The following is a 57516-nucleotide window of genomic DNA, read 5'->3' as shown; positions in this document are numbered from 1 at the left end:
GTGCGGTCGGCGCCAATCGGGTCGTGCTGGTGATCGCGCCGGCCGGCTACGGCAAGACGACCACCCTGAGCGCCTGGGCCGCTCGCTCCGCCCGTCCGCTCGCCTGGCTGTCGCTGACCGCGGCCGACAAGCATCCGCAGCGCTTGGAGAGAGGGCTGCTCACCGCCCTCGAACCGTTGTGGCGAACGGGAGCTGCTCGTCTGGAGGACCTGCTCCAGCACCCGCTGCCGCTGCACCCCGCCGGCGATCCGGTGCTGGTTCTCGATGACGTCCACCTCCTCGGCCCGGCGGCGAGCGGCGTGCTGGGAACGCTGGTCGAGCGGGCTCCGGCCGGGCTCCGGATCGTGCTGTCGTCGCGCAGCCGGCCGCTGCTGCGGCTGCAGCGGATCAACGTCGCCGGCGGACTGGGCGAGGTGTCGATCGACCGGCTTGCCTTCTCCGCCGAGGAGGTACGGCTGGCGGCGGCACGACTGGACCGGCCGCTGTCGGAGGATCAGGCGACCAGGTTGCTCGGGCTGACTGCCGGCTGGCCGGTGGCCGTCCGGCTCGCGCTGTTGTCCGGCCCGGAGCCGAGCGGCCGGCTGGCCACCGGGGGACAGCTCCGGCTGGCCACCCTGACCGACTACCTGATCGAGGAGATCCTCGGCGACCTGCCGCCGGTGCTCCGCGATCTGCTGCTCGAGCTCTCCGTGTCCGACTGGCTGACTGGACGGCTGGCGATCGAGCTCTCCGGCGACGAGCTCGCGCCGGCGATGCTCGACGACGCGATCAGTCGTGGCCTCCCGCTGGAGCGCCGAGGAGACTTCCGCGGCGAGCCGGTCTATCGCTGGCACCCGTTGGTCGCCGAGCAGTGCCGGGTGCTGTTGCAGCGTCGGGATCCGCGGCTGGCCGACCGGTTACACCTGCGCGCGGCGCGCTTTCTCGCGAGCACCGATCCCGCCCTTGCCGCGCGGCACGCCCTGTCCGGCCGGTCACCCGAGCTGGCCGCCGAGATCATCCTCGGGCACTGGCTCGGCTCCGTCCTGCACGGCGACTTCGCCGTCCTGGAAGACATCTGCCGGCAACTGCCGCACCCATGGTCGGAGAACCCGGACATCGTCTCCGTCCTCGCTGCCTGCCGCAGCGCCGACGACGACCCCGTCCGGGCGGCGGAGCTGCGCCGCCGGGCCGGGCTGCTCGCGCTGGCCGGCGGACCCGAGGCCCGGGAACGACATCGCGTCACCGAGCTGCTCTCCGACCTGCTCGTGGCCGACGACGCGGAAACGCTCGTGCGGACCTGCGAGCAGGTCCGCGAGGTGCTCACCGACACCACGCTGCTGCATGGTGCCGAGCGGGCCTGCGCCTGGTTCCTGGTGGCCTTCGCCGATGTCAGGCTGCGCCGAGGTACGGCCGTCGGCGCGCTTCGCGAGGCGGCCGCCTTGAGCCGGGCGGAGGGTCTGGATGATCTTGCCGAGCGTGCCGTCGCGAACCTGGTGTTCGCGCTGGCCTTCGCCGGTGACTTCGCCGCTTCCGAGGCGCTGCTGGCCGAGTCCGCCCGGGACGAGAATGCGCGCTGGCGCCGCACCGAAGGCAGCCCCGAGTCGTTCGCCGTCGGCTGGATCAGCCTGTGGCGTGACGATCCGGACCGGGCCGCGGAGTTCTTCCGGCGCTGCATCGCGGCCGGTGGCGCGATGACCTCGTTCGCCACGATGGCACGGATCTGGTCGGCGTCGGTTGCCGCCGACAGCGACGACCCGGTGATCGTCCGTCGGGCCGAGGCCGCGTTGGACGAGGTCCGGAACACGACCGTGCAGGGTGTGCCGCTCAACGTCTACCGGGGGATGGCTCGGGCGCAGCTCGCCCTCGCCGCGGGGCGTCCGGATGCCGCCGTCGCGATCTTGGACGAGGTCCTTCCCGGGGCCGACAACATGCCGGCGACGCTGGCGTTCGCCGCCGAGACGTATCTGTCCTGTCACCGGCCCGACGCCGCCCGATCCTGCCTGGATGCCTTGCACACGGTCGATTCCGTGCCGAGCTACGTCGCCGTGGCCGCGCTGGTGGTCGAGGCCCTACTGGTGGTCGATCGCGCCGGAGCGGAGGACGGCCAGACCGAGCAGGTGCACGCGCTGCTCGAGCGCGCCCTCGCGCTCGCCTCACCCGGGCGGGTCCTCCATCCCTTCGTCCGCGCCGATCCGCGGCTGCCCGTGATCATGGCGGCGCACGCCCAACGGGGCAGTGCGCACGAGGAGATGCTCGCGGCCGTGCTCGGCCGGATCGCCGAGCGCCGGGCGGATGCGCGCCCGGTCCCCGGCCTCACCCTCAGTTCGCGCGAGCGCGAGGTTCTGGGATATCTCCAGACCGGGCTCAGCACCGCCGAGATCGCGGATGCGCTGTTCATCTCGCTCAACACGCTGAAGACCCATCAGCGCTCGATCTATCGCAAGCTCGGCGTCGCCAGCCGCCGCGAGGCGATCAAGGCGTCCCGAGACCCACGGCTCAGAGCGTCTGGCTGAGCAGATGATCACGGCGGGCGAGCAGCACCTCCACCGAGGCGGATGCCGTCCGCGGGCCCGGAACCGCCTGTCGGAGCTCGACGTGCACCTCGGCGTGCTGGCGGCCGGTCCGGGCGGCGACCTGCGCGACCAGCCGGTTGATGTCCTTGCGTAGCGTTTCCACCTCCCGCCAGGACGACGGCGCGCCGGTCGATTCCTCCTCGCGCAGGCCGGACGTCCGCCGGCGGAGCTCGACGTCGCGCGACGCCAGCAGCGCCGCGGTCTGCTCGGGCGTCAGCAGGCCAGGCAGTCCGAGGAAGTCGTCGGCCTCGGAATCCAGCGGCTGGACCGGCGCCGTGATCGCACGTCCGGCGTGCAGCACGTGCGCGAAGGCGGCCTCCGCCTCCAGCGGCGTGAACTCGTGCCCGCCCGGCTCGTTCTCCCGCTCCTCGACCTCGACCAGTGCGTCCAGATCGTCCTCCGGTCCGGCGATCCGGACGACATGGTCGCGCTGCTCCTCCAGCGCGGCCGCCAGGGCCAGCAACGGGCGTACGGCCGGAAGGAACACCGTCGCCGTCTCCCGCGGGCTCCTAGCCCGGACCACCCGACCGACCGCCTGGGCGAAGAAGAGCGGGGTCCGGTAGGAGGTGAGGAAGCCGAGCACCGCCGCGCGCGGGATGTCAACGCCCTCCGACACCATCCGGACACACACCGCGAGCCGCTGCGAGCCGTGCTCGAACTGGTGGATCTTCTTGCTGGCCTTGGGATCGTCGCTGAGAATGACCACCGGCTTCTCCCGAGTGATCTTGGTGACGATGGCGGCGTACGCCCGCGCGGCGTCCTGGTCGGAGGCGAGGATGAGGCCGGCGGCATCGGGCATGCCGGTCTCCCGCAGATGGCTGACCCGGTCGTCGATCGCCGCGATCACGTGCGCCACCCAGGCGCCGGCAGGATCGAGCGCGGTCCGCCAGGCGGCGTCCTCGACCGCGCGGCTGGAGTCCTCCCCGAGGTCGGCGGCCAGCACCTCCCCGGCAGAGCTCATCCACCGGCTGGTGCCCGCGTAGGCCGCGAAGACCACCGGCCGGACCACGTCGTCGGCCAGCGCCTCGCGATAGCCGTAGGTGTAGTCGGCCTCGCTGATCACCTCACCGAGGCCGGCGTCGCGGTAGGTGACGAAAGGGATCCGCTCGTTCGGGTTGGTCCGGAACGGGGTCCCGGTGAGGCTCAGCCGCCGACGGGCCGGGTCGAACGCCTCGTAGACCGCGTCACCCCACGACAGCGAGTCGCCCGCGTGGTGGATCTCGTCGAGGATGACCAGCGTCTTCTTCGCCTCGGTCCGCCGGCGGTGCAGCAGCGGCTTCGCCGCGACCTGGGCGTACGTCGTCACGTAGCCATGCGCGTCCGGCCGCACCGGTCCGACCGCGTTGGACAGGTTGGGGTCGAGGACGAGGCCGAGCCGGACGGCGGCGTCGGCCCACTGGGTGCGCAGGTGGTCCGTCGGCGCGACCACGATGACCCGCTCGATCACCCGCGCCGCCCGCAGCCTGAGGGCGAGGGCGAGCCCGAAGGTGGTCTTTCCGGCGCCGGGGGTCGCGGTGACGAGGAAGTCGGTCGGGGCCGCGGCCTCGTACTTCTCGATGGCCTCGGCCTGCCAGGCACGGAGGGGCATCGCTGCGGTCATTCGGGGGCACCACATCTTCGGATCGGGTCGTCGACTGCTCGGCCCGCCAGTCTCTCAAGTCGCTCCGCCGTCGCAAACTCGACACGTCCGACACGCCGCACGTTCCGCGCGGGACTTGTGCACCGGGGAAGCGCTCGGTATAATCGAAGACATGTTCGATGACGATCTCGATTCGGCGCTCGGACATCGGCGCTCGGACATCGGCGCTCGGAGACATCAGCGCTCGGAGGCGGCGCGCGCCTGGCCGAGCTCGTCGCGGACACTCATGCGCTGGCCAAGCTGTACGAGTGCCGCCGGCTCGTCATTGCCGCAGCCTGGGCGGATGCGCACGCCGATCCCGACGATCGGCCGGAACGCGCGGAGGACTCCCAAACGTCGCGGCGGACTCGGGCGGAAAACGAGGGCTTCGTCCAGCCAGGCGGAGCCGGCACTCCGCGGATCGCCGAGACCTGTCCGGCCGAGCTCGGCGTGCTTCAGCAGCTGTCCGTCGGATCCGCGCGTTGTCTGATCGCGGACGCCTTGGACCTGCGACACCGCCTGCCCCGGCTGTGGTCCCGGGTCGCCGCCGGCGAGGTGCACGCCTGGAAGGCCCGGCAGGTGGCGACCCGCTCGCGACACCTGGGCTCGGTAGCAGCGGCCGAAGTGGATCGGCTTGTCTGCCACCAACTCGAGCTCGTCTCGTCGGCACGCTTCGATCGGATCCTCGATGCGGCGATGCTCCACGTGGACCCGGTCCTCTATGGCCGGCGCGCCGAGGAGTCGCGGACTCATCGTGACGTCTGGGTCGGTGAGGCGGAACGCGGCCTCCGAACGCTAATCATCCGACCGGGTGGCGGATCTGTTGGCCGACGAGGGCGACGAAGATCCGCTCGGGGGCCCCGGCGGCCGACGCCGGGTCTCACGGACAGGTCTCGTCCGGATCCGGCCCCGCGGCCCACCGGCCGATGATCCGAGCGCACGTGCCGGCACGAGCGAAGAACCGCCGGTGGATCCTTGGAGCGACGGACCCGCCGGCGATCGGCCCGCTCCGCTCGACCGGCCGGCCGGACCGGACGGTCCTGCAACCGACGACGACGCGCGACAGCCACTCCTTCGCGACGGCGGGATCGAGCTCCGGCCGGTCACGCCTGCCGAGCGGGACGCGTCCCGGCCGCGGGCGCTGATCGTCTTCCACCTCACCGAGGAGGCGCTCCGGGCTGGTCGCGGCGTCGCGCGGACCGCGGCCGGAGCGATCACCGTCGACGAGCTTCGGCAGTTCCTCACCAATACCGACGCCGAGATCACCGTCGCGCCCGTGCTCGATCCGGCGGCTGTCGCCCCGATCGATGCGTACGAGATCCCGCCGCAGCTGCGCCGCGCCGTGGACACCCGCAATCCGGCAAGCGTATTCCCGTTCGGCGGCAGCCGCCCGGGCCGAACCGACCTCGACCACACCCGGCCCTATCGACGCGGTGGGCCGCCGGGACAGACGAGCGCCGACAACCTCGGACCGCTGACCCGGAGCGAGCATCGAGCCAAGACCGTCCGGCGCTGGACCGTCCGCCAACCGGCGCCGGGAACCTACCGCTGGCGATCACCGACCGGTTGGATCGCTCTGAGCACGAATCAAGGCACCCTCATGCTCGGAGTCGGCGCGTACGCCCGCCGGCTCTGGCGCGACGCCGGCCAAGAGGTTCACCCGGTCTCGGCCATCGAGCTCACCCGCGAATTCGCCCGAACAACACCGGAAGGGCCGAGCCGCCACCGCGGCGACCGGCGCCGCGTCCCCGGCGCCACGCGCGTCAGGACCGGCGCCGCTCCCGCCACCCCTCGACCGCGGTCTCGACGTCCACCGTCTTGATGAACACCACCGGACCCTCGACCCGGCGCGCCACCGCGTCGCGGATCCGGGTGTTCAGGTCCGCCACCAGCTCCCTGACGTTCCGCTCGTCGCGCTCCTCGTCCAGCCGGTCCGGCAGCTCCTCGATCTCCTTGCGCAGCGACAGCGACGTCGGCAGTGCGCCGCGGATGTCCTCCTTCTCCAGCTTCTGCCGGATCCACCAGTTCTCGTCCTGGCGACCGTTCAGCCCCGTGATCGGCTTGCCGGCGCCGGGCAGGTTGTCGAACTCGCCGCGTTCGATCGCCTCGCGGACCTGCCGGTCCACCCACGACTCGTAACGCTCGGCCATGGCCCGAGCCTAATCACCCGCAACAGCAGCGATGAGGCACGCTGGTGGGGTGGATCCGTGGACCGTCGGCATCGTCGTCGTCATCGCCGTCGGTGTCGTCGTGATCGTGCTCGGCGCGCTGTCGGACCGGCGCAAGAACCGGCGCGCGGCCCGGGAGATGCTGTCGCCGCCCGATCGTCCGATCCCGCGGTTCGCGCCGGAGACGCCGGCGCCGCACTACCTGTCCGAGTTGCAGGCGCGCCGCCGGCCCGGCGGCGCGCGGACGACCGAGCTCTCCGCCGCCGACCGCGACGAGCTCGCCCGCCGGCTCCGCGACCCGGATACCGTCAGCCTCCCGGCCGGCATGGTCTCACCCGACTTCATCACCGACCGGACCGCCGGCTGGGCCGTGCTCGATCGGCCGTACGTCCTCGTCTGCGCCGAGCCGATCACCACCGTTCGGGAGCTCATCACGCCGCTGGAGAAGGTGCTTCCGACCGGCCGCCCGGTCGTGGTCGTCGCGCCGGGGCTCGCCGGCGACGTTCGGTCCACCCTGGAGGTGAACGCGATCCAGCAGACCATGTCCGTGCTCGCGGTCGAGGCCGCGGGCGACGTCCTCACCCGGATCGCCGGACTGGTCGACACGACGCCGATTCCCCGCGCCGATCTGCAGTCCAGCTGGGTCGGTCTGGACCGGCTCGGCGGCTGTGATCGCTGGGTGAGCACTGCGACGACGAGTTACCTCCTCGACCGCCCGGACGTCGCGTGACCGACGACCACAACGGCCGATGGGCGTACGTGTGCGTCCTCACCCCGATCATCTTCGGCACGACCTATCTGCTGACGACCCAGTTCCTGCCCCCGAACCGTCCGCTGCTGGCCGCCACCCTGCGCTCGCTGCCGACCGGCCTCGTCCTGATCATCGGCGCCAAGCGGCCGCCCCGCACTTGGTGGCCGCGGTTCGCGATCTTGTCCGTGCTGTATTGCTCCGCCTTCTTCCCGCTGTTGTTCGTCGCGGCCTATCGGCTGCCCGGCGGCGTCGCCTCGGTGATCAACTCGCTGACCCCGATCGTGGTGGTGATCTTGTCGGTTCCCCTGCTGGGCAGGCCGATCCGGCCGCTACAGATCGTCGCCGGTCTGCTCGGGGTCGCCGGTGTCGCGCTGCTGGTGCTGCGCTCCACCGCCCGGCTGGACGCGGTCGGCCTGCTGGCCATGACCATCGTCGTGATCATGTACGGGGTCGCTACCGTGCTGACCAAGCGCTGGGGCCATCCGCCGGGGATGGGGGCCGCCGGCTTCACCGGCTGGACGTTTCTGCTCGGTGGGCTGACGCTGCTGCCGTTCACGCTGGTGTTCGAGGGCCTGCCGACCAGCCTGACGACGGTGAACGTCGCCGGCATCGTCTACCTTGTCGTGATCAGCGGCATCGTCGCGTACGGCCTCTGGTTCTGGGGCCTGGAGCGGCTCCCGGCGTCCTCGGTCACCTTCCTCAGCTTGATCAATCCGGTGGTCGCCGCTGTGCTCGGCTGGATCGTGCTCGACCAGACACTGAACTCCTGGCAGCTGCTGGGCGCGATGATCGTGCTGGTGTCGGTGGTGCTGGGTCAGGACTTCGTCGCCCGCCGCCGCGTCCGTCAGTCGTAGCCCAGCTCGTGCAGCCGCGCGTCGTCGATCCCGAAGTGGTGCGCGATCTCGTGCACCACGGTGATGTGCACCTCCTCGCGGACGTCTTCCGCGGTCTCGCAGATCGCCAGCGTCGGCAACCGGTAGATGAAGATCCGGTCCGGCAGCACTCCTCCGTAGCCCGTGCCCCGCTCGGTCAGCGGGATCCCGTCGTACAGGCCGAGCAAGCCGGGCTCGTCCGGCGGCGGTGCGTCCTCCACCAGGATCACGCAGTTGTCGATGAGTGCCGCCAGGTCGGGCGGCAGCTCGTCCAGCGCGTCGGAGACCAGCAGCTCGAACTCCGCCTCGCTCATCATCATCTGGTCGATGATACGAACGCCCGCAACCCGGAGGCGTCCGCCGACGGCTACCCGTTTGAGCGCGCCCCACCCTCCGCCCTATAGTCGTCGGGTCTGACCGGTCCCCATCGTCTAGCGGCCTAGGACACCGCCCTTTCAAGGCGGCAGCGCGGGTTCGAATCCCGTTGGGGATACTTTCAAAAGTGGCCCTGACTAGGCGAGACGATTGGAGAGGCCACACGCGCGTCCATCGACGTGGTCCTCAGGGCCTCATCAGGGCCTCGTGTCTTCGCCGCCAAGTAGGGCGTCGAGACGACTGACGGCCGCGTCGGTGTCGTCCTCGAAGAGGCCGCCGTATCGGGTCAGGGTGAAGGCGACGCTGTGATGTCCGGCCCACTCCGAGACTTCCCGGACGTTGCAGCCGGCGGCGACCAGGATGGCGACGAAGCTGTGGCGCAGGGTGTGGAAGGTCACGTCGGGCAGGCCGGCGGCTTTCGCGGCGGGCCGCCAGACCTGCCTTGCGAAGGTGGCGCGGTAGAGGGGGCCGCCCCGTGATGCGGTGAAGACCACGGCGCCGGGCTCCGGACCGACGTACAGGCGCAGATGGTCTTCGAGTTGTCGCATGACCGCGCGGGCAACGGGCACACTGCGCTTCGATCGCCGGGTCTTGGGCTCGTTGCCGAGGGTGATCTTGCCGTGAACCTCCACGGCGGTGCTGGTCACGATGATGCGGGAGCGGCGGCCGTCGATGCTGGCCCGGGTGAGGCCGGCGGCCTCACCCCAGCGCAGGCCGCCGAAGGCACCGACGAGGACAAGGGCACGGTAGCGGGCGGGCATCGCTTCGACGAGGTCCTCCACCTCGGATTGGGAGAGGAATCGTGGAGCCTTGGCGCGTTCGGATGGCAGCGGAACCTTGGTCGCAGGGTTGTGCGTCAACCGGCCGTCGGAGACCGCGGCTTCGAGGCAGCTCCGCAGTGCGAACACCGCCTTGCGTGTTGTGGCGGGGGAAAGATCTGCGACCAGCATCTCGGTCACCCAGCCACGAACGGCAGCATTGCTGATCTTGATCAAAGGCAACTTGCCGAACTTGGGGAGGACCTGCGCGCGCATTGTGGTCTCGAGCCGCGCTCGAGTAGTGGCGCGCAGGTCGTGCCGAGTTTCGATCCAGTCGCTGGCCCAGTGATCGAGGCGGATCTCGCCACGTCGGGGGTCGCGCCACGTACCGCCAGCGAGCTCGGTCTCTACTTGCGCCTTGCGACGCTCCGCATCACCGGCACGTTTGAAGGTCTCACCATGCTCTACTCCCGCCCAGTCGCGGTAGCGCACACGATATCGGGTGACCGTTCGCACACGGCCGGAGGAGTCCTTCACCTGAATTGTTCTCCGCTGGATGTTGGCCACATCAGCGCCCGGCAGCGTGTTGTTGATCGGTTTGCGATTCGAGCCAGGCCTCGACGGCAGATCGGCGATACCGCACGTAGCGGCCGATGCGGTAGCCGGGCGGGCCTTCCCCGCGGCATCGCCAGCCGTAAAGCGTATTGACCGGGATCCCGAGCATCTCCGACAAGTCCGCCATGGTCATCAGACGGTCGGAGCTTTCGACGCTCACCGCCATCCTCCGGGAAGCTCGGCGGGTTCAGGCCGGACTGGAGCCACCCAAGTGTCGACGTTTGGTAGCGGAGTGACGCCGCGAACTGGACGCCAGATCCGGTGGACGGCTTGGTCGTTGGTGGGCTCACTCGGATGGCTGATGCCGTCCCTGTTGGTTGGATCTTGCTTCATGGGACCTCCTCGACCGAGCTGTGACTTGTCTGCCTGGCTCCTGTTCGGAGCGCTATTCCAGCGTCCATCAATAACTGTGGACAACTCCAGCCCACACCGAGGACACCTGCGGACATCTGTTACGCCTTCTTGTCCACAATCAATGGTAACCTCAGTTATGACCAACTATAGGTTGCGCGGCGCGATGCTGAACGCTGGTCTGACTGCGTCCGCCCTTGCTGCGGCCGTGCAGGTGGATCCCAAGAGTGTCACGCGCTGGATCTCGGAGGATCGGATGCCGTATCCGGTGACTCGCACGAAGGTGGCTCAGGTCCTGCAGCAGGAAGAGACGCTACTGTGGCCATCCTTGCTCGAGGACGCCGAAGCGTGTGCCGTCGCCGCATCCGAAATTGAACGGGTCTGGCCAATGCGGAGCTCAATCCGCAGCGAGACCTGGCACGCGTTGTTCTCTCGGGTAACTGAGGAACTCGACATATTGGTATATGCCGGGGCGTTCTTGATCGAGACTCTTGATCTTGCTGACGTCCTCGAATGGAAGGCGTCCAAGGGCACCCGGGTCCGCGTCATGGTAGGTGACCCGCGAAGCGCCGCCGTACGCGCCCGCGCTGAAGAGCTGTCTTTGGAGTGGCTGCCACAGCGGTGCCAGAGCACGCTTGATCACCTGCGTCGCGTGAACGGCATTTGCGTTCGCTCCCACGGTGCCACCCACTACGCAAGCCTCTTCCGCTTCGACGACATCCTGCTCGCCAACACGCACGCAAACGGGGTGTGGGCGTGCCATTCGCCGGTACTTCAGCTGCGTAAAGCCAACTCCAACAGACTATTCACCTTCTACGCGGATTCGTTCACTGCTGTCTGGCGGCGTTCAGGGCCGCCACGAGATTGATCTACCGGTCGCAGCGGTTAGTTCGGGGGCGCGGCGGCCGCCGGGCCACTCGCGGAGCAGGTGGGATCGCGGAGCAGCTCTGGCTCGACCTGGCCGACCCTTCTCGTTTTGAAGGTTGCGGCCTGGATGTCGACCGTGCGTGCCAGGCGTGAATGCGGTGCAAGTACAGGCATCGGATGACGCGATACGCACGCTGCGGGCACGCCACGGGCACACACTGAGCCCGATCAACGTCGGACTCAAACGCCCGGCCGGGTCGACCGGCGAAAGGCAGATCAACGGCGGCCGCCACCTTCGCCACCCTCGTCGGCACCAGTCCCAAGACCCCAATCTCTCGCCGCCGCCGGGCATCACGCGGATCCTGGTCGGCGACTCATACCTGAACATTCCGCGGCCCAGTTCACCAGCCGCCTACTCGGCCAATGGGCCGCTCACGCGCAGGTCCGGATGATCGTCGGTTCGACGTCCGCAGCGGCCTGGCCGTGCCGGCGGGTTTCATCGAGCTCGACGAAGCTTGGACGTTCCTCGACGGCGGCGCGGGCGAGATGGACCGGCTGGGGCGGGTGGCCGGCTCGCAGCAGGCGCTCGCCTGTCTGTTCACCGTCGCCCCCGATCGGAACTGCCGCGGCGGTCCCAGCACCCTGCTTGCGAAGGGGCCGGCAGTACAGCTCGCGGCCGGCCATTTTGACGGCCCCTACGACCACGGAGCGACGGCGCTACCTGACGACCACGGGCGGCGCCGCCGGGGTCTACTCGAAAATGGCTCAGCTAAGCGACGACCGAGTCAAGAATCGATGCGTCGGCCCTTGGCCGGCAGCCGGCCCGGGCGAATCAAGGAAGCGGCTGGCGGTGGCTCCGGGCGGTCTGCTGGCAGTCGGCCCACTGAGTGAGCTCGTCGGCCAGGTCGCGAGCGGTCTGCGGCGTCAGGCTCGGAGCGCCCTGTGTGGTCACGACTTGGAGACGCTGATTCTCGGTGACCAGCGTGAGTTCGTGACCGGCCTCGTCCTGCACGGTGATCGTGTGTGCCCCATTGCGATGTACATGTGTACTCACGACAACTCCCCAAGTCGTTCCTGACACAGTTGAACGCGCGCGCGTGTGCCGTGATGCACGTTCGGCGCAAATAGGCCCCAAATCGTGACCTGGCTTGCCAGTGAACGGTGGCAAGCCGTGGCGCTGTCAAGTTCTAGCCCGGCGCTGTGACTGTGGTGAGGGTGGCGGTCGACATGGCAGCACCGGGCTCCACCCCGATCGCCACCGGAGACCTGTCAGCGAACCACCTTCACCCTGAGCGGGGCCCCGCCCAGGCCCGGCCACCTATACTCCGGCCATGAGAGCGCTGGTGACCCTCCTGACAGTTACGCTCGCAGCGCTGTTCTTCGGGCCGACTACTGCCCAAGCCGCTTCGCCGACGCCCGGGACCGGGACCAATACCAAGGACGCGGTCCGGTCCCTCGAATCCGTTGGCTATGACATCTCCTGGCCGCAGTGCGGAAAGACATTGCCGACCGGTCAGGCTTTCGCCGTCGTGGGCGTGAACGGTGGCACGGCCGCCAATACGAATCCGTGTCTGTCCAGCCAGTTGAAGTGGGGATCCGCATCGGTCGGCGGCTCCTCCCAACCCAAGTTGCACCTCTACGTCAACACCGCCAACCCCGGTGAAGTCATTTCGCAGATCACCACCTGGCCGACGAACAACAACGACAGCACCGGATTCACGACCGCCAACCCGTACGGGTCGTGCGGGGGCGGCAACGACCTGCCCTGCTCCTGGCAGTATGGCTGGAACCGCGCCGTCCAAGATCACGTCGATCGGTTCGCGCCGGCGGCGCGGGCAGCAGCGGTCAGCGACCGAGCCTCGGATTACGTCTGGTGGCTCGACGTCGAGACCTCGAACACCTGGCAATCAGGTTCGGCCGCAGCGTTGCAGCGCAATGCCGCTGCACTCGAAGGCATGACCGCCTATTTCACATCCACCCATGGCGCGGTCGGCCTGTACTCCACGGCTGCCCAGTGGAGCAGCATCGTCGGCACCGTCGACCCGGCAAGCAACCTGAACGACCGGCCCAACTGGCGACCCAGTGGTTCCACCGTCGCCAACGCCAAAACCAACTGCTCGTTGGCACCACTGACAACCGGCGGCTTCATCTCCCTCACGCAGTACGTCCAGCACGGCTGGGACAAGAACTATTCCTGCATGTAATCCCGCGGGTCGGTCGAAACAGTCACCTGACGGCACGAGCCAACGCCTGGCAGATGCCGCACCAATCGGGCACCAGGCTGTCACCGAACGCACCGAGCCTGCTCTTGGACCTGGTGCTGGGCCGGTCCCGGGATGCCCGCGCCCTCCTGACTCGAGCGCAGCACGGCGACGCCTTCGGCCACCGGGGTGTGTCAGTGACATGGAAGCCCGGCGTGATGGTGCCGGGTGAGGGAGCGATGTCGGGAGTCGAGCCCAGCGCGAGAGGCCGTCTGCTTGGAGCGCTGCCCTGCTATGTGATGCGTAGCGAGCTCGGGCGTGCTACCTCATGTAGTCGAACGGGCTCGGTCCGTTCGGGCTGCTCTTGACAGGCCAAAGCCGCTCGGCAGCAAACCACTCCTGGACGAACCGGTCGGGACCGTCGTTGCTTTCCAGACGTATTGACGAGCGCTCCACTTGTAGCTGCGCCTTCGCCACTCCAGCACCAGGCCCTGCTTGGGTGCGTCGTGCGGATGTGCGCCCCGGATCCATACGTGCCGGGTCGAACGCGGACGCGGTCAGTCCCGATCCTTGCGCAGGTTCGACACGCAGGTTCGACACAGTACCCAGATTAGAACACGTGTACGGATGCGAGCCAGCCAATGTATGTCAGTTCGCAGCCGGCTCGCCGTCTTGATCAACGGTGTCCCGGGTGGGGCGGGCGAGCGGTGAGAAGGGGCGGGAAGTTCACGTTGAGGACGCAGAACTCGTTGCCCCATGGGTCCTGCAGCACCCAGAATGCGTAGCCCCGTTCTTGTTGGTGATCGTGGCGGCTGGCGCCTATCGCTTCCAGCCGACGGACCTCTGCTTCGACGTCGTCGCTCTCGAGGTCGAGATGCATGCGTTCCTTGTGGGTTTTTGGATCGTTGGTGCGCTGAAGCAGGATGCGTATCTCGGAGTCGGGGAGCCTAAGCCGGCGGTACACGGGTCGGCTGTTGGCCGACAGTTCTTCCTCGGTGGCGTCCAGGGCGGCGGCCCAGAACGCGACACCTTGGTCCAGGTCGTCGACGTCGATCACGAAGTGGCAGAGCCGGCTGCGGTGACTCACGCGGTCGCCGGTTCCCGGTCGATCAGGTTCTGGACGACCTGGTGGGCCTGCTCGCGGTTGCGGGCGAGGGATCCCCAGCCGGTGACGACCTGGCCGTCGTAGCTCATGCCGACCCAGCGTCCCCAGGCGCGGTCTCCGTGGGGGTGGAGGGCGAGGTAGAGCGTTCCTTTGGATCGCACAGCCTGGTCGGTGGAGCGGTACCAGCCGAGCAGGGCCTCGTTGTCCCAGAGTCTCAGCTCGCCTTGCCACCGATAGCTGCCTTCCGCAACCGGAACTGCGCGGTCGGCGACGAGCTGCAGAATCTCACCGCGTTGGTTGATCTGCAGAGCGTGGATATCGATCCTAGGCAGGCCCTCCTTCCAGGTCTGCCAGCCGGCCCACCACTCGCCGGAGAGGTCGAGGTCGTAGCTGACCTGACCCGCGAGCTGGGTGAGCGAGATCCCCAGCGCATCGGCCAGGGTCACGGCCGCGGCGAGCACCGGCTGCTGTTCACCGGCCTCGTAACGCGCCAGCTGGCGCAGGCTGACCCCCGCCCGCTCGGCCAGCTGGGCCTGCGAGAGTCCGAGCGCCGTCCGTCGCCCCCTGATGACATCGGAGAAGTCCACCTCGTCATCGTCCCTGCCTGAACCGGCACACGCAAATTTGACACATTCGTCCTACCGAGTGTCGTTTCAGTCTTGACTGCGCCTGTCTCGTCATCTAGTGTGCCTAAAAAGTCCAATCACGAGGGAGTGGCCAGTATGGGTGTCAGCGGTCCGTACCAGGTGCAGTGCGTCGAGTTGTTCCCGCAAGGCCTCGGGGCGATCGGCGACGTGGGCCGGTGCCATGAACTCGGCGGCTCGCCGGAGAATCGGGGGCAAGCACGGGACAAGACGACCGGTCTGCCGTTGTGGACCGTGGAGGTCGTGGATTTCGATCCGGCCACGCGATCGGAGTCGCGCACGTTTCGTGTGACCATCGCGGCCGCGGTGCGGCCGGTACTGCCCGATCCGCTCCCGGGCACGCCCGTCCGCCCGGTGATACTGGAGGGGCTGACCGTGGCCATGTACGTCACGAGATTCGCGAAGCTCGGGTACTCGCTGCGGGCGACTGGCTTGTCACCGGTGCTGGGTGACTCTAAGCGGGCGGCCTGATCAGAGCCGGATCGGCTGGCTGATCACGTCCGCAGGCTGGACCGCTCGTCATTTCAACTCGAGTTGGCGGCGTTGAGGCACAGCGCCGGCCGAGTTGTCACTCTCGTCCTCTCAAGCTGAGGAGGGGCGCGCCTCGTTCGCCGTAGTCGGCGGTCGCTCCAGACCCTGGTCGTCCGTGGGCTGTCTCACGGGTGGACGCCGTGGTCGGCCAGGATTCGGATGGGGTCGACGGGGGTGCCGTCGATGCGGATTTCGTAGTGGAGGTGGGCGCCGCGTGGTCCGGCGGGGATGACGTGGCCGGTGTAGCCGGACCGGCCGATTATCTGGCCGGCGCGGATGGTTTGGCCGACGCGGACGTCACGTTGGGAGAGATGGGCGTAGTACACCTTCATGGCCGGGTTGCGCGTGTCGCGGATGACGATGAGGTTGCCGTAACTGACATAGCGGCCGCCGCGTCGGAGGGCTTCGCTGCGGATCACGGTGCCGCTGTCTGTGCTGGCTACGGGGGTACCAGCGGGGACCGGAAAGTCCTGGCCCGTGTGGCCGGCATAGCAGCCGAAGCCGCAGCCGACCCGGTAGTTGCCCGGGGGGAGCGGCATCGACCACTCCCCGGCCGACAGCGGCGGCCGCTCGGTGGGCGGGAGGCCGGTGCCGCGGGTGCCGAACACGCTGACGTGGACGTGGTCGTAGTGCAGCGAGGTGTCGTCGTTGCGGCCGGTGATGCTCGCGTAGTTCCGCCAGCCTTCGCTGTCGCGGTCGATGTTCCAGATTCGCGCCGCCCAGATCACGTAGTGCACGCCGAGCTGGGCGTGGTGGTCCCGCATCCACCGGGCGATCTGCCAGCCCAGCGCAACACCTGCCGGGGTGCGGTGGTCGGGAATCATCAGGTCGACGGCCCGGCCGGTCTGGTGGTCGTCGTCGGTGTTGGCCGGCCGATCCCCCACCCCGTACACCGTCTCGATCGCGGGGAAGGCGGCCTTGGCGCAGCGCAGCACTCGCAGCGCGTCCGGGGTCAGACCGTGCTCGGCCGGCAGCCCGCTGGCCGGACAGGACCCCAGCTGGCCGTCGCCGGCACCGCTCGCGTCCGGGCAGGCCTGGGAGACGCTCAGATCCTCGCCGGCCGCGACAGTCCCCCCAAGTCGTTGGACGAGGTTGCGGGCGGCAGCCTCCCACTTCGCATAGGCGGACGGGAAGGCCGATCTCTGGACGGCCTGGGCGGCGTCGGCGACCGACAGCTGCTGCCAGCCGGGAATGTCGACCAGGCCCCGGTTGTGGGTGTGGGCGGCGACCCCGTAGAACGCCTGGGCGGCCAGGTGCGGGTTCCGGATCTGCGCCGATGTGCCCCACCCGGCGGACGGCCGTTGCTGGAAGATGCCCTCCGAGTCGCGGTCGCCGTAGCCGAGGTTCCGGATCCCGGACTCCTGCAACGCCGCCGCCAGAGCGACCACCCAGCCGTAGGCCGGGAGCCGGTGCGTCTTGCCTTCGAAGATCACGACCGCCGCGTTGCTGACCTGCTCCCCGGTAAGCGTCATGGTGGTTCCCGGCCGGGCACCCGGCACCGTGACCGGTCCCGGCAAGGTCTGCGGCCTCGACCCGGCATAGGCGGTGGCCTGCGCACCGAGGTCGTCGACGACCGCGGCCGCTCCGCACTGGTTCAGCACGGCGACGCCTGCCTGACGGGTCGCGACCGCGATCACCAGCACCACCGCCACCAAGCCCGCAGTCAGACCCACCACCCATCGCGGCATCACCGCCCGGCCGGCCCCTCAACACAGGCCGCGCTACACCGGTGCGACGACAACCCGCACGTCAACGACAACCCGGGCGTCGGCGACAACCTGACGACGTCGCTGACGGAGGCCGACACACCCTTCTTCACGATTGGATACTATAGTTACCAGTTCGGACTGCTTACAATCCTGATGTAGCGAGATTGTTTCGAGGGATGGTGCGGTCAGTCGTTGGGGTCGGGGTCGAGTCCTTCCATGATCCGGATCTGGTCGAGGAGGCCTTCGAGGTGTTTCAGCCCGCGCGGGCTGACGCCCTGCGCGCGTTGCATGAGGTGTTTGATCTGGTCGTTGCGCAGCGCGGTCAAGGTGACGAGCTCGGCGTTGATGGTCTCCTCGGTGTTGGTGTCGAAAAAGTAGCTGAGCGGCACCCCGAACAGTTCGGCCAGGGCGGCGAGGAGCCGCGCGGACGGGTTGTCGCGGCGGTTGGCCCGCAGGTGGGACAGGTGAACCCCGGACACGGTAACCCCGTACGCGGCGAGAGCCTCGGCGGCGGTGTCGTTGGAGTACCGCCCCGACCTGGTGGGGGCCGGGGTGGTGGCGAACAGGTGGTTCAGCTTGTCCGCCAACCCCGGAATCCCCTCACCCGACGCCATCACACCTCCACTCCCACACGTCGACCCGGCCGTTCTGGTTCCTGTGGTTACGCCACATCGCGCTCAGCATGGCACAGATCCGGACGACTGAGCCGAGATTTCTGTCCACAGGTTGCCGTGGTGCTGGAATTCTGTCCACCCCTGGTGCTATAACTTTCGTTACCAGTATTTCTGTCGATGACTACCGCAGGAGTGAGCGATGGTGGGAGCGGTCACCGAGACACCCGCCCCGGTCGGGTACGGCGCCCGGCCGGTGTCGGTCCAGCTGATCCGGGGCCGGACCCTGACCCAGGCATCGGACCGGCCGGTACCGGGCCGGGTTGTCGTGGCACCACCGATCCCGGCCCGGGATCCGAACGCCGCCGACCGGTTGTCGTTGAAGCACTGGCCGCGCGGACATCGGATCCTGGTCTGCTCACTGACCGGCGGCACCGGCCGGACCACCATTGCCGCACTGATCGCCGTCACCCTGGCCGGGCAGCCGTACGCGGCCCACTGGCCGGCCGCCCTGCTCGTCGACGGCGACCCGCGCCGGTTCGACCCCGCCTGGCCGCCACACATCGATCGATCCGAACTGGCCCCAGGTGCGTTCGGGTCGCAGGTCTGCCGGCAGTCGACACCGGCCGGATACGAGGTACTTCATCTGTGCGATCCGGGCCGGGGGCTACGTCGGTGGGACGTGTCATCGGCGGCGGTGGCCGCCGTGGAGAACAACTACGGCCCGGTGATCATCGACAACCCGTGCGGGCTGCCCAGCGAATCCCTCTGGACGAGGACCACTGGTTGCTCGGTGGTGCTGGTCGTGCGTGCCGACCGGGACAGTCTCACTACGGCCGCTCAAGCGCTGGTGTGGATGCACGACCGGCACCAGGTGAGCAAACATCAGGTGATCGTGGTGGTCAACCGTGGCGTCGGCGCCCGCACCGGCCGGTTCATCGCGGCCGCATCAGCGCTCGCCATCCGCTGCCACGGGCTGCACCAGCTGCCCGCCCATCCCGGACTGGGACCCGGCCTCACCCCGCCGTACGCCCGGCCGGTGCCCGACCGGCTCCGGCTCCGGCTCGCCCAGATCTGCCTCGACATCTGGCACACCACCCAAACCACCGACACCGACCGAGACGCTCGGCCCGATCGGGCCGACCAGCCCCAGGAGAACCGATGACTGCCATCCCCCGCACCGTTCGTCTCGCCGCCGGCCTGGTCGCGGCCGCACCATCGGCGCTGACGCCGGCACTGGCCTGGGCCGCGCCGACCGACCCGCCGCCGAAGAAGGTTGTCGACGGTCCCGATTTGGCCGCCGGCGCCCGGAACGCTCCCGGCGCGGCCGCGATCAGCGACCTGATCAACACCATCGGCTTCTACGCCATCATCGCCTGCCTGATCGGGCTCCTACTGTCCGGACTGATCCTGGTCATCGGACCCCGGCTCGGCTTCGACCGGGCCAGCACCGTCGGCAAGATCGGCATCTTCGCCGCCCTCGGCGGCGCCTTCCTGATCGGCATCTCCGCCACCCTGGTGAACTTCTTCTACAACGCCGGCGCCTGAGATGACCCGAAGGGACCGCCATGACCGCCCGCCCGAACCGGAAAATAGTCGCCCTCGCCGCTCTCGCCGCCCTCGTCGTCGTGGCCGTGATCGCCGTCGCGGCCTACCGACTCGGCCAAGACACCACCAACGCCCCCGCTCCATTCGGCACGCCAACCCCGTCGACCACAGCCTCCGGCTCCTCGCCGTCCCCAGCACCGGGATCGCCGTCGACTGGATCCTCACAACCTGGGCTGCCGCAGGGCCCCGCCCGAGCCGGTGAAGGCGGACGAATGACCGGACCCGCCGGACTACCCCTCGGCTACGACCACACCCAGACCGGCGCGGTCCAAGCCGCCACCAACTACCTCACCTGGATGAACTCCATCCGTATCAAAGATAAGAACACCGCCGACGCCATGGCCACAGCCACGGCAGCAGACCATAAGACCCGCGCCGCGATGATCGAATCCTTCGACCTGCTGCGAACCGGACTCGACAACGTTTCCGACGCCCAGACAGAGCCCACTCGCGGTGCGTATGCCGTTCAGCACTACGACGGCGCGAGTGCGTCGATCTACGTTTGGGCACCGTACGTTTTCACACAGTCCGGTCATGCGAGCCAGCTTTGGAGCATCTTCGAGATCCGACTCGATTGGGTTGATGGGGACTGGAAGCTAACGAAGGCGCTGGTCAGCCGCATCGGCGGCACGGCCGTCGACCCGGCAGATCCGACAGGCAATCCATCGTCAGCGGAGAAGCAGTCGATTCTCAGTCGCACGCCCGCCGACCCTGGCGAGATCACCGACTCCGCTGAGCAAGAGTGGCTCGAATATGCCAATGCAGCCCGGTAGTCGGCGAACAAGTCGCACGCTTGCGACGCTGCTAATGAGTGCTGCCCTTGCGGTCGCGACCGCGGTAGCACACCCCTCACTGGCAACCGCCCAACCGACGACGGAAGAGCGTCGGCAGGTTGCGACCGAGGTAGCAGAGTCGTTCTGCCACAACGTTCCGACCATGCCGCCACTTCCCAAGACCGTCGATCTGAGGAAGCTCTGCGTCTCGGCTTTGGTGGAGAACATAGACCCCGAAGGCAACAACAGTGGAACACGCGCAGCCTGCGTCGCAGCTCTGCCGCTAGCCGCAAAACCTCTGGCCCAGGCATGCGCCCAAGTTGTTGATCAGCTGTTGGATCCGGCGCGGAAAGTGTTTCTGGATCGAGTGGTACCGGCGATTGAACAGTTGGCGTGTGTGGCGAAGGCCCCGGCTGCGTTTGATTGTCTGGCGCAGCAGGTGCATGTGTGGTTGAAGCAGTCGATCGTCTCGTTGTGGCACGGGCTGGTCACGGTGCTGACGACGGACACGGAGGCGATCAAACTCCTCCAGGGCTGGCACCACGCCGGGATCGTCTCGCTGTATCAGGACGTGGGCAGCCTGGCCGCGATGGTGCTGCTCGGTCTGATGATCGTCTCGTTGATCATTTCGATCGTCCGGTTCGACTTCCGCCATTTCGGGTCCACCCTGCTCGGGGTGGTGATGTGGGGCATCTTCTGGGCGTCCGGGGTGACGATCGCCGTGTTGTTGATCAAAGCATCCGACGGTGCCGCGCGTTGGCTTGCCGGGTCCCCGGACGCCACGGGTCGGACCGATCTGGACAAGGCCGGCGTCGAGTTCGGTCGGTGGATCGACTACATCACCGCCGCACCGGGCCCTGGTGCGGGTCTGGCGGTGCCGACGTATCAGACCGGGTCGTTGACCGGTTTGTTGGTGTGCTTGTTGTTGGTGATCACGATCGTGGTCGCGATCGTCACCTTGTTGATGCGGAACATCGCCCTGCTGCTGTTGATCATCTTGTTGCCGTTGACGTTGGCGGGGAGTGCCGGTCCGGCGTTGACCCGGTCCTGGTTGAACGCGGCGATCCGCCTGTTCGTGGCGTTGCTGCTGGCGAAACCGTTGATCGTGGTCGCGGTCCGGCTCGGCGCCACCCTGGTCGCCGTCCCCCGGGCCGGGGAGCCGCAGGCCACGTTCACCGACGCCCTGCTCGGGGTGTCGATCATCCTGCTGGCCGGGCTGTTGCCGGGCGTGATCTACCGGTTCTCCGGCGGGCTGATGACCACCCAGGCCGGCACGGCACCACGCGCCTCGGCCGGGTTCAGCGAGCAGGCCGGACAGGCGGCCACCTCCGCCGCCGACTCGGCGTGGGCGCTGGCGCAGATGAATGCCATGCCACCCCTCTACGCTAAAACCACCACCACCGGCGCCGGCGCCGGTGCCGGTTCGGCCGCCTCCTCGGGGGCGGGGTTGCGGGCCGTTCCGGCCGCCGCCGTTCCGGTCGGTGCGGTGGTCGCGGCGGCGTCGGTGGTGGGTGGGGCGGCGGAGTCGGGTGGTCGGTGGCTGGCCGGGCACGCCGCCACCGCCGGCGGCGTCCTGGGCGACGTGGAGCCACCCCGGATCCCGGCCCCACCCGTCCCCCGCCACCGCTACCCCACCACCACCGGGCCGGCGTCCGGCCGAACACCCACCCCGCTGCAGACGCCGGCCCACGATGCCGACCCGGTCACGATCACCATCACCCAAACCGAACAGCCGGGCACCCCCCGCACGCAGCTTCCGGGAAGTCCCCCGCCGTTGATCATTCCCGGCCAGGTCGAACCCGACGCGACCGACCTTCCGTCGCCGCCGCGGGCGCTGCCGCCGGCCGGAGACGACCCGTCATGAGCGGACTCGTCGTGGTGAGGGGGTTGTGGTGAGTGTGCCGCGGGTGCGGTTCGGGCCGCGGGAGTCGCGCGGTTGGCTGTTGGGGATGACAACCGCCCAACTCGTGCTGGTCGTGGTGGCGGTCTTCACGAGCCCCCGGATTCTCGATACCTCGCTGCCGGGCTGGGTGCGGCTGGCCTGGGTCGCCGTGGCCGCCGGCTGTTTGACGGTGGCGTTTCTGACGATCAAGGGCCGCACGATCGTCGACTACCTGCCGGTGGTCGCCAACTTCTGGCTGCAACGAGCGACCGGTCAGGACGTGTACCGGGGCGGCCCGTTCCGGCTCGGCGACATCCAGGCGGCGGCAGGTTTCGTGCTGCCCGGCGACCTCGGCCATTTGCAGCTCCTCTCCTACACCCTCAACCCCACACCCACCGCCGTTGGCGATGTGACCGACGGTGCGGTGGTGGCGGTGGTGCACGACCCGGCGGCGAAGACGTATACGGCGGTGTTGGCGGTGGAGGGGTCGACGTTCGCCCTGCTGGAGTCGTCGATGCGCGGCTCCCGGGTCGAGGCGTGGGGAACCCTGCTGGCCCAGTTGTGTTCGGAGAACGGTGTGATCGCCCGGCTGCAGGTGCTGGAACGGACCGTCCCGGATTCGGGTGACCGTTTGCGCCGGGACTGGCAGCGCCGCGGCATCCACGACGGATCCCTGCAGGCCGCCAACTACGAACAGCTCCTCGCCGCGGTCGACGGGTCGACGATGGCACATGAGTGTTTCGTCGCCATCTCCATCGACGCCCGCAAGGCCGGGTCGGAGATCCGGCAGGCCGGCGGCGGCCACACCGGCGCGGCCGCCGTCCTGGTCCGGGAGGTCGACACGATCGCCGACGGCCTCCACGCCGCCGGGGTCCGGGTCGAGGGCTGGTGCCCACCCCGGCTGCTCGGGGAGATCATCCGCACCGCTTACGACCCCGCCGCCCGCCGACTCGTCCACCGCCGCGGCGGCTCCCCCACCGACCCGCAAGGCGGCGACCCCGGCCTGGCATCCGGGGTTGATCCGGCCGTGTGCGGGCCGATCCGGGCCGAGAACGCGTGGTCGTACTACCGGACCGACAGTGCGGTGCACCGCTGCTGGTGGATCCTGCAGTGGCCCCGCCAGTATGTCGACGCCGGGTTCCTCTCCCCACTGTTGCTGGGTGCGGTCCACCGGCGCACCGTGTCGGTGATCTTGGAACCGTTGACACCGACCAGGGCGAACCGGCGCGTCACCCTGCGCCAATCCGGGGTCACCTCCGAAACAGCGCTGCGGCACCGGTTCCGGCGCCGCACCACCCGCCGACACGAAGTCGAAGCCTCCGATGTGGACCGGCGCGAAGCCGAACTGGTCGCCGGCCACGGCCTGTACCGGATGATCGGCTACCTCACCACCACCGCCGACACCCTCCAACAACTCGAAGCAGCATCCGGGGAGATCGAAGCCCTCGCCCAACGCTGCCAACTCGAACTGGCCCGACTCTCCGGCGAACACGACCAGGCCTTCGCCATCGCCGCCCTCCCCCTCGCCCGAGGACTCCACTAATGCACCCCCAACCATCGATGCACCCCGAATCACCGATGCAGCCCGAACCGACGCCGGCACCCGGTCGGAGCGACCGGCTGTCGCGGACGCCGTGGCGGCATCCGCCGACACCGGCTGCGAGTCCGTCGCTGGGTGAGACGGCGGCCGGGTTGGATGTGGCACCTTTCGGCCGTGGCCCGGCCGGCCCTGCGGCGGGGCGGGTGTTTCACCGGTTGCGTCTGCGGGCGCAGGAGGAGACCACCGCCCAGGTTGCCGGCTGCTACCCGTTCGTGGCCGAACGCGGTTTCCATGCCGACGGCGCCTACATCGGCCGCGACCGGTACACCCGGGGCGCGTTCCGGTACGACCCGTTCGCCCTCTACCGGGCCGGGGAACTACCCAACCCGAACGTCGGCATCTTCGGCACCATCGGCTCCGGCAAATCCTCCCTGATCAAAACCATGGCCATACGGCTGTTGGCGTTCGGGGTCCGGTTCGTCGTCCCCGCCGACACCAAAGGCGAAATGGTCCCGATGGCCCGGGCGGTCGGCGCCACCGTGGTCTCCCTCGGCCCCGGCATGGGCACAGCACTCAACCCGCTGTGGGCGCCGCCGAAACCGGACCGGATGCCCGACCGCACCTACATCGAACTGGTCGAACAGCAACGGCTGCTGCTGCTCACCGCATTGGGCGCCACCGCGTCCGGCCGGGCGTTGACCGCCCGCGAGGAGACCGGGATCGAACTCGCCCTCGCCCAGCTCACCCGCGGAGCCGACCGGATCGGCCCGGCCCGGATGCGGCAACCCACCCTGGCCGAGTTCGCCGACCTGCTGCTCAACCCCACCCCAGCCATGGCCGCCGCCGTCCCCATCCCACTACCGGTGCTCGCCGGCGACTGTCTCGATCTGGGGCTGCGGTTCCGGGCCATGATCAAAGGCTCCCTGAAGGGCGTGTTCGACGGCGACACCGTGAACGTGGACTGGACCCGGCCCGGGGTGGTCATCGACATCTCCCGGATCCGCGCCTCCGACGCCGGGGTCGCGTTGACCATGACCTGCGGCCAGGCCCTGGTCGACCAGATCCTCACCTTCACCGACCACCAATGGCTACGCATCCTCGACGAATGCTGGCGCCAGATCCGCTACCCCCACATCGTCCGCCGCATCTCCGAAGGCCAGAAACTCGCCCGGGGCGACGACGTCACCACCGGATCCGCCACCATCATCTCCCTGCACCGGATCTCCGACCTGGCCGGCGCCGACCCCGACGTCCGCGACCTCGCCCTCGGCCTCCTCGCCGACTGCTCCACCCGGATCCTGTACAACCAGGCCGACGACCAGATCCCCACCACCCGCACCGCGCTCCATTTGACCGACATGGAAGCCGACCTGCTCCCCAAACTCCCCCAGGCCACCGCCCTGTGGAAGATCGGCCAACGCTCCTTCCTCGTCGACCACACCGTCCTCAAAGACGGCCACGAATGGCACCTCATCCAAACCGACTCCCGGATGGGCACCACCCCCACGCACGGACAGCCCGACAAGCCCGGCGACCTCGGCGCGGATGCGACCCCCGCGGACTCGGGCGAGGGGGTGGCCTGACGATGTGGGCCTGGTACACCGCCGACGACAAACGGTCCGCCACCGCCATCGCCGCCCTGATCGTCGCCATGATCATCACCGCCGAAGCCGCCGTCCCGGTCGCCGGCGGGATGGTGGCAATGCTGCTGACCGGCGGCGGGCTGATCACATCGCCGCCAGGTCGCTGGCCGGCGATCATCGCTGGGGTCCTGGCCGACCCAGCCGACCCGGCCCACGCCTTCGGGGCAGTGTTCCCAGTGTGGCTGTACTGGACCGTGACGGTCCTGCTCGGCGTGGGCGTGCTGGTGGCGGGGTGCTGGGCGGGGCGGGTGTTCTACCGGCTGACGGCGCCGACCGGGACCGGGTTCGCCACCCGCGCCCACGTGGCGCGGGAACTGTCCCCGGCGGCGTGCCGGCGCCGCGCCAAGATCACCAGGCCGGACCTGACCCGGCGGGGCCGGGCCCGGGCCGCGGCCGGGCAGGTCGGGATCCCACTCCACCAGGCCCCCGTCACCGGGGCATCGTTGTGGTTGCCGTTGGAGAACGCGACCGGGGTGATCGCCCCCCAACAGTCCGGGAAAACGCTCACCGACCTGATCCACAAGGTTCTCCACGCCCCCGCGGGCCTGATGGTCACCTCCACCAAACTTGACCTGTTCCTGCTCACCGCCAGCGCCCGCCAACGGACCGGATCCAGAGTGTGGCTGCTCGACCTGACCGGCGCCGCCACCTGGCCCACCATCGTGCGCTGGTCCCCGATCCACGGGTGTACCACGGTGAAGGCGGCGAAACGCCGCGCCCAGGCCCTCGTCCACGCCACCACCGGCGGCAACTCGGATGACTCGGGGAATCATCGGTTCTTCGAACGCCGTGCCGTCGACGTCCTCACCGCCTACCTGCTCGCCGCCGCGCTCTCCGGCGCGTCGATCCCCGAGTTCGTCGGCTGGTGCCAGAACGACACCAACACCGACGCCGCCGACATCCTGCGCCAGCACCCCGATTTGGCCGCGGTCCGGCGCACCCTGTTGCAGGCGCAGACCGTGGTCGACGAAACCCGGTCCGGGATCTGGGAAACCCTTCGCGACGCCATCGGCTGCCTTACCGACCCCGACCTCGCCCGCACCACCCTCCCCCACCCCGAACAGCCCGGCTTCGACCCGGCCACGTTTATCCGGGCCGGCGGCACCCTGTACGTGGTCGGGTCCGACGACGACGCCGCCGCCCAAGCCCCCCTGATCACCGCCTTCGTCCAAGACGTCCTCGACACCGCCCGCCGACTCGCCCTCACCGACATTCCCACGACCGGCCGGGAACGGCTCACCCCACCCTTCACCGCCGTCCTCGACGAAGTCGCCTCCATCTGCCCACTGCCCGACCTGCCCGACACCCTGTCCGACTCCGCCGGCCGCGGCGTCCTCATCCACTACGCCCTGCAATCCCCCGCCCAAGCCCAGCAACGGTGGGGCAAAGCCGCCAACACCCTGTTCGACAACACCACCGCCCTCACCATCCTCGGCGGCCTCAAATCCGAAGACACCCTGAAATGGGCATCACTCCTCGTCGGCCGCCGCCTCGAAGAACGCTCCAGCCGGCAAACCGGACGTGGTCTCGGCCAACCCGACAGCCGACACATCGGACACGAACGCGTCGACATCCTCGAACCCGCCGCCATCCGCCAAATCCCCCGCGGCCGGGCCCTGCTCATCCACCGCACCACGCCCGCCCTCATCGTCACCCTCATCCCCGCCTGGACCCGACCCGACTGGACCCAACTCCACACCGACGCCACCCGGCTCCGACACCAAACCACCAGCCACACCACCGAACCGGCACCGCCCAAGATCGAGCTCGCCACCGGACCACGGCAGCGCGAGGCGGCGGCATGACCCAACCGCCACCCGACGACGACTTCCCGGACGAGCCCGCTGAGCCGGTCGACTTCTTCGGCCGACCCACCAACCCGGGAGACCCGAGCGGGCAGGACGACCCGGGAGTGGCGGAGCTGCGGCGGGAGGTCGCCGAACTGCGGGACCTGGTCGGTGAACAGGCCCGCGCCCTGGAAGCCGTCGACAGTGTCCTCGGCAAACTCCTCGACCCGCGCGACGGCACCCCACGACCCGCACCGTGGTGCTGGCACCAACCGCCACCCACCCACAGCGTCGACATCCTCCCCACCTGGGTCGCCTGGTTCAACACCCGCTACGCCCCACCCGACCACACCCGCCGGATCCCCTACTGCTGGGAGCAGCACGGCGGCCTCGCCGCCGAAATCGCCACCCTCGCCCACTCCTGGCAACGCGCCTTCAACGACACCAAAGCCAACACCGACGCCGCCCAAATGTGGCACGACCGCTGGCTCCCCGGCTTCCAACAACGCCTCCGCACCTGGATCCCGGCCGACTGCCTCGACGGCACCCACAAAGACACCCGACACTGAACCCCGGCCGCGGCCCGGGATCCCCTTGGAAAGGACGACGGACATGGCAGCCGGCACCCCCCCCCGTACCCGGCGGAGACCGGTCCAGGTCGCACGGTTCGGGTTCGACCACGGCTGGCTGTGCCTCAACCCCACCTTCCTCAACCTCCAACTCCCCGTCCTGATCATCGACCACCATCTGCTGCCCGAACCCGAACTGCTCGGACTGGAACCGTTCGGCAGCCGCAACCCCGTCCAGCCCCTCCCCGACACCACGATCGTCATCCAGGCGCACCCCGGCGCCATGATCAGCCTGTGGAACCACACCCACACCCGCCCCGGCCAGCTCGTCTGCTGGCACCGGGCCGAACGGGACCAACCCCGCTGGTCCCTACAGGACACGACGGCCTCCGCTGTGGTGATCGTCGGCGACACCCACCGCATCCAGCTCTCCTGGGCCGCCCTCTGGGACGGCCACATCGGACGGGCACAACTGATCGACCCGACCCAACCGCGGCCAGGTGAGCCGGCCGGCACGAATGGGCAGGCCCGCTCGGGGACCGGCGCTTGCTCGGCGTGACAGGGTCTCGGCGTCCCGGCGGTGGCATGGCAGGCTGGGGTCATGGTCGGCATCGGTGAGCGGGTCGCGGCCTACCGCCGCCGGCGCGGCCTGTCCCAGGTCACCCTGGCCGGGCTCGTCGGCCGGTCCGAATCCTGGCTATCGCAGGTCGAACGCGGCCGCCGCGACATCGACAGCCTCACCGTCATCCGCCACCTCGCCGTCGCCCTCGAAGTGCCCGCCGACGCCCTGATCGGAGTCGACCTCCCCGCCCCTGCGCACGGCGCCGGCCACGCGGCCACCGGCGCGCTCCGCGCCTACGTCGACGGCTACCACCAGCTGCTGACCGCACCGCAGACCCCGGACACCACGGCGGCCGAGTTGCTCGCCGCCGCCGAGGAGCTCAACGGCTCCTACCAGGCCGCCCGATACGACGAAGCCCTCACCCGGTGCCCGCCACTGCTCGCCGCCGTCGACGCACTCACCCACACCCGGGTCGGACCGGCCGAGGTCCACGCCTACGTGTCGCTGTATGTGGTGGCCGCGAAAATCCTGCACCGGATCGGCGAAAGCCGGCTCGCCGCACTCGCCGCCGACCGGGCCGCGACCATGGCCGCCCGGCCCGGCGCCACCGGACTCGACCGCGGCCTCGCCGCCCGCGAAGTGGTCGGCGGCCTCCTCTACACCGGACAAACCCCAGCAGCCGAAGCGCTCGCCGTCGACATGGCCGCCAGCCTCGAAACCGACCCCGACGCCAACACCCCCGACCTAGTCAGCCTCCGCGGCTCCCTCCTGCTCCTCGCCGCCGTGATCGGCGCCCGCCGCACCGACCGTCACGCCGCACTCGACCGGCTCAACCAAGCCGAGCAACTCGCTACGCGCCTCGGCCACGACGGCAACCACGCCTGGACCGCATTCGGCCCCACCAACGTCGCCATCCACGCCGTCTCCATCGCCGCCGAACTCGGCGACGCCGGCGAAGCGATCCGACTATCCCACCAGGTCGACCCGGCCGACCTGCCGTCAGGACTGGTCGGACGCCGGGCACAACTACACCTCGACCTCGCCTGGGCCTGCACCCAACAGCGCCGCGACGCCGAAGCCGTCCTCCAGCTCCTCGAAGCCGAACACCTCGCACCCCAACTCATCCGGTTCAACCCCGTCGTCCGCGACACCATCACCGATCTCCTCGGCCGCAGCCGTGGCACCACCGGCATCCTCCACGACCTCGCCATCCGCGCAGGCGTCCTCACCTGACCGCCCGACATGACCCAACCCCAAACCCCCGACATACCCAGCGCGGCCGCCAATTCGGTTGGGCATGTCGCCCTCGTCGTTACCGCTGCCCCACTCGCCCGACACACCCGCGACGCCTATGACCTGCTCCGCGAGGCCGGCTGGACCGTCACCATCTGCCCCACCGCCGACGCCCATGGCTGGATCGTCGACCCACCACTCAGCCAAGACTTCCTGTCCGGCCGGATCCGGCCCGACGCCGTCATCTGCTGCCCGGCCACCTTCAACACGCTCAACAAGTGGGCGGCCGGCATCAACGACAGCCCCCCGCTCGGCGTCCTCAACGACGCGATCGGGCTCGGAACACCACTCCTCGCCGTCCCCATGATCGGCGAACGACTCGGCCGACACCCCGTCTGGCCCGCCACGCTCACCTTCCTGACCGCCGCCCGGGTCGACCTGCTCGACCCCGTCACCGGACAACCCACCCGCACCCCCAGCTGCATCGTCTCCGGCACCGGAGACGACGTCGCCGACCAGTTCGACCACCAGGTCCTCCTGCACTGGCTGACGCAGGCAACACGCCAAGCCAGACGCACCGACTAACACCCGAGGCGCTGGACCCGGCCGCAATCCCATGCGGGTAGTACCAGAGTACGGGTCGCTCGCCGCTGGTTGCCTCACCATCGACCACATGGCCGCACAGCCAGGCATCCCGGCACCAGCCGCCTCCAGGCCGCGTCTCGCGCCACAAGGCGACACGCCAGACACGGCAGACACGGCACCAGCAAGAGCCAGGCCCAACCCGGAACTACTGCGACACCTCGTCAGCTACGAATACCGCTCCATGGTGATCCGGCAACTCCAGATCACCGTGGAATGGCAGTCGATCGAATGGCTCGACCTGGCCGCCTGCCGGGACAGCGACGCAGCCACACAACAGGCCTGCCGCCGCTGCCCCGTCCGCGCCCCCTGCCTCGCCGCGGCGATCGCCATCGACGACCCAGCCCAATGGCGCGGTGGCGTCACCCGCGACGAACGAATCGTCCTCTGGGAACAACTCGAAACAGCTTTCCAGAATCTGCGTGACCTCGAGTTCACCCACCTCGACCGACTCGTCGATGGTCGAAGCGCCGGCTGAGCCGCCGTTACCGATGCGCGCGACACCCGCCAGCGCACATTCGGGCCGGTGGTTTCAGCGCGGCACCGTAGGTCGCCCCTTCAACGCGAATCATCGCGGGCGGGTCATACGGGATCGTGACCTCGTGTCAACTGATGATCTCCACTAGCCGACCTGACGGGCTCGCCCCGAGCGCCATCAGCTGCAGCCCGTCACCGGCGAAGATCCCGCCCTTCCAACGGCCGTCGCGGTCGACGATGAGCGTCACAGCCCGCGCACCGACCCCTTGTGCGTGCTCCGCACGACCGACGCCTTGTGCTCCGCACGACCGACCCCTTGGGCGTGCTCCGCCCGACCGACCGTGTGACGCACGCCGTGGTGCGACGGCCCGGTGCGCCATTCGGGGCTCCGCCATCGAGGACAAGATCATGACCGATTGACGGACGGGTCGGGGCCGACAAGCTCTCCTACGTCAAAGGCGGAGCCGAGCCTTCGACCCGTGCTGTCTGCTGGGGTCCAAACGGGCGCATGATGTGCGAATGGCGCACTCGATCGTTCCCGACCAGACAGAGGCGCTCGCCACCGGCTGGGAGCCGGACCTGCCGCCGTCGGACACGCTGGTCCGGCGGGCCGTCCTCGTGCACGCGTCGTGGGCGCTGGCCGTTGCGGAGTCACTTGGAAAGCCGGCCAGGCGCACCGATCGCTGGGCTGGAGGCCTCGTCGGCCATCGCGGCGAGCTGACCAACCCGGTGGTGGTGACCCAGCCGATGGACGCCGCGGGATTCGCCCAAGTGCTCTCCGAGGTCGCAACCGTGCTGCCCGCGGACGTGCCGTTCTTTCTGGTGAGCCCCTTCCCGACCCCCGACCTTCGAGGACACGGCCTGGTTCGGATCGGGCACCCTCCACTGATGGTGCGGTTCCCAGGGGGTGAGAACCCGCGCCTCCCCGCCGGCATCCAGCTGCGCGAGGTGAGCGACGCCGACGACCTCGCGATTGCCGAGCGCGTGCTCGTCGAGGGCTACCCCATGCCCGACCTCCAGCCGCTGACCCCGGGCGACATCCTCGCGCCGCCGATCCTTAATGGTCCGACTCGGATCTGGATGGCCTCGCTGGACGGCGAGCCGGCGGCCGTCGCTGCCGCGCACGTGGCGGCAGACGCCATCTTGGTGGAGTATGTGGCCGCGCTCCCGGCTGCCCGCGGTCGCGGTGCAGCCGCCGCCGCCACGTGGGCCGCGACCCTGAGCGAGCCGGCCCTTCCCGCGGTCCTGATCGCCAGCGACGACGGGCGGCCGCTGTACGAGCGGATGGGATACGTCGCAATCGAGCGCTGGACGGCCTGGATCCGGCCCCGGTCGCGCTGACCGTGGCGGCGCCAGCCCGACATAACTGACGCGGTGGCATGGGCATTGACTCGACCGGGCCCAGCCGGCTGTCGCGGGAGGCCGGCCGTCGTCGTACTCCCTGACGGCTATGGCCATGTCCCGGACCAGCCGACGGTGCCACCGCTCTTGTGCGGCGACGTCGTCGATCAGCATGTGACAATCCGGGCGCGCCGTTTTATCGCGGACACGTCCATGGTGTCCCTCCTTGACGGGACCGCTTCGGCCATCGCGTGCGTCCCGCACAACGGTCGACGGAGAAGGCGTACCACTGGTCGGCGATGTTCGCGTCGTGGACCAGGTCACGGAACCGGCGGAAGGCACCCGTGCCGTGGATCGCCCGATCCAGCCGGTCACGAAGGCCTGTCTCTCGCTGCCGCTGGGCGAAGTCGGCCATGTCCTGCCATCCGTCCCGCGAGCCGATGCGGTCGAACCGGAGCCATCGGTCGGGGTCCTCCTCGACATCGATGGCGGCATCCTCCCCGACGATCGTCGGGTCAGAGGCGGAATCGCCGAACACCTCTCCGGTGTGGAGGTCAACATAACCCCCGCTCGACAGGCTGACATCGCCCTCCATCTCCAGACTCAGCATCTCGAGATCGACCGACACGGCCAGCCCCGGCAATGGCTCACGACGCATCCAAGCGAGCAAGTCCTCTGCCAGTACCTGGTCGCCGGGTCCGCCCCGCCACGTGAGCCGGTTGATCACCGACAACGCCACCGATTCAGCTTGGTCCCGCCGTTGCTGCAGCGCCATCGGCACCCCCGCCCCCACCTGTTGCAGGACATCGTCGACGTCGCATCCCGTCAGCACGGCCAGGAATCGAGCAGCATCGTTGCCCGCAATCGATTCGCGCAAAGCGCCCAGATCCAGTGCCGGCAACTGGCCCCGGGCGGGCCAGGCGTGAATCAGCATCGGGTGCGGCTGGCTCGGTTTCCGCGGTGGCCGGCTCTCCCCGTCGTCGGACGCCCACCGGCGGCCGTACTGGTCCGGGATGGTTCCCCAGCCCCAGTACGGCAAGGGGGTCTCGGGGCGAATGCCCAGCGCCTCGACGGGGTCGATCTTCTCCTCCGCAATCTCGCACCGGTGCGTCCACGCATCACCGAGGTCGAACGTGAACTGGAACTCCGCTCCGGGCTCCAACACTTTGGCCACCTTGACCGACTCGATGTCCAGTGGAGCGCTGATGGGGCCGCCGACCCCTTCAGCCATTTCGGATCCCGTCGACTCGTCAGTGACTACCTGACCGTCGGCGAGAGTGAACATCGACAGATGCGATCGGTCCCAACGCCCGAACGCATCGTTGATCGCATCCGCGAGGTCCATGAAGGTGTGGGACGGCCCGACCGCGAAAATCCGACCAGGCCAAGGCCACAGCTCCTCGCCCCGACCGCCAAGTAACTCCACCGTCACCGACAACCACGTTCGTCCCATCCCCCGAGGATGGCACGCGGAGCCGGACACAACCGCCGGCCCGACACGCCGCAGTGTCGCAATCAACGGTCCCCTTGCGGAACGCCGCCCTTAACGAGTCCGTCTGCCCCGCTGGTGGAGTGCCGAGCACTCCAGGTCAGGGGTGTCTGCCCTGCAGCACACCCGCGCGATATCCCGTGGGCTGTCCGTATGGGCGACCTGTTAGGCGCTCCTCATTTGCAGCCCGGACGTTACGGGATCGGGGAGGTGGCCTGTACCGGATGATTGGTGGCGAGGCTGTGCCGGTCTGCTCTTGGTGGCAGATGCGGTGCTCCGCGGAGGACCATGTCTTGAACATGCTGTTGCGGTACATGACGATGGATCCACCGAGTCCGAATGCAATCTCCCGCTCGACAACGACCAGCAGCTTGAGCGCCCGAGGAGCACAGCCAGGTGCAGGTCCGGGTTGGCCGCGGTTGATCGGGTTCGCCGTTCAGCCAGTTCAGTCCTGACCTCTTGTTTGCTGCGGTACGGGTCGCTTTGGATATCGACGGGCCATCGGTGAAACGGTGGTCGTCGCGGGCTGGGGGCGGAACATCGACGCTGCGCCGGGATGTCCGGCCTCGGCAGCTCGCTTCAGCCACGGGGTTGCGCCCTCGAGATCGCGCGGAACAAGCCGATCCGCGAGCAGGATCCCCAGGCTGTACATTGCCTCGACATGGCCAGATTCGGCGGCCCGCTCATACCACCAGGCTGCCTCGTCCGGATCGGGCTTCGGTCTGTCGTCCAAAAGCTTGGCGATCTTGTAGGTGGCATCGCCGTCGCCTGCACAGGCGCGCCTGTAATACTCCCGAGCGGTCTCGACCGACTTCTTTGTGGCCTCTAGTCGCTCGGCCAGCTTGAGGCCATGACGGCGGATCGACGGCTCCGCGCCGATGCAGTCATCGACGAAGTCGCCGAGCATCTTTGCCACCGGATCGACCGACGAGGATTGGATCTTGCGTGCAACCCGCGTGACAGGATCCGTGGCGATTTCCAAGCCACCCGCGACGAAGTCCTCGATGCGGTTTCGGAGTTCGGAGGAGGTCATCAAATCCTCCTCCAGGGTGTCCCGGCTCTGGACTGCCTGGTAGACGCGTCTCAAACTCGCCCGTATCCCCCTAATGCGTCGGGGACGATCCAGCGACACAAGCACCTTGTCGATCGAATCCTCGGCACCTTGAATGTCGCCTGCTTTCACAAGGGCCAGCGCAAGCGCTGCTTGGGCGCCGGCCCAGTCGCTGTAGGAATCGACTTCCTGAAGGCCGCCGTAGGCGGCGACCGCGGCGGTGGCCCGCTCGACTGCCTCGGATACGTCGGCACGATCGTGTGCCGCCAGCGCAAACGCTTCCGCGATGTAATACAGCTGCTTCTCGTCCGGGAAGCCGATCAGGCCCCGTTGAGCCTCTTCGACCTCATCGTCGCCTGTTCGGGCCTCCAAGGTTTGCGTCAGTTCCCGCACCAGCGGCAGGTCTGGGATCCGTGCTGCAGCTCGCACCTTCGACGCTGCCGCCCAACTCGCCATCGGACCGTCCTGGGCGACTCGCGCAGCCAGACAAGCACTTGTCCACGCTCGGGAGGCATCACCGTTCCAGTACTGAACCAAGGACTCAAGATTGTAAATCCAAGCTCGCAACTCCGCGCGCATGCCATCCTCAGTACTGCCCGACATGGTGGGGGCGCCACGAAGCGCGTCGGCGGCCACATGGAGGTGGACCAGGGCCGCCTGCGGGTCGCCGAGGTCATGGCTGACCTTGCCTAACAGAACCTGCACTTTCGCATGAGTAGCGAACACGGACTCGCGGAGGTCGGCGTCACTCAGGCTCCATGGGTCCAAACGGAATGCGGAATCCTGAAGCAGAATTAGGTGTCCGAAGATCTCATCTACCGGCGTCGACGGGTAGGCGTGCACGAGGCGCTCCACCCGCTCTTCGAGTCGGGCCGGATCGGGTGGCTGGAATCGCATAGCCTGCCGGACCGCAATCATGGACAGACCTGGCAACAGCATCGGGTCGGCTGCACCGACGATGTCCTCCGTGCCTGTCCACAGCCTCAAAGTCGTGGAGGCGTCAGGTTGTTTGCGAGCCAGTTCGGCCACCACAGCGTCGAAGGCGGCCGGGAACTCATCCCTCAAGCGACGCACAATCTCCGCCTGCGGAGGCTTGTCACCCCGCTCGAGTTGGGCGATGTAGCCGCGGGAGATGCCGAGCCGTGCACCCAGCGCGGCTTGGGTGATTCCCCTGTTCGCGCGGAGCTCGCGCAGCAGCGACGAGAACACACGCCGATCCGGATCGAGGGATTGGGGCAGCGGTGCGGGCGGCCGACCTGTCTTCCTCCGTGAAGTAGCGGACACGCCTTGAGTGTAGACTAAAGTCACGAACTAAGTAACGCTTTACGGCTCATGACACCAGGTGCTATCGTCAGCGCAAGGCATCGGTGCTTACTAAGTTGCCGACTTTGGTCAAGGCCCGTGTGGGTCCGTAGGACGGGAAGAGCTTCCACCCTTGCCCAACTAGGAGGCGGGCTGATGACGATCCTCATTCGGGAACCCAAACCGAACCCTGATGACCACACCCCGGCTCTTCGCCGGATGAGTAGCGCGTGGCCTCGTTGGCTGTGGCGTTGGCTGGGCCGGGTCCTACTCGCGACGGCGGTCCTTGCCTGGCTTGTTTCTGGTGGTACGGACCCGTTAACACTCGCCAGCCTTTCCCGCCTGGCCGGTCTCCTGGCAAGCGTGCTCGTTTGCATAGGGATCGCTTTGATGGCCCGCATTCCGATGCTTGAGCGGGCGTACGGTCAGACCGAACTGGCCCGGATCCACGGTGCGGTCGGCATTGGGTTTGTCGCCGCCATGACCACCCACATCTTCCTTTTCGCCGCCGCGCTCCCGCCCAGCGGGCCGAGCGACGATGTGACGGAGTTGCTCAGGGTCGTCGGCATGACCTCGGTGCTGTCCCTTGCCGCCGTGGCCAGCGTGACCTTCCTGGTCGCAGCCGGTGCCTCTGCCCGACGCATTCGTGACAAGCTCGGCTACGAACGATGGCACCTGCTTCACGCGAGCGCCTACTTCGCGCTTGGCCTGGCAATCCCTCATGAACTGGCATTCGGTACCGCGATCCGCACGGCCTGGGGGCGCGCGTTCTTCGGCGGCTTGATTCTCACGGCCTACGCGCTGATCCTCGTCTTCCGACTCGGAGTGCCCACGTATCGGTACTGGGCCTACCGGCCCGAGTGCTACAGGGTCGAGCACGACAGCCAAGGCCACCAGACCTCTCTGTACATCCGCGGCGCGGCCGGGTGCCGCAAGAATCTCGGTCAGCTCGGCTATCGAAGCGGACACTTCGCCATCCTTCGATTCATGGTGCGAGGCCTGTGGGTCGAGGCACATCCGGGCTCGATCTCCGCCAGCCCCAAGTTCGATGAACTCCGGTTCACCTTCACCGACGAGGACCACCGGTGGTACGAAATGCTCCGCAACGCACCAGCCCCGGTCGTTCTGGAGGGACCCTTCGGCCGCCTCCACCGCGTAGATCTCACCGCGAAACTTGCTCTGTTCGCCGGCGGGATCGGCGTCACTCCGCTGCGAGCGATGCTGGAGGACCTCCCCCTGACCTCCGACGTAGTGTTCCTCTACCGAGTCAAGGACGACCTCACGGCCGCTCTCCGCGCGGAGGTGAACGAGCTGGCCGAATCACGCGGCGTTCGTCTCGTCTGGCTGGTCGGGCCGCGCGGAAAGTCCCACGGTGGCCCATCGTGGCTGCCCGCAGCATGCCAGCACTGCCGGACCGACGTCGACAACATGCTGCTGGAGATTCCTGACATCAAGGAACGGCAGTTGGTGATCGTCGGCCCCAAGACGTGGACGAACATCGTCCAACACGTCGCACTGGAGGCCGGAGTATCGAAGAAGCAAATCCAGATGGAACCATTCACCTGGTGAAGATCTGCCATCTCCTCCGGGCAGCTTCAAATACAGCACGGGACGCTGCGGCTCGAACTCGTGTGGATGGCGGTTGTAGCGAGAGCCGCGACCGACGAGTAAGGCATGCGGACCAGCTCCGCCAGTGTGGACGCCACGGCCGGCACAGGGCCCCCGAGCGACGCCAAAGCGCCCGTCGCCAGCGACCCAGCCAGCTCCGAATAGGTGTGGCTGCTAGGCACTACGGCTCGCGTCCAACATGGCCAGCATCATCGCGCATGCGCTTAATGGTTCTGGGCTGACGGTCCAGCGGTGCGTCGGCGCTTCCTGACCGATTCCGACGCGACCGTGGATCGGGGAGTGAGCAGGTCAGCCGTCAGTTCGCGGGTAGCGGGCGAAAGGTACCTGCTGCCCCGGTCGAGTTCGGTCTTGCAAGGTGCGCGTCGCACCAACGCGCGATCGACGAGCTGATCCAGCTTGGCGTAGGCGCGGAGCAGATCCGGGGGTCCATCGCGAGTGGGTTGTAGGAGTCGGGGCGACTTGCTGCTGCCCAGGCCACGGCGGGTAGAGCACCTCGGCGGAGGAGTCCCGCAGGACGGTCGCGCTGAGGGCACCTGCAGCGTCGGTCACCGGGCGCCAGCGGCCCGTGACCAACGGAGCATCCAGGGGACTCCTCTAGCGTCCACCTGAGGCAAACATCTCACGATGACGACCGGACACCGACGGTCCGAGGGCCGGGCCTCGGCGAGACGCGCGGCTTCAATCGAACAGGCCGCCTGCGAGCAGCCAACGGAGCAGCCGAGAGCGTGGACGATCACGCATGTCCTGCACTGAGCCGGATCCGGTCGAGAATGTCAATGGCCAGACTGGACGCCTCGTGCGCGACTCGTAATGCGCAGGTCACTCGAACTGTGCGCCGTGTCGGACATCTGTTGACGAGAATCTCAGTGACGCCCGCGCAGCTCCCAGGTTCCGCGGCCGTGTGTGCCGGCCACGATGCGGCCGTCCGGCGCGATGGTGAGATCCCATACCGTGACCGGCGGCAGCCCAGATCCCAGCGTCGACCATGACGCGTGTGTCGACTTGCTCACTGAAGCCGCGGCCACCGACGAAGATCGCGAGCTGACGAAGACGCCGACCTCGGTGCCGACGATCAGGCTCGAACCGCGAATCACCACCTTGTAAACCGGTGCATCCGGCAGGTTCCGGCTGACATCGGTCCACGACGCGCCGCCGTCGGTGGTCTCGAACACGTGTCCGACGCCGGCATCGGGAATCCAGCGCCGACTGTAGGAGCCGAACGACAGATAGGCATGGGCCGCGTTGACCGGATCCACCGCGATCGAGGTGATGTACCGGTTGGGCAGCTGGGGAGTCGTCAGTGGATGCCAGCCGCCCCCATAATTCGTGGCGATGCCGCGGGTGAACGGCGCCCCGGGGTCCGGGTTGCAGGGCCCACACCAACCGGCGTAGGTCACCGCACCGTTCGCGGCCATAGCGGTGATGGAATGGCCGGCGCCGGTGTCGTAGGCCTGCTTCCAGTCACAGGCGGACGCGTTGCACACCGTGTCCCAGGCCTTGTTGTCATCCCAGACGTACCGGCCGCCGGCCACCCAGTGGTCGGGGTTGGTGACGTCCTGTTCGATCGGGGCGATGAACCGCGGGCTCGGATCACAGTTCCTGGGCGGACTTGTTGCGGTCAGGCAGGACGGGGAGATCTCCCGCAGTGTCTGGACCGCCCCATCCGTGGTCAGGTACATATCGAGATACACGTACTCCTCGACCGCCTTATTGCCGTCGGCCGGGTCGACGATGGTGTCACCGCCGTCACCGGTGAAGGCTTGCTCGACCTGTGACATGTCCGTGCGGGTATAGGACTCGCCGTTGTCCTGCAAGCCACCCCAGTACGCGATCCCGTTCCCCACCCGGCCGGTGGCCACCGAATAGTTCTGCAGGGTGTAGAGGGTCGGATTGAGATTGGTCCACTGTCCCGGTTGATGCCAGCTCGCGGGACGGCGCCATGCACCGCCGTCACTGCCGGCCCAGAACTGCCCATTGACCAAAATGCCGGCGTGCTGGTCGGGGTGTGTCGTCATCGGGCAGTCGTACGGATTGCCGCTCGCCTCCTCACAGCTGACGTCGAAGTTCCAGTACGGGCCCACGGCTAGCCAAGTGGCACCACCGTCGGTGGACTCGAAGACCTCCTCCAGCTGGAGGTAGACGTGTCGACGGTCATTGGGGTCGGCGAGGATGTACTGGTTGTAGTCCGCTTGGACGCCCGGGTAATAGTTACTCTTCGAGTCCCCGAGTGCGGAGTCGGAGTTGTGGAGCTTGTCCACGTCCGCGATTCGCTGCCAGGGCCCCTCAGCCCGCCCACTCCGGGAGACGAAGGCGCCGCCGTCACCCCTCAAGTCGAGCGTCGTGGTGTCGGTCAGCACGGCATACAGCCAGCCGCCGGACGTCGACAGCGTTGTGCGGCCGATCGTGGCGGGATTGATCGCGCCGGTCGGAGTGATCTTGGTGAAGCTACGTCCAGAGCCGACGTAGAAGCCGTTGTACTCCGTCGCCGCCGGCTTCGAGTAACCCGCCCAACCCACCACGGCAAGGATCTGGCGCCCCTGGGTGCCCGGCAGCGCGATCACATCGGTGACCTCGCTACTCGGCGGGTAGTCCACCGGACCGGCCGGTTGCAGCACCGGCCGCCACGCAGCCGACCGCCGGGCGGCTGTCGAGCGGCGGTACAGCCCGTGGCTGGTCGCGGCGTAGACGTGGCCACGGATCCAGGCGATCCGGTGGATGCCGGCGCCGGACAACTCGGAGCCCCCCACTCGCTGCCAGATCGCCGATCCCCCGGCGAGGCGATAGATCCCGACCCCGTACTGGTTCTCGCTCGCGTTGTTGGCTTCGCCGGTGCCGACCCAGACCGAACCGTCCCGCGGGTCGGTGGCCAGCGCCCCGACGGCCAGTCGTGGCAGCCCACGGCCGATCGGCTGCCAGTGCGCGCCGGCATCGGAGGTCCGCCAGACGCCGCCGCTCGCGGCGCCGGCATACATGTAACGGCCCGCCGAGGTGAAGGCCGTCATTCGCCCGGTGACATGCTGCCAGCCGACGCCGAAGTTCGCCCCCCGGTCGACGGGATCGTTGAGGAACGGCTTATCCGTTACCTCACGCCACTGCCCGCCAGCGCCGGGCAGATTGCCGGCCGCTCGCGTGGCCGCCAGCAGACCGGCAGCCGGTGCCACCTCAGCAGGCGCGGCGGTGATCGACTGGTGGAAGTCGGCCCGGGCGGCGATAACGCCCGCCTCGTCTTCCTCCTCCTCGGTAGTCCGCTGGCTGGCCCGGACCCGCCCCGCCGAGCCGGTCGTCGCGGCCACACCCTTGTTCAGTATCGACTGCGGTGTTGGTTTGCCGCGAGGTCCCACCGCATTCGCCGGTGCCACCAGGGCCAGTGCCGCCAGGGCGAGGGGCACGGCCACGACGATGAAGCGACGATGGGAGCGTGTGATCATCAGCGATCTCCCCTCTGGCGCCGGCATCGTGGAACCGATCCCGGCGAGTCACGGTCGCCTCAACATCCACCCTCCGCGCAGACGATGTCAAGGGAAGGAACCATCGCTGCGCCGCCGACGAAAGACACGCCGCCCCCGCCCTCCGGCGCTTCTTGCAAGCTGGTCATGCGCTAGCCAGACTGCGAGCGAATCGGTACAGGCACATATCGGGACGCCCGGCGGACGCCTCACCATCGAGTCCCAACAACCGACCGGGCGCTGGACATATCTGCGTACCTGGCTGGCCCAGCTGCTTCAAGCCCCCCAGCAGACCCAAACAGGTTCCCGCAGGAGGGGACCGCATGCGGACACCGATCGATGGCCTTGGGTGATACTCGTCTACGTGTCCTGCCAAGCCATCGACCCACTCGTGCGAGGCGCTGTCATTGGGGCCTGGTCGCGGTGATCGTGCAGGTGCTGTTTGTTCAGGGCGGCGGCGCGGGCACGTACGACGACTGGGACGGCAGGTTGGTCGATAGCCTCCGCCGCGAACTCGGTGATGGCGTCGAGGTCCGGTACCCGCGGCTGCCCGACGAGGAAGCCCCCGACTACACCAGGTGGAGCCTGGCGATTCGGCGGGAGCTGGAGGCTCTCGACGACGGTGCGGCCGTCGTTGGCCACTCGGTGGGTGGCACGGTCCTCATCAACCTGCTCGCCAAGGAGCCACCGCCACGGCGTCTGGGGGCGATCGTGCTGGTCGCGGCTCCATTCCTGGGAGCGGGCGGCTGGCCGAGCGAGGACGTCCGAACCCCGGCGGACCTCGGCGCAAGGCTGCCGTCCGGAGTGCCGGTGCACCTGTTCCACGGGCTGCAGGATGAGACCGTGGCACCGTCGCACATCGACCTGTATGCCAGGGTCATTCCGCAGGCGCAGCTGCACCGGCTGCCCGGGCGTGACCACCAGCTGCGCGACGACCTGAGCGAGGTCGCGGCGGCGCTACAGACATGAAAAGGGGCCTCGGCCCTTTCGTCGCAGATCGGACGACCACTGCGTGCGTCCCGCACGGCCGACGTCTTGCGGAGATGCCCGGGGCGGATCAGCCGTGAGTTGCTGTCGATCTGTGTCACAGCCCTGACCAATGGGAACCCGCAGTTATCCGAGACGCCGGAGGGTTGTCTCGACAGCGCCTTCGACCTGGGCAGTCATGTTGGTCAGATCGATGGGGTGGCGGCCAGCGACCTGCTGACGGATCCACTTCCGTTGGTTGTCGTCATGGTGGAGCAGGGCATACAGATCCCACCGGGGATCGAGGGGCACGCCGGCGATCGACTCGTAGAGCGACCGAAGCTCCTCCGCCCAATCTGGCGAGTAGAGCGCCGCCAGGTACCGCCGGCAGTGCCCAATATCAATCGCGCGCGAGCCCCGATGGGTGCTGTTCCAGTCGGTCAGCCCCGTGATTCTGTTCCGCGACCACAGCAGGTTGACCGGCAGGAAATCACCGTGCAGAAAGACGGCAGTGTCCTCAGGCGGCGGTGCCGCCATGACAGCGAACGCCGCCTTCCACACCGCTGGCTTCTGTGCGCCGGCCGGCACCTGCAACTCGTCAAGAGCTGCGATCCATGAATCCGTCCACGGTCTGAACGCCTTCGCGGGGAGATTGAGGGAATGCAGCAGTGCAGCGATCTCCGCGATCCTCGTCATCCACGACCGAGGCTCCTCCGGGTTGAGTTGCACATGCCCCGGCAATCGTGTCATCAGCAACGCTGGCGCGCCCTCCGTCGACGCGCCAGCAACGTCGGTGGCGAGGATGCTGGAGACTGGGAGTCCGGTTCGCGCCACCACTCTGAGGTTGGCGACTTCCCTTTCCAGGCTCTCCTGAAGGTCGAGCCCGCGGGGGTACTGCCGTAGGACGACGAAAGTTCGCGCGCTACGTCGTTCGACGGTCACGCAATGCACGGCGGAGCTGACGCCACCGGTCATTCGACGATAGCCAACGACGCGACTGCCCGGACCCATCGACGCCGCGACCCAGGCGAGAGTCTCCTCGGAGGGCCGACGCCGCCTGAACACGCCATCCCTCCAGTCGCCGTCGGTCATGAGCGCGAGACTATTCGTCAGGAGACACCCGGCCCGTTGGAGTGTCCCGATAGATGCCGGAGGAAGGCGCTCCACTGCGCACCGAGCACCGACAGCGTGGCCCCGGGTGGCCGGCCCCAGTTGGCCACCGTCTCGCGAATACAAGGTGAGGCAATGAACCCGACTGCGCTGTAGAACGGGTCCGTCTTGGAGGCGCTGGACATGCGATGCTCAGGCTCGTGGCTGCCGCTGATGCTTCTGACGCCAGCTCGGCGACGCCGGGTCTGACCGATACCGAGCGTGCCGTCTACGGGCCGGCATCGGTTGAGGAGCTCCGCGAGTTTCTCAGTGTCTGGGCGGGTGATCGATTGGGGAGTCCCATCGCTGAGGTGTTGTTCCGCGCTGGCCGTATCGATGTGGTCTGGGGAGTCGAACTCGCCGACGGGCGCGCCGTCGTGATCAAGATCCACCGATCACCGGTTGACACCGACGCGCTCAAGGTCACCCATGAAGCTCAGCGGGTGCTAGCTGCTGCCGGGTTCCCGAGCGCGGCCCCCCTAATCGAGCCCGATCAACACGGTGGGCATGTGCTCACCGCGGAACCGCTGATCGTCGGACGGGCTCCGGATGGGCCAGACCCAGCCAGTCGGCTGCTGCTGGCCGATGGCATGGCCGGCCACATCCACCTTCTCCGCGACCAGGTGAGCATCATCAGGCGAGCTGGGCCGGGACCCTCATGGTGCCGCTACCAGAATGGACCATGGCCGATCCCACACGACACCCTGGTCGACTTCGGCGCAACACGACCGGGTTATGAGTGGCTTGACGACTTCGGTCAACGGGGCGCCGACCAGATCTTGCACAATCGCGATGCCAACCGCGTCGTGGTCGGACACGCCGACTGGTACGCCGGCAATACCGCCGCCGCTCGCGGGCAGCTTGTGGGCACCTTCGACTGGGAACTGCTCGCCGAAACCGAGGCCGTAATCGCAGGGTTCGCGGCATCTTGCTATGCCTCCAGCTCGACCGGTTCCGGCGGTTTGTCGAGCCCGCACGAAGTTGCCGCATTCATGCGCGACTACGACATCGCGCGCGGCCATCCGCTCAGCCCTCGGGAACAGCGCACCGCCGCCGCAGCAGCCGCGTGGATTGCTGCATTCAACGCCCGATGGCAGGTCGGGCTCATTCCACACGGCATCTCTGACGAAGCCACCATCGCCCGTGCACGCGACCTCGGAGAAGAGTTCCTTGCTCTGGCCTGGTAAGCGTCACAGCCCAACCAACGCATTCCTCGCCCACCAGACCGGGTTCGCCTACCCAAAGACACGTCAGCCCGCTTGAGGGTCGGCATCCGGGCGCTCTTGACGCACACGATGGCGGAGCGTCATGCCGAGAGGATGAATGAACTCTTGGTGGGATACACGCGCGTATCAACAGAGCAGCAAGATCTCACCGCACAACGAGACGCCCTCCATGGCCTCGGTGTCGGTGACGACCGCATCTACGTCGACCACGGCCTGACTGGCACTAACCGCGACCGACCCGGCCTCCAACTCGCCCTCGCCGCCTGCCGCTCCGGCGACACTCTCGTCGTCACCAAACTCGACCGCCTCGGCAGGTCCCTGCCGGACGCCCGCGACATCCTCACCGAACTCACGGCGAAGAACGTGCGGCTCAGCCTCGGCGGATCGATCCACGACCCGACCGACCCGGTCGGCCGGTTGTTGTTCAATGTCTTGGCCGATGGTGGCCGAGTTCGAGGCCGACCTGATCCGGATGCGGACCCGCGAAGGGATGGCTGTCGCCAGAGCCAAAGGCCACCTCCGAGGCAAGCAGCCCAAACTGACCGCGAACCAGGCCCGGCACCTGGTCGAGCTCGCGGACCTGGACACCTACAGCACTGCCGAGCTCGCCGAACTGTTCAGCGTCGGCCGCTCGACCATCTACCGAACCCTGCAACGCACCCGTCCGCCCGTCGCCGACCCTCACCGACCCTTCGCGGGACGCGCTGGATGACATCAGACCGGCGTCGCCGGGCATGGGACCCGACCACGCTAGCGCAGTCGGCGCGCGAGAGCGTGTTCTCGCTCAACGGTCGGCCTGCGCAATGCCGGTCAGCTCAACCGGCGAACGCGTTGCGTCATCAACCGGTGCCGGCTACGAGCGCTGATCGCGTAGGTGGACGGGGTTGGTTTGGGCGCGGAGCTGACGCCATCCGGCATCTGACTTGACCCAGGTGTCGGTTCGTAGCGTTCGGAGCTTGCTGTCACGCTCGGCGCAGGCGCAATCGTGATCGAGGGCGAGCGGGTGTGTGGCGATCTCGATCTCGGCCTGGTAGGTGACGATGGCGAGGTTGCGGTCCAGCAGGACCTGGATCGGGTCCTCGGGGCCGAACTCGTTGATGCGCACGGATCGAACGTCGAGGTCTCCGGAGCCAAGCGCGGCGATCAGCCGCCCGCGCGACCAGTTCTCGCCGTCGAGGGCGGCAGTGAAATCGACCGCGAGCAACGACGCGAGCATGTCTGTGTCAGCGGTGACCAGTGCCTGATTCTCGGTCCGGGTCAGCTGGCGCAGCCGTTGGGTGTCGGCTTGGGCCATTTCCACGTCAGGATGGCGCGTCGTGCCCGGCGCGCCGACGTCAGCGGTGAGACATTCCGCCACGAGGACGGTCACGAGGATCGCCAGCACCGCCAGCGCCGCCAGCAGGCGCCGACGAGCATGATCGGCGAGACGATCTTGGAGACCGTCGTGTCCTGGGCCCCCGCCAACCTCCCGGCCGGTTCGGCAAAGCCAACCGTCGGCGCCGCTCGCCGACCACGCTTCCGCTCCGATCATTGTGCGGGGTGCGCGCGGGGGCCGGCCGATGATCAGGATCTCCGGGTCCGGCTCTCGCGGCGATGCGGTTGTTCGCTGCGTCCGAGCTTCGGTGGGCGGCATGTCGGTGGAGTTCATGATCGGATCTGTCTCGACTTTGCGGCTTCGGTGGATCGGTGTCAGCCCACGGGCAGGGCTGTCTTCTTCGCGTCCCGCCGGGCCCTGATTCGCGCGCCGAGCAGAACCAGGCCGATGCCGATGCCGACGATCACGAGGTTGAGGACGGCGTAGGAGACGAAGCCGCCCCAGCCGAAGGTGAAGTGGTCGCCCGCGCCGTTGATCCAATACGCGTTGCGCTCGCCGTACCGGCCGGAGATGCCGAGCAGCAGCTGCATCATCGATTGAACGGTGAACAGCAGCGCGTCGACGGCGATGTAGATGGCGACGGCGATGCCCTTTGGCCGGATCAGGTAGCCGAAGAGGAAAGCGACGGGCAGGAACAGCAGGTTCATTGTCGGGTCTCCTTCGCGGTCCGAGCTGGATGGCTATCAGCATCCGGCCGGGCGGCCGGGTCACGCCTGCGTGGCCGCACCAGTCCTCGGTACCGATGTCGGCTACGGGTCAACACCAATCCGCGGTCGGCGTTGGCACGGGTGACAGGGACCGCGCGGGCGCGGATGATGTGCCGTATGGGGCCGATCGGCTCGCGAGTGCTGGTGGCCGCCGGCACCGTCGTGGTGGTCGCCGACGCGGCCTTCGATCTGGCTGTCGGACGCCGACTCGAGGCGACGCTCCCGCTGCTGGGACTCGTTGCGATCGGCGTGGCCTGGAGCATCCACCGGGCTCAGCCCACCAGCCCGGTCGCGCCCGCGCTGGCGTGGTGCAGTGCGGGTGTCGCGTTGAACGAGATCACCGATGGGCTCGCCTACTCGGCCTCGCTGACGTCGCCGTTGCCGCTGGCACACGTCTTGCGGCCGATCGCGGTCGGGCTGTGGCCGCTCAGCCTGGTGGGTGTCTTCGCCCTGCTAATGGTGTTTCCTGACGGACGCCGGCGAGGGTGGCTGTGGGCGGCAGCGCCGTTCGCCTACGCGGCGGCGACGGGCATTTTGATCTTCGCTCTCTGGGGTGCGCGGAACGACGAGGGGCGCGTGATCGCCGTGCAGTCACCGGTTCAGCTGGCGGCCAACGTGGCGGGCATCGCGGTGATAGCGGCCTGTCTGGCGATCGGGATCGCGTCGGTGATCGGTGCCTACCGGTCGGGCGCCGAGCGGCGGCGACGGCAGATCCGCTGGCTTGTGCTGGCCGGGACGACGACGGGTTTCCTGCTCATCGCCGGCTGGATCGGCGGTGCGGTCGGCCTGCCCGTCGCGGCGGTGTACGCGCCCGTGCTCCTGTCGGTCGTGGTGCTCCTTCCGCTGAGCGTCGGGATCGCGGTGCTGCGTCACGACCTGTTCGACGTCGATCGGCTGCTGAGTGAGAGCGCGTCCTGGGCGGTCACCCTGCTCGTCTCGGCAGCCGCGTTCGCGGCTGTCGTGTTCCTCGTGTCCCGCAGTCTCGGACCGGCCATCGGCATCGCCCCCGTCGCCGCAGCGTTCGTGGTGAGCCTCCTCCTGCTGCCGATGCACCGGTATCTGACCGCCCTGATCTCGCGGCTGGTCGACCGCGACCGGACCGCGGCGGTCGGCGCGGTGCAGCGCTTCACCGCGGACGTCCGGGCCGGGCGGTGTCAGCCGGAGGAGATCCAGTCGGTGCTGCGGGCGGCCCAGCGCGACGACGAGCTCCGCGTTCTGGTCGCCGCGGCCGGCGGCTGGACCGACCTCGCCGGCCAGTCGGTGCCGGACGCGCCCGGCTTCGCGATCGAGACCGACGGCATCATCGTTGCCAAAATCGCGCTCGGTTGGGACTCGGCTCGGAGCCGCCGCCGGATCGCCGACTTGGCCCGCCATGCCTGGCTCCCGATCGAGATCAGCCGGCTCAGACTCGGCCTGCGGGACGCACTCCGCGAGGCCGAGGCAAGCCGGACCCGGCTGGCCGAGGGGTCAGCGCGGGAACGGCAGCGGTTGGAACGCGATCTGCATGACGGCGCCCAGCAGCGCATCATCGCCACTGGCATCCGACTTCGGCTGCTCCAGGCCCGGCTCGATCCGGCCCCGGCCGCCGAGGTGGCCGCCGCGATCGAGGAGCTGGAAGGCACGGTCGCCGAGTTGCGCCGGATCGCCCACGGCGTACGTCCGAGCCGGCTCGACGACGGCCTCGGTCCGGCGCTGGCGTCGCTGCGGGACGCGACCCCGCTCCCACTCGACCTGCACGTCGATGCACTACCAGAGCTCGAACCGACCAGAGCGCTGGCGGTCTACCTGCTGGTGTCGGAGGCGGTCACCAACGCCCTGAAGCACGCCCGGGCTTCGGCCATCGAGGTCGACGTGTCCAGCGCGGCCGACGCCTTGGCGGTGCGGATCCGCGACGACGGGATCGGCGGCATCCCCGTCGACGGGCTGGTCTCGTTGCGGGACCGGATCGCCGCCGTCGGCGGACGGCTCGACTTCACCAGCCCGGCCGGTGGCGGCACCGAAATCGTGGCAGTGCTCTAAGATGCGGATCGCCGTCGCCGAGGACTCCGTACTGTTTCGCGAAGGCCTGGTCCGGCTCCTCCTGGACCGGGGCCACGACGTCGTCGCCGCGGTCGGCGACGGCCAACCACTGCTCGCAGCAGCAGCCGAGCACCAGCCACACCTGGTGATCATCGACATCCGGATGCCCAACTCCGACGGCGCCGAAACCGCCCGGGCACTGCGAGCCACCCAGCCCCAAGTCGGTGCCGTGCTGCTCTCCCAGCACGTCGAACTGCGCAACTGTCTCGACCTGATCGGCACACCCCGGTTCGGCTACCTGCTCAAGGACCGGGTCCTCCACCTCGACGACTTCACCGACGCCCTCGCCCGGGTCGCGGCGGGCGGAATCGCCCTCGATCCCCTCGTCGTCCAGGCCCTGGTCCGCAACCACAACGCCCCGACCGCCCTGACGGCCTTGTCCGACCGCGAACGCCAGGTTCTCTCCCTGGTCGCCGAGGGGCACTCCAACACGGCCGTGGCAGGTACCCTCACGGTGTCCGAACGCACCGTCGAAGCCCACATGCGATCGATCTTCACCAAGCTCGACCTGCCCGACGACCAGGCAACCAACCGGCGCGTCCGAGCAGTCATCGCCTGGCTCCGAGCGCAAGCCTGACCCAACCGCCATCGCGGCCCTCTCAGCAGGCGCGCGACCGTCCCGGACGACGGTCGCCTTATGCACGCGTCCCCTGGGTCATGCACCGCGGTTCGGAATCTGTAAGGGTTGCGGCTGTGGAGATCCGTGATGTGGTTGGTTCGGACTGGCCGGACATTTGGGGGTTCATGCAGCCGATCCTCGCCGCCGGTGACTCGTACTGCTGGCCCCAGGACACCGCCGAAGTCGCGGCCCGGACGTGGTGGATGGATAAGTCTGGTGGGCGGGTCCTGGTCGCCGTCGTTGATGGCGCCGTCGTGGGCAGCGCTGAGATCCATCCCAACCAGCCCGCTGCCGGGAGTCACGTAGCTAACGCCGGATTCATGGTGGCTGGCGAGGTGGCGGGCCGGGGCGTCGCTCGTGCACTGGCCGAGCGGGTCCTGACTACCGCCCGCGACGACGGGTACTTGGCGATGCAGTTCAACGCCGTCGTCGAGACCAACGCCGCGGCCATCCGGCTCTGGAGATCGCTCGGTTTCCAGATTCTGGCAACCGTCCCTGAGGCCTTTCGCCACCCCGAGCACGGACTTGTCGGGCTCCACATCATGCACCTGTCGCTTCGTTAGCCGTAGCGCAGAAGGGACGGCTCGCGACGATGATCAGCGCTCGTCGGACGAAGGGACTGCTGCAGTCCCGGCAGCGTTGCGCTCTTCTAGGCTGCGACCCATGGACCTTGCTCTTATTACAGGCGCCTCCTCCGGTATCGGGTTCCAGCTGGCCCGACAGCTCGGCGAGCGTGGGTACGACATCGTCGGTGTCGGGGCCAGTGCGCGCATCAACGACCTGGGTGACCACATCAGCGGCGTTGAGGTCGTGCCCGTACAGGCAGATCTCGCGACGGCCGAGGGCATCGAGCAGCTGTGGGCGGTGATCGAACGTTTGGAGCGTCCTCTCGATGTCGCGTGCCTCAATGCTGGACGCAGTCTCGGCGGCGCCTTCCTCGACACCGACTTGGACGAGGAGCTGCAGATGCTGGCCCTGAATGTCACCGGGCAGGTGCGCCTGGCCAAGCACGTGGTCCGGCACATGGCCGATCGTCAGGCCGGCCGCATCTTGATCACCACCTCCTGCTCGGCGTTGACGCCCACGCCGTACGAGTCGATCTACGGACCCACTCGCAGCTTCATGCTGAGTTTCGCCGAGGGGCTGCGCGAGGAGATGAAGGAGTACGGCGTGGGAGTCACCGCGCTGCTACCTGGCGCGACCGCGACCGACTTCCACCAGACCGCGGGGATGGGGAACACGAAGTTCGGCTCGAACGACTGGAAGAACGACCCGGCACTGGTGGCCGAGCAGGGCTTGGACGCGCTCTTCGCCGGCGAGGACCACGTGATCGGCGGCGACCAGGCAACGCGGGACGATGCGGCACTGAACCGGACATTGAGCGATCCGGTCAAGGCCACGAAGTTCGCGCAAGCAAGTCGACCAACGACCTGAGGAGATCGACACTGGCGCCGCGGCTGTCGGCTTGCGTCTCCGCACGACAGTCGCCTTGCGAACGCCGCTCGTGGCTGTCCGGCGGCCCCGTCTTCAAAATCAGCAGGTGCAATCCACGTTACGAGCGACGAACTGTGGCCCTTGGGCGGGGCGGCGGACGGGTAGAAGTCCGTGCCGTTGTACTTATCCTAGGCGTCCAGGCCCTGCTAATAGCGGTCCCGCTTGTCACGTGCTTGACCGGAGTGGTGGTCGCAGTTGCTTCGCTGTCCGACAGGCTGCTCCTCCGAGGAGGACCGCGCCGAGAGCCGGCCCGCGAGGGTGCGCGCGGTGGTGATCGCGGAGCTCACCTGGTCACCCCAACGCAGTTGCGACAAAGAACCTCGGCGGTCGCCCTGGTGTCGGCGCGCGTGCGGTCCTGCGGCGGGAGCACGAGCCAGTAGACCCGCGCGACGACGACCGCCGTGTCCTGCGAGGAGTACAGCCCGGTCACTTCCAGTGCAAAATCCATCCTCCGAGCTCGGATGCGCCATCAGAACACCTGCTCGTCGCAGTTATCGCACCAGCCGGAGAGTGAGGTCTCGAAGGTGCAGGTCGGGCAAATTCGAGAGCGGGTTACCGGGGCGTGCTCTGCCTCATGGACGATGCGGGCGCAGGAGCCGCAGGTGACGATGCCACGACCCTGCTCCACGAGCACCATCTCGATGCCGTTCCAGGGGCGGACGGGGGTATTACAGAGCGGGCTGCCGCCCTCGCTCTCGTGGACGACCAGACCCGAGGAGGTATGACCGACCTCGACGATCTGGCAGGTCTCCGAGGCGGGGTAGCCCCGATGCGGTGTGCTGGCGGACATGTGGGTCATGATGGCACTGGGAGCAAACACAACCTTCCAGCGAATGAGCCAGGAGCCTGGCAGGACCTCGCCACCGCTTGCGGTTGCGACCGAGGAGGTCCAGTCTCGGCGTCGACGAATCGCGACCCCTGGTCGATCTACGCCACACGAACCCCCAGCCTTCTCAATGAGCGGTCACCTTCCGAAGGTGGTCACCTCGCTGGAGTCCTTGAGGAGGGTCAGGCGTTGAGGTGGCCGAGGAACTCGCCGGTGTAGGGGCACAGGTAGGCAACGGTGTCTTTGATCCGCACGGTGAAGTCGGAGCCTTCGGGGACTTCGAATTGCTCTCCTTGGCTGTAGGTCTTCCATTCACCCTGGCCGGCGGGCTGCTGGACGTCCCAGCTCCCGCGGACTAGATGCATCCATTCCTTGACTGGGGCCTCGAACGTCCACTCGCCTGGTTCCATCACCCCGACTGTGAAGTTGCCCTGGTCGTTGGTGAACTCCAGGCTGCGGACCTGGCCATCGAAGTACTCGTTCTGGCCGATCATGCTAGATGTCTCCTTTGAGGTGGTAGTTGTTCGGCTGAATGGCCGCGCAGTATTGCGGCTGCAAGGAGCCTACGAAAGGGTTTGCCCACGAACTATCGCCCCGAGGGCCATACTCATCATGTTCGGATGGCCCGGGCGGCGAGGTCTTCAGCAGGTGCACCGGCGGAGGTAGGTAGTTGTTTGATGTGGGATCGCAGCCGACGTCCGAGGCCTACCAGGCCCTGGTGCGGTCGCTCGAGCTTCAGGTGACCCTGACTTCGATCGTTGCTCGCGGTGGCGGGGTCGAACGCCTGCTGACCGGCTGGCAGGAACACACGGGCGAGCCGATCGCGGTATTCCATCGCCTCGGTCGCCCCGTCGGACGCAGTGGAGGATTCCCGTCTGAAGTGCTCGACACAGTTGCGGGTCAACTCGAGTCGACAGCAGCGCCACGGATCGGTGAAGTCATGCACGTGATTGAGCACGGCATCGAGGTGACGCCGTTCGCGGGCAACGATGTGGTCCGCGGCTTCGTCGCACGCATCCCCTCCGGCACCGAGGCGGCCGAGCTCGCCGCCCCGACCATGCGATCCCTGCTGGCCCTGGAGTATGAACGCCACTGGTATCTCGACGACCCCGCAAGGCGAGCCCGGGCCACGCAGTTGAATCGGGTACTCAGCCTCGGCGACGATGCCGCCGTCCGTGCCCGACTACGCGGTGTCGGGATGGATCCCGCCGAACTGCGCGGAGTGGCGATCGAGGCACGCACCACGACGCACGCAGAGGTGCTGGTCGATGATCTAGTCGTTGTTCTCGGCACACCACTCATCCGACAGCGAGAGCGACTTGTCGAATGCCTGGTCGGCGCCGACCCGCGCCGACGACTGTCGGAGTACGGCCTCAATGCTCCCCTCGGCATCGGTGCAGCCGTCGCGCCACGGCACGCCGCGCGGACCATGCAGCAGGCCGGACTCGCCCTCGAAACCAGCCGTCGAGTCGGCTCGCCGATCGAGTACGTCGACGGCGCCTCGCACGAGTTCCTCATCCGGGCCGCCCCTGTGGAGTACCTCGAGTCTTTCGCCGACGCCACGTTGACACCCATTGAGACGGCTCGAGGTGGCGAAGCACTGCTCCAGACCCTGCACCTCTGGCTGATCGAACGTCGCTCGGTCGATGCAACCGCCGACCGGCTCGGCGTCCACCGCCACACCGTCCGCAACCGCCTACAGCGCATCGCGCAACTCACGGGACACGACATCGAAGCCATCGACGCTCAAACCGAGCTGTGGTTGGCGTTGAAGGCACGCGGAATCCGTGGCGCCGATCCGAGCTAGCCAGCCCGCGGAACAGGACCGACCAGCGCAACGGGAACCTTCGGTGTCCGTGGTGTACACGTCGATGTGAAGAGATTGGCCCAAGGGATATTCCTGAGTTGCCGCTCAGGTTGACAGCATTGGGTGCGACACCACTCCCGACCGGCAGCCACACAGGAGCAGTCCATGTCTAGCTCACCCACCCCCGCCGCGGAGAACCGCTCGGTACTTCGCCGCGTCCTGATCGCCGGCGGACTCGGCACCGTCCTCGAGTACTTCGACTACGCCAGCTACAGCTACCTAGCGACCACCATCGCCGTCGTGTTCTTCTCCTCCGAGGACCGAACAGTCGCCCTGCTGAGCACCTTCGCCATCTTCGCCCTCGGCTTCCTCGTTCGCCCAATCGGAGCGTTCGTCTGGGGCAGTCTCGGCGACCGACTCGGCCGCAAGGTCATCTTGTCCACGACCATCCTGCTGATGGCGGGGTCAACCTTCCTCATCGGCCTGCTGCCCGGCTATGCGACGATCGGCGTCCTCGCTCCCCTGCTCCTCCTGCTGCTGCGGATGACACAGAGCTTCGCCGCATCAGGCGAGTACGCCGGAGCGAGCACGTTCATCGCCGAGTACGCGCCAGCCAAGCGACGCGGACTGCTCACCAGCTTCGTACCACTCGGCTCCGCCGCGGGCTTCCTCTTCGCCTCTCTCATGGCCACGATCTTCTACGCGACGATGTCGCCAGAGTTCCTCCAATCATGGGGCTGGCGCATCCCGTTCTTGATCGCTGGACCGCTCGGAATTCTCGGACTCTGGCTCCGCACCCGACTCGAAGACACCCCCCAGTTCCGCCACATCCAAGAGATCGAACGCCAACAGCGTGCCCGGGACGCCGCCCAGCGTGCCGCAGCCTCACGCGCCGAGCGCTGGGCTGAAGTTCGCCGCAGCGTGCCATCGATGATCAAGGTCCTGCTCGTCATGTCGCTCAACGCCGGCGCGTACTACCTGCTGTTGAGTTACACGCCCACCTTCCTCATCGAGCAGGCACACATGAGCGAAGCCAGTTCCAACCTCGTCGTCACGATCGGCCTCGTCTGCTACCTTGCCATCATCCCCGTCATGGCACATTTCTCCGACCGCTTCGGACGCAAGCGCACCCTCCTGATCTCCAGCATCGCGTTCATCGTCCTGTCCTACCCGATGATGAGCCTTTTCGCCCGGGGCGGTCTGGTCTTGGCGACCACCGTGCTCATTATCGGCCTGATCTTCTTCGCCATGAACGACGCCGTCTTCCCCTCCTTCTTCACCGAAATGTTCGGCACCCGGTCCCGCTACCTCGGATTCGCACTCCCCTTCAACATCGGCGCCCTCCTATTCGGGGGCGTTGCCCCTTTGATCGGGACCTGGCTCATCCAAGCGACCAGCAACTCCAGCGCCCCCGCCTTCTTCCTGATCTCGGTCGGCGCACTATCCCTGATCGGCCTGCTGCTCAGCCGCGAAACCGCCCGCACCGACCTTGTCGACACTCAACGCGAGGTGGGCACAGTGCCGGCTCATCTGGTCGCCGACAGCCCGGTCCACTGAAGACCACAAGCACGGCAGCGGCTCACTCGACCTGATCGAGTGGGGTAAGCCGATCGGCAGAGCCCCCGCCTCCATCACGAGTCACGTCCCAGCAGGTCTGCTTGCCGCCAAGCGCTCGACCAGCCAGACATCAACCCCCATCGTGATCGCCGAAGAACTCCCACCATGTCGACGATCGTCAGCCTGCCACCCGATCACGCAGAGGAACCCAGTCGCCCACTCTGTCAACGGCGCTCGAAAATTGATCAGTTGTCGGCAGCGGTTGTGACGGGTCGAGGAGCGGCTTGCCGATCTGGGTTGGTGCTGCCGGCGGCACCTGCGATGCCGCCGGAGGTTCGGATCTCGTTTTCCTGGGTCCGCGTGGTCGGATCGCGGGTGATCGTGTCGGGCCACGGGGCACAGGCACCCGACGGCTCCCCGCAGGGACCATTCGGCCGAGTGCCCGACGTGGTGTCGCTGGAGCAAGCTCAACTTTCGGCCCGCGCCGCCGCCTTGTCCGTTATCTCCAGTGTGCAGCGAGCGATCGGTGATCTCGACCGGATCGAGGCGTGGTTGAGCGTCAGCGGGTACGTCAACGCCACACCCGGCTACCCGAAACGACCGCAGGGCTTAACGCCTTCTCCGAGGTAGTCCACGACGTCTTCGGCGGCGCGGTCGGAGCGCACGCACGCACAGCGATCGGAGTGTCCGCGCTGCCCCTCGACCTCCCTGTCGTCGTCGCGGCTGAACTCGAGATTGCTGCCGTCGGCTGACTACTCCTCGGCGCGAACCACGAACTACCTTGGACTGGCCCGGGCTCGTTGACAGGTCGGTCAGCGTGCTCCGCACGACGGTCGGTCAGCGTGCTCCGCACGACGGTCGGTCAGCGTGCTCCGCACGACGGTGGCTGAGCGTCACATGTGAGACATCGCGACGTCACCGGCGTGCGTCCCGCACCGACCGACCACCACTGGGTGCGTCCCGCGCGACCGACCACCACCGGGTGCGTCCCGCACGACCGACGACCATTGCGTGCGTCCCGCACTACCGACCAACACCGGGTGCGTCCCGGACGACCGACGGCTTGCGGCGCAGCTGGGCTGCCGAGGTGGTTCCCGGCGGCTCGAGGACGCGAGTCAGCTTTCCCGCCGCGTGAGCCTGGTGGTGAGCAGCTCAAGGTGCTCGGGGGGGTCGGCTTCTGTGAACCACAGCCACAGCTCGGCCGCGTGAAGAGTAACGAGACCCCTCAGCACCGCGGGTCGAAGCGGGCGTCAGAACCGGCCTCGTTCGTTCACGTTGAACATGAAATTGCGCCACTGGGTGCGGATGTGGCTGAACTCGGGAGCAGCGCCCCACTCGGCCACCAGCCGGGCCTCGACGTCGGCCTGGTGCGTGCGGGCGAACTCCAGCAGCGCCTGGGCCGCCGGGTAGTACGACCAGTGCCAGCGCTCCTCGATGTAGCCGGCGGTCATGAAGGTCGACGTCGCGGTGAACGACTGGATGAAGCCGTACGTCGAGGCGTTGCGCATCATCCAGCTGTACTCGTCGGCGAACGCGCCGCCGGCCTCCCACTCGGACGGGTTCATGTCCGGGTCGAAGAGGTCGAAGTCGGTGCCCCAGTGGTGCCGTGAGATGCCGGGCGCGCTGGAGGCGCCGAGAATCTCCTGCTGGCGCTCGTCAGCGGTGAGGGTGCTCAGCCAGCAGGTCCGGTGGTCGGGGTTGTCGGGGTCCCACCGGGTGGCGCTGCCGACCAGCGGGCCGCAGCGCGCCCTGGCCCGGTCGGAGACCTTGTCGAACGGCCGGCCGCCGTGGGCGCGGTCCAGGAAGTCGAACTTGCGCTGCCAGATCGCCCGCTGCTGGGCGAAGTCGCGCCGGCCGGAGCGGGTGGGTGGACCGGACGACAGCCGCAGCGGCGAGCCGGGTCGACGGGCGGCTATCCGGATCGCGGCCAGCATGCAGTCCCGCTGCGACTCAGCCTCGCGGGTGACGCTGGCCGGCGGCGCCGCCAGGCCCACGATCCAGCTGATCACGTCCCGCTCCGGCATCCGGGCGAGCACGCCGCTGCTGATCCGGACCTTCGCGGCGTCCAGCTCGGCCTGGTCGGCGAACGTCCGGCAGCCCGCCGGCAGACCGCGCGGGGGCGGAGCCTCGCGCGGCATCGGCTCGGGCATCGTGCCGAGCTGCTGCAGGACCCGGACGATCTCGTCGTACAGGTGCCCGAGCCAGCGCAGCACAGCAGCCAGCCTCCCGGGCTGCTCGACACCCTCCGGTGCGGCCGTGCCCGGCTCCGGCTGGCGCTGCACCGGGATCGGCCGGCGCTGCACCGGCGCGCCGCCGCCCGGTGAACCACCGGAGCCAGGTGGCCGACAGGCGGCGCCGAGCTGGGTGATGGCCTGCTCACCCATCGCCTCGTTGCGCGTCGCCGGACCGCCGAGCTGTGCCTCGACGTTGGCGTACCGGCCGAAGGCGAAGCGGACCGACAGCGACCCGTCGTCGCGCACACTCGGGGACTGCAGCACGACGTTGCGGTGCTGGGCCACCAGGGCGTCGAAGTCGGCGCGCCGGGTAACGAGGAAGAAGTCGTCCTTATCCTCGGCCGGCTCGATGTGCGGATTGCCGGGGACCGACGTGTCCGTCGCGCCGGCGCGGGCCTCCCGACCGGCCGACGACCCACAGCCCGCCGGCCCGCTGCCGCCCGGGCAGTAGGACAGGATGTCGATGCTAGAACTGGCGTCGTTGTTGTGGAACGCGGCCACCGGCGCGCCTTCTCGGCAGACGCCCTCCGCCATCTCCTCCGCGAGTGTCCCCGGCACTCCCATACCGCGGCGAATGGCGGGCCAGAGCTGCTGGTCGCGGAAGTCGGCGACCTGCCGGATGGCCGCGGTCTTCACCGGGTCGGTGGCGCACGCGCCGCGGTTCCAGGTCGGCCACAGCCGGGCGAGTGCGGCGTCGTTGAAGATGCGGTTAGGGTCGGCCTCGCAGACGTGCGAGCCGACCGACACGTGGATGTGCCGCGTCGTGTTGTCCAGG

Annotated in this window: 52 protein-coding genes, 1 tRNA gene and 1 pseudogene (1 of these 54 only partly in view); 33 read left to right on the top strand and 21 right to left on the bottom strand. The window is 68.2% G+C overall.

The annotated features are described in order from the left end of the window. A protein-coding gene (locus ABD747_RS06605) for a LuxR C-terminal-related transcriptional regulator (RefSeq protein ID WP_344802633.1) crosses the window boundary here: on the top strand, window positions 1-2492 show its 3' portion. The gene continues 112 nt to the left of window position 1, outside the view; 2492 of the gene's 2604 nt are visible here — the last part of the coding sequence; the start codon falls outside the window, past its left edge; it ends in the stop codon at window positions 2490-2492. On the opposite strand, the gene ABD747_RS06600 is transcribed toward ABD747_RS06605, so the two are convergent. Beyond that, the gene (locus tag ABD747_RS06600; protein ID WP_344802631.1) at window positions 2476-4140 is read right to left on the bottom strand and encodes a DEAD/DEAH box helicase; all 1665 of its coding nucleotides are present in this window, start codon (window positions 4138-4140) and stop codon (window positions 2476-2478) included. The two genes, ABD747_RS06605 and ABD747_RS06600, sit on opposite strands and share 17 nt — an antisense overlap. 252 nt (window positions 4141-4392) lie before the next feature. Between ABD747_RS06600 and ABD747_RS26675 the strand changes: the two genes are divergently transcribed. After that, window positions 4393-5100 carry a DUF222 domain-containing protein gene (locus ABD747_RS26675; protein WP_425562497.1) on the top strand — a complete coding sequence of 236 codons (708 nt, stop codon included), beginning with the start codon at window positions 4393-4395 and terminating at the stop codon, window positions 5098-5100. A gap of 37 nt (window positions 5101-5137) precedes the next feature. Continuing rightward, complete coding sequence (locus tag ABD747_RS06590) at window positions 5138-5992, top strand: HNH endonuclease signature motif containing protein (protein ID WP_344802627.1); 855 nt, start codon at window positions 5138-5140, stop codon at window positions 5990-5992. Here ABD747_RS06590 and ABD747_RS06585 read toward each other — a convergent pair. Continuing rightward, complete coding sequence (locus tag ABD747_RS06585) at window positions 5934-6320, bottom strand: DnaJ family domain-containing protein (RefSeq protein WP_344802625.1); 387 nt, start codon at window positions 6318-6320, stop codon at window positions 5934-5936. The genes ABD747_RS06590 and ABD747_RS06585 overlap by 59 nt on opposite strands. Before the next feature lie 49 nt (window positions 6321-6369). Between ABD747_RS06585 and ABD747_RS06580 the strand changes: the two genes are divergently transcribed. Then, entirely contained in the window at window positions 6370-7068 is a 699-nt protein-coding gene (locus tag ABD747_RS06580; protein ID WP_344802623.1) for a hypothetical protein, read from the top strand. Then, window positions 7065-7943, top strand: a complete 879-nt coding sequence (locus tag ABD747_RS06575) for an EamA family transporter (RefSeq protein WP_344802621.1) — start codon at window positions 7065-7067, stop codon at window positions 7941-7943. Before ABD747_RS06580 ends, ABD747_RS06575 begins: the two co-directional genes overlap by 4 nt. On the opposite strand, the gene ABD747_RS06570 is transcribed toward ABD747_RS06575, so the two are convergent. Next, entirely contained in the window at window positions 7934-8281 is a 348-nt protein-coding gene (locus tag ABD747_RS06570) for a metallopeptidase family protein (RefSeq protein WP_344802619.1), read from the bottom strand. The genes ABD747_RS06575 and ABD747_RS06570 overlap by 10 nt on opposite strands. 100 nt (window positions 8282-8381) lie before the next feature. On the opposite strand from ABD747_RS06570, the gene ABD747_RS06565 reads away from it, so the two are divergent. Then, window positions 8382-8454: transfer RNA gene (locus tag ABD747_RS06565), tRNA-Glu, on the top strand. A 79-nt stretch (window positions 8455-8533) separates the two neighbouring features. Here the strand turns inward: ABD747_RS06565 and ABD747_RS06560 are convergent. Both ABD747_RS06560 and ABD747_RS06555 read right to left on the bottom strand, forming a co-directional pair. Next, complete coding sequence (locus ABD747_RS06560) at window positions 8534-9661, bottom strand: tyrosine-type recombinase/integrase (RefSeq protein WP_344802617.1); 1128 nt, start codon at window positions 9659-9661, stop codon at window positions 8534-8536. 1 nt (window position 9662) lies between these two features. Then, the gene (locus tag ABD747_RS06555; RefSeq protein ID WP_344802614.1) at window positions 9663-9875 is read right to left on the bottom strand and encodes a helix-turn-helix transcriptional regulator; all 213 of its coding nucleotides are present in this window, start codon (window positions 9873-9875) and stop codon (window positions 9663-9665) included. A 324-nt stretch (window positions 9876-10199) separates the two neighbouring features. Between ABD747_RS06555 and ABD747_RS06550 the strand changes: the two genes are divergently transcribed. Further along, window positions 10200-10928, top strand: a complete 729-nt coding sequence (locus tag ABD747_RS06550; RefSeq protein ID WP_344802612.1) for a helix-turn-helix domain-containing protein — start codon at window positions 10200-10202, stop codon at window positions 10926-10928. A gap of 431 nt (window positions 10929-11359) precedes the next feature. Here the strand turns inward: ABD747_RS06550 and ABD747_RS06545 are convergent, their stop codons facing one another. Both ABD747_RS06545 and ABD747_RS06540 read right to left on the bottom strand, forming a co-directional pair. Further along, window positions 11360-11611: a hypothetical protein gene (locus ABD747_RS06545; protein ID WP_344802610.1), complete on the bottom strand. Its 252-nt coding sequence runs from the start codon at window positions 11609-11611 to the stop codon at window positions 11360-11362. A 148-nt stretch (window positions 11612-11759) separates the two neighbouring features. Further along, window positions 11760-11981, bottom strand: coding sequence for a hypothetical protein (locus ABD747_RS06540; protein WP_344802608.1), 222 nt, complete (start codon window positions 11979-11981; stop codon window positions 11760-11762). 277 nt (window positions 11982-12258) lie between these two features. Between ABD747_RS06540 and ABD747_RS06535 the strand changes: the two genes are divergently transcribed. After that, window positions 12259-13131 (top strand): hypothetical protein, encoded by an 873-nt coding sequence (locus tag ABD747_RS06535; RefSeq protein ID WP_344802606.1) that lies wholly within the window; start codon window positions 12259-12261, stop codon window positions 13129-13131. 673 nt (window positions 13132-13804) lie between these two features. Here ABD747_RS06535 and ABD747_RS06530 read toward each other — a convergent pair. Further along, window positions 13805-14185: a VOC family protein gene (locus tag ABD747_RS06530; RefSeq protein WP_344802604.1), complete on the bottom strand. Its 381-nt coding sequence runs from the start codon at window positions 14183-14185 to the stop codon at window positions 13805-13807. Window positions 14186-14211: 26 nt separating this feature from the next. Next, a complete protein-coding gene (locus tag ABD747_RS06525) occupies window positions 14212-14820 on the bottom strand; it encodes a helix-turn-helix domain-containing protein (RefSeq protein ID WP_344802601.1) in 609 nt (202 codons plus the stop codon). A 135-nt stretch (window positions 14821-14955) separates the two neighbouring features. On the opposite strand from ABD747_RS06525, the gene ABD747_RS06520 reads away from it, so the two are divergent. Further along, the gene (locus ABD747_RS06520; RefSeq protein WP_344802599.1) at window positions 14956-15348 is read left to right on the top strand and encodes a hypothetical protein; all 393 of its coding nucleotides are present in this window, start codon (window positions 14956-14958) and stop codon (window positions 15346-15348) included. Window positions 15349-15533: 185 nt separating this feature from the next. On the opposite strand, the gene ABD747_RS06515 is transcribed toward ABD747_RS06520, so the two are convergent. Together ABD747_RS06515 and ABD747_RS06510 are read right to left on the bottom strand one after the other, a co-directional pair. Further along, window positions 15534-17084: a M23 family metallopeptidase gene (locus ABD747_RS06515; RefSeq protein ID WP_344802597.1), complete on the bottom strand. Its 1551-nt coding sequence runs from the start codon at window positions 17082-17084 to the stop codon at window positions 15534-15536. A 218-nt stretch (window positions 17085-17302) separates the two neighbouring features. Next, window positions 17303-17731, bottom strand: coding sequence for a hypothetical protein (locus ABD747_RS06510; protein ID WP_344802595.1), 429 nt, complete (start codon window positions 17729-17731; stop codon window positions 17303-17305). 199 nt (window positions 17732-17930) lie between these two features. Between ABD747_RS06510 and ABD747_RS06505 the strand changes: the two genes are divergently transcribed. The 13 genes from ABD747_RS06505 to ABD747_RS06445 all read left to right on the top strand — a co-directional run bounded on the left by ABD747_RS06505 (window position 17931) and on the right by ABD747_RS06445 (window position 31785). Further along, entirely contained in the window at window positions 17931-18893 is a 963-nt protein-coding gene (locus ABD747_RS06505; RefSeq protein WP_344802593.1) for a MinD/ParA family ATP-binding protein, read from the top strand. Continuing rightward, a complete protein-coding gene (locus tag ABD747_RS06500; RefSeq protein WP_344802591.1) occupies window positions 18890-19276 on the top strand; it encodes a hypothetical protein in 387 nt (128 codons plus the stop codon). Before ABD747_RS06505 ends, ABD747_RS06500 begins: the two co-directional genes overlap by 4 nt. A 272-nt stretch (window positions 19277-19548) precedes the next feature. After that, on the top strand, window positions 19549-20109 hold the full coding sequence (locus ABD747_RS06495) for a hypothetical protein (protein ID WP_344802589.1): 561 nt from the start codon (window positions 19549-19551) through the stop codon (window positions 20107-20109). 451 nt (window positions 20110-20560) lie between these two features. Next, window positions 20561-21973: a hypothetical protein gene (locus ABD747_RS06490; protein ID WP_344802587.1), complete on the top strand. Its 1413-nt coding sequence runs from the start codon at window positions 20561-20563 to the stop codon at window positions 21971-21973. 25 nt (window positions 21974-21998) lie between these two features. Beyond that, window positions 21999-23534 carry an SCO6880 family protein gene (locus ABD747_RS06485; RefSeq protein WP_344802585.1) on the top strand — a complete coding sequence of 512 codons (1536 nt, stop codon included), beginning with the start codon at window positions 21999-22001 and terminating at the stop codon, window positions 23532-23534. Between the two features lie 200 nt (window positions 23535-23734). Next, window positions 23735-25114, top strand: a complete 1380-nt coding sequence (locus tag ABD747_RS06480; protein ID WP_344802583.1) for a hypothetical protein — start codon at window positions 23735-23737, stop codon at window positions 25112-25114. A gap of 2 nt (window positions 25115-25116) precedes the next feature. Next, entirely contained in the window at window positions 25117-26979 is a 1863-nt protein-coding gene (locus ABD747_RS06475; protein ID WP_344802581.1) for a type IV secretory system conjugative DNA transfer family protein, read from the top strand. Next, window positions 26976-27530, top strand: a complete 555-nt coding sequence (locus ABD747_RS06470) for a hypothetical protein (protein WP_344802579.1) — start codon at window positions 26976-26978, stop codon at window positions 27528-27530. The genes ABD747_RS06475 and ABD747_RS06470 overlap by 4 nt, the downstream gene beginning before the upstream one ends. A gap of 43 nt (window positions 27531-27573) precedes the next feature. Further along, a complete protein-coding gene (locus ABD747_RS06465; RefSeq protein ID WP_344802577.1) occupies window positions 27574-28089 on the top strand; it encodes a hypothetical protein in 516 nt (171 codons plus the stop codon). Between the two features lie 42 nt (window positions 28090-28131). After that, a complete protein-coding gene (locus ABD747_RS06460; protein WP_344802575.1) occupies window positions 28132-29325 on the top strand; it encodes a helix-turn-helix domain-containing protein in 1194 nt (397 codons plus the stop codon). Window positions 29326-29334: 9 nt separating this feature from the next. Further along, window positions 29335-29910, top strand: coding sequence for a flavoprotein (locus ABD747_RS06455; protein ID WP_344802573.1), 576 nt, complete (start codon window positions 29335-29337; stop codon window positions 29908-29910). A gap of 88 nt (window positions 29911-29998) precedes the next feature. Further along, window positions 29999-30445: a WhiB family transcriptional regulator gene (locus ABD747_RS06450; protein ID WP_344802571.1), complete on the top strand. Its 447-nt coding sequence runs from the start codon at window positions 29999-30001 to the stop codon at window positions 30443-30445. A 518-nt stretch (window positions 30446-30963) separates the two neighbouring features. Further along, complete coding sequence (locus ABD747_RS06445) at window positions 30964-31785, top strand: hypothetical protein (RefSeq protein ID WP_344802569.1); 822 nt, start codon at window positions 30964-30966, stop codon at window positions 31783-31785. Window positions 31786-31981: 196 nt separating this feature from the next. On the opposite strand, the gene ABD747_RS06440 is transcribed toward ABD747_RS06445, so the two are convergent. Together ABD747_RS06440 and ABD747_RS06435 are read right to left on the bottom strand one after the other, a co-directional pair. Next, the gene (locus ABD747_RS06440; RefSeq protein ID WP_344802567.1) at window positions 31982-33238 is read right to left on the bottom strand and encodes an IS1096 element passenger TnpR family protein; all 1257 of its coding nucleotides are present in this window, start codon (window positions 33236-33238) and stop codon (window positions 31982-31984) included. A 481-nt stretch (window positions 33239-33719) separates the two neighbouring features. Next, the gene (locus ABD747_RS06435) at window positions 33720-35534 is read right to left on the bottom strand and encodes a helix-turn-helix domain-containing protein (RefSeq protein WP_344802565.1); all 1815 of its coding nucleotides are present in this window, start codon (window positions 35532-35534) and stop codon (window positions 33720-33722) included. A gap of 249 nt (window positions 35535-35783) precedes the next feature. Here ABD747_RS06435 and ABD747_RS06430 point away from each other — a divergent pair, with 249 nt between their 5' ends. Further along, a complete protein-coding gene (locus ABD747_RS06430; RefSeq protein WP_344802563.1) occupies window positions 35784-37196 on the top strand; it encodes a ferric reductase-like transmembrane domain-containing protein in 1413 nt (470 codons plus the stop codon). A gap of 923 nt (window positions 37197-38119) precedes the next feature. On the opposite strand, the gene ABD747_RS06425 is transcribed toward ABD747_RS06430, so the two are convergent. Then, window positions 38120-40684 carry a beta propeller repeat protein gene (locus tag ABD747_RS06425; protein WP_344802561.1) on the bottom strand — a complete coding sequence of 855 codons (2565 nt, stop codon included), beginning with the start codon at window positions 40682-40684 and terminating at the stop codon, window positions 38120-38122. Between the two features lie 453 nt (window positions 40685-41137). Between ABD747_RS06425 and ABD747_RS06420 the strand changes: the two genes are divergently transcribed. Then, a complete protein-coding gene (locus ABD747_RS06420) occupies window positions 41138-41671 on the top strand; it encodes an alpha/beta fold hydrolase (RefSeq protein WP_344802559.1) in 534 nt (177 codons plus the stop codon). A 144-nt stretch (window positions 41672-41815) separates the two neighbouring features. Here the strand turns inward: ABD747_RS06420 and ABD747_RS06415 are convergent, their stop codons facing one another. After that, window positions 41816-42760, bottom strand: a complete 945-nt coding sequence (locus ABD747_RS06415) for a phosphotransferase family protein (RefSeq protein ID WP_344802557.1) — start codon at window positions 42758-42760, stop codon at window positions 41816-41818. Between the two features lie 218 nt (window positions 42761-42978). Between ABD747_RS06415 and ABD747_RS06410 the strand changes: the two genes are divergently transcribed. From ABD747_RS06410 to ABD747_RS06400, 3 genes and pseudogenes are all read left to right on the top strand, one after another. Next, window positions 42979-44004 carry an aminoglycoside phosphotransferase/kinase family protein gene (locus ABD747_RS06410; protein WP_344802555.1) on the top strand — a complete coding sequence of 342 codons (1026 nt, stop codon included), beginning with the start codon at window positions 42979-42981 and terminating at the stop codon, window positions 44002-44004. A gap of 108 nt (window positions 44005-44112) precedes the next feature. Further along, window positions 44113-44421: pseudogene (locus tag ABD747_RS06405) on the top strand (recombinase family protein); the annotation flags it as partial. Between the two features lie 61 nt (window positions 44422-44482). After that, window positions 44483-44755, top strand: coding sequence for an ECF-type sigma factor (locus tag ABD747_RS06400; protein WP_344802884.1), 273 nt, complete (start codon window positions 44483-44485; stop codon window positions 44753-44755). A 141-nt stretch (window positions 44756-44896) separates the two neighbouring features. Here ABD747_RS06400 and ABD747_RS06395 read toward each other — a convergent pair whose 3' ends face one another. Then, the gene (locus ABD747_RS06395) at window positions 44897-45691 is read right to left on the bottom strand and encodes a nuclear transport factor 2 family protein (protein WP_344802553.1); all 795 of its coding nucleotides are present in this window, start codon (window positions 45689-45691) and stop codon (window positions 44897-44899) included. A gap of 41 nt (window positions 45692-45732) precedes the next feature. Continuing rightward, complete coding sequence (locus ABD747_RS06390) at window positions 45733-46065, bottom strand: hypothetical protein (protein ID WP_344802551.1); 333 nt, start codon at window positions 46063-46065, stop codon at window positions 45733-45735. 177 nt (window positions 46066-46242) lie between these two features. Between ABD747_RS06390 and ABD747_RS06385 the strand changes: the two genes are divergently transcribed. The 4 genes from ABD747_RS06385 to ABD747_RS06370 all read left to right on the top strand — a co-directional run bounded on the left by ABD747_RS06385 (window position 46243) and on the right by ABD747_RS06370 (window position 50257). Further along, window positions 46243-48144 (top strand): sensor histidine kinase, encoded by a 1902-nt coding sequence (locus ABD747_RS06385; protein ID WP_344802549.1) that lies wholly within the window; start codon window positions 46243-46245, stop codon window positions 48142-48144. A 1-nt stretch (window position 48145) separates the two neighbouring features. After that, a complete protein-coding gene (locus ABD747_RS06380; protein WP_344802547.1) occupies window positions 48146-48781 on the top strand; it encodes a response regulator transcription factor in 636 nt (211 codons plus the stop codon). A gap of 116 nt (window positions 48782-48897) precedes the next feature. Then, the gene (locus ABD747_RS06375) at window positions 48898-49386 is read left to right on the top strand and encodes a GNAT family N-acetyltransferase (RefSeq protein WP_344802545.1); all 489 of its coding nucleotides are present in this window, start codon (window positions 48898-48900) and stop codon (window positions 49384-49386) included. Window positions 49387-49486: 100 nt separating this feature from the next. Next, a complete protein-coding gene (locus ABD747_RS06370) occupies window positions 49487-50257 on the top strand; it encodes an SDR family NAD(P)-dependent oxidoreductase (RefSeq protein ID WP_344802543.1) in 771 nt (256 codons plus the stop codon). A 343-nt stretch (window positions 50258-50600) separates the two neighbouring features. Here ABD747_RS06370 and ABD747_RS06365 read toward each other — a convergent pair whose 3' ends face one another. From ABD747_RS06365 to ppnP, 3 genes are all read right to left on the bottom strand, one after another. Then, a complete protein-coding gene (locus ABD747_RS06365) occupies window positions 50601-50765 on the bottom strand; it encodes a hypothetical protein (RefSeq protein WP_344802541.1) in 165 nt (54 codons plus the stop codon). Window positions 50766-50786: 21 nt separating this feature from the next. Next, complete coding sequence (locus ABD747_RS06360) at window positions 50787-51107, bottom strand: hypothetical protein (protein WP_344802539.1); 321 nt, start codon at window positions 51105-51107, stop codon at window positions 50787-50789. 218 nt (window positions 51108-51325) lie between these two features. Beyond that, window positions 51326-51637 carry a pyrimidine/purine nucleoside phosphorylase gene (gene ppnP / locus ABD747_RS06355; protein ID WP_344802537.1) on the bottom strand — a complete coding sequence of 104 codons (312 nt, stop codon included), beginning with the start codon at window positions 51635-51637 and terminating at the stop codon, window positions 51326-51328. Window positions 51638-51822: 185 nt separating this feature from the next. Between ppnP and ABD747_RS06350 the strand changes: the two genes are divergently transcribed. Together ABD747_RS06350 and ABD747_RS06345 are read left to right on the top strand one after the other, a co-directional pair. Beyond that, window positions 51823-52950 (top strand): PucR family transcriptional regulator, encoded by a 1128-nt coding sequence (locus ABD747_RS06350; RefSeq protein ID WP_344802866.1) that lies wholly within the window; start codon window positions 51823-51825, stop codon window positions 52948-52950. A gap of 165 nt (window positions 52951-53115) precedes the next feature. Then, window positions 53116-54507: an MFS transporter gene (locus tag ABD747_RS06345; RefSeq protein WP_344802534.1), complete on the top strand. Its 1392-nt coding sequence runs from the start codon at window positions 53116-53118 to the stop codon at window positions 54505-54507. A 1250-nt stretch (window positions 54508-55757) separates the two neighbouring features. Here ABD747_RS06345 and ABD747_RS06340 read toward each other — a convergent pair. Continuing rightward, a partial coding sequence (locus ABD747_RS06340; protein ID WP_344802530.1) for a D-alanyl-D-alanine carboxypeptidase family protein occupies window positions 55758-57516 on the bottom strand: 1759 nt, incomplete at its 5' end.

Source organism: Microlunatus ginsengisoli (assembly GCF_039537205.1).
In the GTDB taxonomy this organism is placed as follows: domain Bacteria; phylum Actinomycetota; class Actinomycetes; order Propionibacteriales; family Propionibacteriaceae; genus Microlunatus; species Microlunatus ginsengisoli.
This window is presented reverse-complemented; position numbering and strand designations above follow the sequence as displayed.

Excerpts from the sequence above, each read along its gene's own strand:
- ABD747_RS06365 (WP_344802541.1), bottom strand. The coding sequence starts at position 50,765 with ATGGATTTTGCACTGGAAGTGACCGGGCTGTACTCCTCGCAGGACACG.
- ABD747_RS06520 (WP_344802599.1), top strand. The coding sequence starts at position 14,956 with ATGGGTGTCAGCGGTCCGTACCAGGTGCAGTGCGTCGAGTTGTTCCCG.
- ABD747_RS06570 (WP_344802619.1), bottom strand. The coding sequence starts at position 8,281 with ATGATGATGAGCGAGGCGGAGTTCGAGCTGCTGGTCTCCGACGCGCTG.
- ABD747_RS06585 (WP_344802625.1), bottom strand. The coding sequence starts at position 6,320 with ATGGCCGAGCGTTACGAGTCGTGGGTGGACCGGCAGGTCCGCGAGGCG.
- ABD747_RS06445 (WP_344802569.1), top strand. The coding sequence starts at position 30,964 with ATGGCGCACTCGATCGTTCCCGACCAGACAGAGGCGCTCGCCACCGGC.
- ABD747_RS06425 (WP_344802561.1), bottom strand. The coding sequence starts at position 40,684 with ATGATCACACGCTCCCATCGTCGCTTCATCGTCGTGGCCGTGCCCCTC.
- ABD747_RS06345 (WP_344802534.1), top strand. The coding sequence starts at position 53,116 with ATGTCTAGCTCACCCACCCCCGCCGCGGAGAACCGCTCGGTACTTCGC.
- ABD747_RS06455 (WP_344802573.1), top strand. The coding sequence starts at position 29,335 with ATGACCCAACCCCAAACCCCCGACATACCCAGCGCGGCCGCCAATTCG.
- ABD747_RS06475 (WP_344802581.1), top strand. The coding sequence starts at position 25,117 with ATGTGGGCCTGGTACACCGCCGACGACAAACGGTCCGCCACCGCCATC.
- ABD747_RS06390 (WP_344802551.1), bottom strand. The coding sequence starts at position 46,065 with ATGAACCTGCTGTTCCTGCCCGTCGCTTTCCTCTTCGGCTACCTGATC.
- ABD747_RS06360 (WP_344802539.1), bottom strand. The coding sequence starts at position 51,107 with ATGTCCGCCAGCACACCGCATCGGGGCTACCCCGCCTCGGAGACCTGC.
- ABD747_RS06460 (WP_344802575.1), top strand. The coding sequence starts at position 28,132 with ATGGTCGGCATCGGTGAGCGGGTCGCGGCCTACCGCCGCCGGCGCGGC.
- ABD747_RS06470 (WP_344802579.1), top strand. The coding sequence starts at position 26,976 with ATGACCCAACCGCCACCCGACGACGACTTCCCGGACGAGCCCGCTGAG.
- ABD747_RS06500 (WP_344802591.1), top strand. The coding sequence starts at position 18,890 with ATGACTGCCATCCCCCGCACCGTTCGTCTCGCCGCCGGCCTGGTCGCG.
- ABD747_RS06430 (WP_344802563.1), top strand. The coding sequence starts at position 35,784 with ATGACGATCCTCATTCGGGAACCCAAACCGAACCCTGATGACCACACC.
- ABD747_RS06465 (WP_344802577.1), top strand. The coding sequence starts at position 27,574 with ATGGCAGCCGGCACCCCCCCCCGTACCCGGCGGAGACCGGTCCAGGTC.
- ABD747_RS06395 (WP_344802553.1), bottom strand. The coding sequence starts at position 45,691 with ATGAACTCCACCGACATGCCGCCCACCGAAGCTCGGACGCAGCGAACA.
- ABD747_RS06385 (WP_344802549.1), top strand. The coding sequence starts at position 46,243 with ATGGGGCCGATCGGCTCGCGAGTGCTGGTGGCCGCCGGCACCGTCGTG.
- ABD747_RS06535 (WP_344802606.1), top strand. The coding sequence starts at position 12,259 with ATGAGAGCGCTGGTGACCCTCCTGACAGTTACGCTCGCAGCGCTGTTC.
- ppnP (WP_344802537.1), bottom strand. The coding sequence starts at position 51,637 with ATGATCGGCCAGAACGAGTACTTCGATGGCCAGGTCCGCAGCCTGGAG.
- ABD747_RS06400 (WP_344802884.1), top strand. The coding sequence starts at position 44,483 with ATGGTGGCCGAGTTCGAGGCCGACCTGATCCGGATGCGGACCCGCGAA.
- ABD747_RS06510 (WP_344802595.1), bottom strand. The coding sequence starts at position 17,731 with ATGGCGTCGGGTGAGGGGATTCCGGGGTTGGCGGACAAGCTGAACCAC.
- ABD747_RS06415 (WP_344802557.1), bottom strand. The coding sequence starts at position 42,760 with ATGACCGACGGCGACTGGAGGGATGGCGTGTTCAGGCGGCGTCGGCCC.
- ABD747_RS06440 (WP_344802567.1), bottom strand. The coding sequence starts at position 33,238 with ATGGGACGAACGTGGTTGTCGGTGACGGTGGAGTTACTTGGCGGTCGG.
- ABD747_RS06505 (WP_344802593.1), top strand. The coding sequence starts at position 17,931 with ATGGTGGGAGCGGTCACCGAGACACCCGCCCCGGTCGGGTACGGCGCC.
- ABD747_RS06550 (WP_344802612.1), top strand. The coding sequence starts at position 10,200 with ATGACCAACTATAGGTTGCGCGGCGCGATGCTGAACGCTGGTCTGACT.
- ABD747_RS06545 (WP_344802610.1), bottom strand. The coding sequence starts at position 11,611 with ATGGCCGGCCGCGAGCTGTACTGCCGGCCCCTTCGCAAGCAGGGTGCT.
- ABD747_RS06555 (WP_344802614.1), bottom strand. The coding sequence starts at position 9,875 with ATGGCGGTGAGCGTCGAAAGCTCCGACCGTCTGATGACCATGGCGGAC.
- ABD747_RS06380 (WP_344802547.1), top strand. The coding sequence starts at position 48,146 with ATGCGGATCGCCGTCGCCGAGGACTCCGTACTGTTTCGCGAAGGCCTG.
- ABD747_RS06495 (WP_344802589.1), top strand. The coding sequence starts at position 19,549 with ATGACCGGACCCGCCGGACTACCCCTCGGCTACGACCACACCCAGACC.
- ABD747_RS06370 (WP_344802543.1), top strand. The coding sequence starts at position 49,487 with ATGGACCTTGCTCTTATTACAGGCGCCTCCTCCGGTATCGGGTTCCAG.
- ABD747_RS06600 (WP_344802631.1), bottom strand. The coding sequence starts at position 4,140 with ATGCCCCTCCGTGCCTGGCAGGCCGAGGCCATCGAGAAGTACGAGGCC.
- ABD747_RS06450 (WP_344802571.1), top strand. The coding sequence starts at position 29,999 with ATGGCCGCACAGCCAGGCATCCCGGCACCAGCCGCCTCCAGGCCGCGT.